This is a genomic window from Pseudomonas sp. P1.31, from assembly GCF_001269815.1.
Taxonomy (GTDB): domain Bacteria; phylum Pseudomonadota; class Gammaproteobacteria; order Pseudomonadales; family Pseudomonadaceae; genus Aquipseudomonas; species Aquipseudomonas rustica.
Genome location: NZ_LHVN01000033.1, coordinates 56,331 through 114,001, shown reverse-complemented (window position 1 = coordinate 114,001; position 57,671 = coordinate 56,331). Strand labels below are relative to the sequence as shown.

The 57,671-nt window shown below is 58.6% G+C and carries 47 protein-coding genes (2 of these 47 cut by a window edge); 19 read left to right on the top strand and 28 right to left on the bottom strand.

Going from position 1 to position 57,671, the window contains the following annotated elements:
- Positions 1–1,123, top strand: partial view of a multicopper oxidase family protein gene (locus AD669_RS21655; protein WP_053123498.1) — the 3' portion only. The gene continues 254 nt to the left of window position 1, outside the view; the window shows 1,123 of its 1,377 coding nt (coding positions 255–1,377); the start codon falls outside the window, past its left edge; it ends in the stop codon at positions 1,121–1,123.
- On the top strand, positions 1,123–1,623 hold the full coding sequence (gene tadA, locus AD669_RS21650) for a tRNA adenosine(34) deaminase TadA (RefSeq protein ID WP_053123497.1): 501 nt from the start codon (positions 1,123–1,125) through the stop codon (positions 1,621–1,623). Before AD669_RS21655 ends, tadA begins: the two co-directional genes overlap by 1 nt.
- A gap of 472 nt (positions 1,624–2,095) precedes the next feature.
- Here tadA and cmoB read toward each other — a convergent pair whose 3' ends face one another.
- From cmoB to AD669_RS21610, 8 genes are all read right to left on the bottom strand, one after another.
- A complete protein-coding gene (cmoB, locus tag AD669_RS21645) occupies positions 2,096–3,052 on the bottom strand; it encodes a tRNA 5-methoxyuridine(34)/uridine 5-oxyacetic acid(34) synthase CmoB (RefSeq protein WP_053123495.1) in 957 nt (318 codons plus the stop codon).
- Positions 3,049–3,792 (bottom strand): carboxy-S-adenosyl-L-methionine synthase CmoA, encoded by a 744-nt coding sequence (cmoA, locus tag AD669_RS21640; protein WP_053123493.1) that lies wholly within the window; start codon positions 3,790–3,792, stop codon positions 3,049–3,051. Before cmoA ends, cmoB begins: the two co-directional genes overlap by 4 nt.
- A 234-nt stretch (positions 3,793–4,026) precedes the next feature.
- The gene (locus AD669_RS21635) at positions 4,027–4,665 is read right to left on the bottom strand and encodes a lysoplasmalogenase (protein WP_172680155.1); all 639 of its coding nucleotides are present in this window, start codon (positions 4,663–4,665) and stop codon (positions 4,027–4,029) included.
- Between the two features lie 2 nt (positions 4,666–4,667).
- Positions 4,668–5,060, bottom strand: coding sequence for a protease inhibitor I42 family protein (locus tag AD669_RS21630; protein ID WP_053123491.1), 393 nt, complete (start codon positions 5,058–5,060; stop codon positions 4,668–4,670).
- Positions 5,061–5,278: 218 nt separating this feature from the next.
- On the bottom strand, positions 5,279–7,696 hold the full coding sequence (lon, locus tag AD669_RS21625; RefSeq protein WP_053123489.1) for an endopeptidase La: 2,418 nt from the start codon (positions 7,694–7,696) through the stop codon (positions 5,279–5,281).
- A gap of 1,016 nt (positions 7,697–8,712) precedes the next feature.
- Positions 8,713–9,078: a DUF6124 family protein gene (locus tag AD669_RS21620; RefSeq protein WP_053123487.1), complete on the bottom strand. Its 366-nt coding sequence runs from the start codon at positions 9,076–9,078 to the stop codon at positions 8,713–8,715.
- 521 nt (positions 9,079–9,599) lie between these two features.
- Positions 9,600–12,011 carry a glucose/quinate/shikimate family membrane-bound PQQ-dependent dehydrogenase gene (locus AD669_RS21615; RefSeq protein WP_053123485.1) on the bottom strand — a complete coding sequence of 804 codons (2,412 nt, stop codon included), beginning with the start codon at positions 12,009–12,011 and terminating at the stop codon, positions 9,600–9,602.
- Between the two features lie 218 nt (positions 12,012–12,229).
- On the bottom strand, positions 12,230–13,591 hold the full coding sequence (locus AD669_RS21610; protein ID WP_053123482.1) for a carbohydrate porin: 1,362 nt from the start codon (positions 13,589–13,591) through the stop codon (positions 12,230–12,232).
- A 287-nt stretch (positions 13,592–13,878) separates the two neighbouring features.
- Between AD669_RS21610 and AD669_RS21605 the strand changes: the two genes are divergently transcribed.
- Together AD669_RS21605 and AD669_RS21600 are read left to right on the top strand one after the other, a co-directional pair.
- The gene (locus AD669_RS21605; RefSeq protein WP_008088485.1) at positions 13,879–14,109 is read left to right on the top strand and encodes a VF530 family DNA-binding protein; all 231 of its coding nucleotides are present in this window, start codon (positions 13,879–13,881) and stop codon (positions 14,107–14,109) included.
- A 1-nt stretch (position 14,110) separates the two neighbouring features.
- Entirely contained in the window at positions 14,111–14,740 is a 630-nt protein-coding gene (locus AD669_RS21600) for a Pr6Pr family membrane protein (RefSeq protein WP_053123480.1), read from the top strand.
- Positions 14,741–14,884: 144 nt separating this feature from the next.
- Here the strand turns inward: AD669_RS21600 and AD669_RS21595 are convergent, their stop codons facing one another.
- Positions 14,885–15,670 (bottom strand): siderophore-interacting protein, encoded by a 786-nt coding sequence (locus tag AD669_RS21595; protein ID WP_053123478.1) that lies wholly within the window; start codon positions 15,668–15,670, stop codon positions 14,885–14,887.
- A complete protein-coding gene (locus tag AD669_RS21590; RefSeq protein ID WP_053123477.1) occupies positions 15,667–16,242 on the bottom strand; it encodes a PadR family transcriptional regulator in 576 nt (191 codons plus the stop codon). Before AD669_RS21590 ends, AD669_RS21595 begins: the two co-directional genes overlap by 4 nt.
- A gap of 534 nt (positions 16,243–16,776) precedes the next feature.
- Here AD669_RS21590 and AD669_RS21585 point away from each other — a divergent pair.
- The 6 genes from AD669_RS21585 to AD669_RS21560 all read left to right on the top strand — a co-directional run bounded on the left by AD669_RS21585 (position 16,777) and on the right by AD669_RS21560 (position 23,793).
- Entirely contained in the window at positions 16,777–17,268 is a 492-nt protein-coding gene (locus tag AD669_RS21585; RefSeq protein ID WP_053123475.1) for a CS1 type fimbrial major subunit, read from the top strand.
- 107 nt (positions 17,269–17,375) lie between these two features.
- Entirely contained in the window at positions 17,376–19,898 is a 2,523-nt protein-coding gene (locus tag AD669_RS21580) for a CS1-pili formation C-terminal domain-containing protein (protein ID WP_053123473.1), read from the top strand.
- Between the two features lie 28 nt (positions 19,899–19,926).
- Positions 19,927–21,180 (top strand): hypothetical protein, encoded by a 1,254-nt coding sequence (locus AD669_RS21575; protein WP_256218909.1) that lies wholly within the window; start codon positions 19,927–19,929, stop codon positions 21,178–21,180.
- 60 nt (positions 21,181–21,240) lie between these two features.
- Positions 21,241–21,978, top strand: a complete 738-nt coding sequence (locus tag AD669_RS21570; RefSeq protein WP_053123471.1) for a pilus assembly protein — start codon at positions 21,241–21,243, stop codon at positions 21,976–21,978.
- A 33-nt stretch (positions 21,979–22,011) separates the two neighbouring features.
- The gene (locus AD669_RS21565; protein WP_053123469.1) at positions 22,012–22,512 is read left to right on the top strand and encodes a CS1 type fimbrial major subunit; all 501 of its coding nucleotides are present in this window, start codon (positions 22,012–22,014) and stop codon (positions 22,510–22,512) included.
- 33 nt (positions 22,513–22,545) lie between these two features.
- Positions 22,546–23,793, top strand: coding sequence for a hypothetical protein (locus AD669_RS21560; protein ID WP_053123467.1), 1,248 nt, complete (start codon positions 22,546–22,548; stop codon positions 23,791–23,793).
- Positions 23,794–23,847: 54 nt separating this feature from the next.
- Here AD669_RS21560 and AD669_RS21555 read toward each other — a convergent pair whose 3' ends face one another.
- The 3 genes from AD669_RS21555 to AD669_RS21545 form a co-directional block, all read right to left on the bottom strand.
- Positions 23,848–28,944 (bottom strand): NEL-type E3 ubiquitin ligase domain-containing protein, encoded by a 5,097-nt coding sequence (locus AD669_RS21555; protein WP_053123465.1) that lies wholly within the window; start codon positions 28,942–28,944, stop codon positions 23,848–23,850.
- Positions 28,945–29,058: 114 nt separating this feature from the next.
- Positions 29,059–32,172 (bottom strand): transglycosylase domain-containing protein, encoded by a 3,114-nt coding sequence (locus AD669_RS21550; RefSeq protein ID WP_053123464.1) that lies wholly within the window; start codon positions 32,170–32,172, stop codon positions 29,059–29,061.
- Between the two features lie 292 nt (positions 32,173–32,464).
- The gene (locus tag AD669_RS21545) at positions 32,465–32,923 is read right to left on the bottom strand and encodes a transposase (protein ID WP_053123462.1); all 459 of its coding nucleotides are present in this window, start codon (positions 32,921–32,923) and stop codon (positions 32,465–32,467) included.
- 605 nt (positions 32,924–33,528) lie between these two features.
- Between AD669_RS21545 and AD669_RS21540 the strand changes: the two genes are divergently transcribed.
- Together AD669_RS21540 and AD669_RS21535 are read left to right on the top strand one after the other, a co-directional pair.
- Positions 33,529–34,950 carry an amino acid permease gene (locus AD669_RS21540; protein ID WP_053123460.1) on the top strand — a complete coding sequence of 474 codons (1,422 nt, stop codon included), beginning with the start codon at positions 33,529–33,531 and terminating at the stop codon, positions 34,948–34,950.
- Between the two features lie 244 nt (positions 34,951–35,194).
- The gene (locus AD669_RS21535; RefSeq protein ID WP_053123458.1) at positions 35,195–35,557 is read left to right on the top strand and encodes a polysaccharide synthesis protein GtrA; all 363 of its coding nucleotides are present in this window, start codon (positions 35,195–35,197) and stop codon (positions 35,555–35,557) included.
- Between the two features lie 36 nt (positions 35,558–35,593).
- Here the strand turns inward: AD669_RS21535 and AD669_RS21530 are convergent, their stop codons facing one another.
- Positions 35,594–37,213: an FMN-binding glutamate synthase family protein gene (locus AD669_RS21530; RefSeq protein ID WP_053123456.1), complete on the bottom strand. Its 1,620-nt coding sequence runs from the start codon at positions 37,211–37,213 to the stop codon at positions 35,594–35,596.
- Positions 37,214–37,322: 109 nt separating this feature from the next.
- Positions 37,323–38,111: a LuxR C-terminal-related transcriptional regulator gene (locus tag AD669_RS21525; RefSeq protein ID WP_053123781.1), complete on the bottom strand. Its 789-nt coding sequence runs from the start codon at positions 38,109–38,111 to the stop codon at positions 37,323–37,325.
- A gap of 251 nt (positions 38,112–38,362) precedes the next feature.
- On the opposite strand from AD669_RS21525, the gene AD669_RS21520 reads away from it, so the two are divergent.
- From AD669_RS21520 to AD669_RS21510, 3 genes are read left to right on the top strand one after another with little or no spacing between them, the layout of a single operon-like run.
- Entirely contained in the window at positions 38,363–38,797 is a 435-nt protein-coding gene (locus tag AD669_RS21520) for an NUDIX domain-containing protein (RefSeq protein WP_053123454.1), read from the top strand.
- A 23-nt stretch (positions 38,798–38,820) separates the two neighbouring features.
- Positions 38,821–39,459, top strand: coding sequence for a LysE family translocator (locus AD669_RS21515; protein ID WP_053123452.1), 639 nt, complete (start codon positions 38,821–38,823; stop codon positions 39,457–39,459).
- Between the two features lie 2 nt (positions 39,460–39,461).
- On the top strand, positions 39,462–39,968 hold the full coding sequence (locus AD669_RS21510; RefSeq protein WP_053123451.1) for a GNAT family N-acetyltransferase: 507 nt from the start codon (positions 39,462–39,464) through the stop codon (positions 39,966–39,968).
- Between the two features lie 83 nt (positions 39,969–40,051).
- On the opposite strand, the gene metR is transcribed toward AD669_RS21510, so the two are convergent.
- Positions 40,052–40,969, bottom strand: a complete 918-nt coding sequence (metR, locus tag AD669_RS21505) for a transcriptional regulator MetR (RefSeq protein WP_008087231.1) — start codon at positions 40,967–40,969, stop codon at positions 40,052–40,054.
- A 203-nt stretch (positions 40,970–41,172) separates the two neighbouring features.
- Here metR and AD669_RS21500 point away from each other — a divergent pair, with 203 nt between their 5' ends.
- Positions 41,173–42,207, top strand: a complete 1,035-nt coding sequence (locus tag AD669_RS21500) for an alpha/beta fold hydrolase (RefSeq protein ID WP_053123449.1) — start codon at positions 41,173–41,175, stop codon at positions 42,205–42,207.
- A gap of 212 nt (positions 42,208–42,419) precedes the next feature.
- A complete protein-coding gene (locus tag AD669_RS21495) occupies positions 42,420–43,088 on the top strand; it encodes a DsbA family oxidoreductase (RefSeq protein ID WP_053123447.1) in 669 nt (222 codons plus the stop codon).
- Positions 43,089–43,195: 107 nt separating this feature from the next.
- On the opposite strand, the gene AD669_RS21490 is transcribed toward AD669_RS21495, so the two are convergent.
- The 11 genes from AD669_RS21490 to AD669_RS21440 form a co-directional block, all read right to left on the bottom strand.
- Entirely contained in the window at positions 43,196–43,534 is a 339-nt protein-coding gene (locus tag AD669_RS21490) for a GlpM family protein (protein ID WP_053123445.1), read from the bottom strand.
- An 11-nt stretch (positions 43,535–43,545) separates the two neighbouring features.
- Complete coding sequence (locus tag AD669_RS21485) at positions 43,546–44,874, bottom strand: sigma-54 dependent transcriptional regulator (RefSeq protein ID WP_053123444.1); 1,329 nt, start codon at positions 44,872–44,874, stop codon at positions 43,546–43,548.
- Positions 44,871–46,772: an ATP-binding protein gene (locus AD669_RS21480; protein WP_053123442.1), complete on the bottom strand. Its 1,902-nt coding sequence runs from the start codon at positions 46,770–46,772 to the stop codon at positions 44,871–44,873. The genes AD669_RS21485 and AD669_RS21480 overlap by 4 nt, the downstream gene beginning before the upstream one ends.
- Before the next feature lie 241 nt (positions 46,773–47,013).
- Positions 47,014–47,748 (bottom strand): amino acid ABC transporter ATP-binding protein, encoded by a 735-nt coding sequence (locus tag AD669_RS21475; RefSeq protein WP_053123439.1) that lies wholly within the window; start codon positions 47,746–47,748, stop codon positions 47,014–47,016.
- Positions 47,745–48,416: an amino acid ABC transporter permease gene (locus AD669_RS21470; protein WP_003227756.1), complete on the bottom strand. Its 672-nt coding sequence runs from the start codon at positions 48,414–48,416 to the stop codon at positions 47,745–47,747. Before AD669_RS21470 ends, AD669_RS21475 begins: the two co-directional genes overlap by 4 nt.
- On the bottom strand, positions 48,416–49,162 hold the full coding sequence (locus tag AD669_RS21465; protein WP_053123437.1) for an amino acid ABC transporter permease: 747 nt from the start codon (positions 49,160–49,162) through the stop codon (positions 48,416–48,418). Before AD669_RS21465 ends, AD669_RS21470 begins: the two co-directional genes overlap by 1 nt.
- A gap of 193 nt (positions 49,163–49,355) precedes the next feature.
- Positions 49,356–50,282, bottom strand: coding sequence for a glutamate/aspartate ABC transporter substrate-binding protein (locus AD669_RS21460; RefSeq protein WP_053123435.1), 927 nt, complete (start codon positions 50,280–50,282; stop codon positions 49,356–49,358).
- 432 nt (positions 50,283–50,714) lie between these two features.
- On the bottom strand, positions 50,715–52,256 hold the full coding sequence (glpD, locus tag AD669_RS21455) for a glycerol-3-phosphate dehydrogenase (RefSeq protein WP_053123433.1): 1,542 nt from the start codon (positions 52,254–52,256) through the stop codon (positions 50,715–50,717).
- Positions 52,257–52,500: 244 nt separating this feature from the next.
- Complete coding sequence (locus AD669_RS21450) at positions 52,501–53,256, bottom strand: DeoR/GlpR family transcriptional regulator (protein WP_007916700.1); 756 nt, start codon at positions 53,254–53,256, stop codon at positions 52,501–52,503.
- Positions 53,257–53,351: 95 nt separating this feature from the next.
- The gene (gene glpK / locus AD669_RS21445) at positions 53,352–54,854 is read right to left on the bottom strand and encodes a glycerol kinase GlpK (protein WP_053123431.1); all 1,503 of its coding nucleotides are present in this window, start codon (positions 54,852–54,854) and stop codon (positions 53,352–53,354) included.
- Positions 54,855–54,931: 77 nt separating this feature from the next.
- On the bottom strand, positions 54,932–55,783 hold the full coding sequence (locus AD669_RS21440; protein WP_053123429.1) for an MIP/aquaporin family protein: 852 nt from the start codon (positions 55,781–55,783) through the stop codon (positions 54,932–54,934).
- Positions 55,784–56,144: 361 nt separating this feature from the next.
- On the opposite strand from AD669_RS21440, the gene ybaK reads away from it, so the two are divergent.
- Both ybaK and AD669_RS21430 read left to right on the top strand, forming a co-directional pair.
- Positions 56,145–56,615, top strand: coding sequence for a Cys-tRNA(Pro) deacylase (gene ybaK / locus AD669_RS21435; RefSeq protein WP_053123427.1), 471 nt, complete (start codon positions 56,145–56,147; stop codon positions 56,613–56,615).
- Positions 56,616–56,713: 98 nt separating this feature from the next.
- Positions 56,714–57,496 (top strand): PhzF family phenazine biosynthesis protein, encoded by a 783-nt coding sequence (locus tag AD669_RS21430; protein ID WP_053123425.1) that lies wholly within the window; start codon positions 56,714–56,716, stop codon positions 57,494–57,496.
- A gap of 78 nt (positions 57,497–57,574) precedes the next feature.
- Here AD669_RS21430 and AD669_RS21425 read toward each other — a convergent pair whose 3' ends face one another.
- Positions 57,575–57,671 carry the final stretch of an ABC transporter ATP-binding protein gene (locus AD669_RS21425; RefSeq protein ID WP_053123423.1) on the bottom strand. 1,013 nt of this gene lie beyond the right edge of the window, so only the last 97 of its 1,110 coding nucleotides appear in the window; its start codon lies off the right edge, out of view — the gene reads right to left on this strand; it ends in the stop codon at positions 57,575–57,577.

Genomic DNA, 57,671 nt, shown 5'->3' with positions numbered 1-57,671 from the left:
CATCAACCATTTGCCGGTGGCGACCACCATTCACTGGCACGGCATCCGCCTGCCGCTGGAAATGGATGGCGTACCGTACGTCTCGCAACTGCCGGTGTTGCCGGGCGAATACTTTGATTACAAATTCCGCGTGCCGGACGCCGGCAGCTATTGGTATCACCCACACGTCAGCAGCAGCGAAGAGCTCGGTCGCGGGTTGGTCGGGCCGCTGATCATTGAAGAGCGCGAGCCGACCGGTTTCATCTACGAAAAGACCCTGAGCCTGAAGAATTGGCACATTGATGACGTAGGCAATTTCGTCGAGTTCAGCATTCCGCGCGAAGCGGCGCGGGGCGGTACGGCAGGGCGTTTGTCGACGATCAATGGTGTGCCGACCCCGGTGATTGAATTGCCGGCGGGGCAGATCACCCGGGTGCGGCTGCTCAATCTGGATAACACCCTCACGTATCGCATCAATATTCCCGGCGTCGAAGCGAAAATTTATGCGCTGGACGGCAACCCGGTCGAGCCACGGCCATTGGGCAAAGAATATTGGCTGGGCCCGGGCATGCGCATTTGTCTGGCGATCAAGGCACCGGCGGCGGGCGAAGAGTTGTCGCTGCGTAATGGCCCGGTGCGTCTTGGCACATTGCGTTCGGTGGCCAATACCGACGCGCCGACCGACTGGCCGAAAACCTTGCCGGCCAACCCGGTGGCCGAGCCGGATCTGGCGAATGCCGAGAAACTCAACTTCAATTTCGAATGGGTCGGTTCGGTGTCGGTCGATGTCGACAACGGGCGGCCGCCGAGCCTGTGGCAGATCAACGGCAAGGCTTGGGACATCACCGACAAGACTTGCGCTGATCGGCCGATTGCTAGTTTGAAGCTGGGGCAGAGCTATATTTTCGAACTGAAAAACATGACCCAGTATCAGCACCCGATTCACCTGCACGGCATGAGCTTCAAAGTGTTGTCGTCGAACCGGCACAAGGTCATTCCGTATTTCACCGACACCTATCTGCTGGGCAAGAACGAGCGCGCGCAAGTGGCGTTGGTGGCCGATAATCCGGGGGTGTGGATGTTCCACTGCCACGTGATCGACCACATGGAAACCGGCCTGATGGCCGCCATCGAGGTGAAGTGATGCGCCAGATTCGCCCCGCGGCGATTATCGACCGCAGCCGTGATCGCGATTTCATGCGTGAAGCCTTGGCGCTCGCGGCGCAAGGTGCAGCGCTGGGCGAAGTGCCGGTGGGTGCGGTGTTGGTGCAGGATGGCGAGATTATCGGGCGTGGGTTTAATTGCCCGATCAGTGCCAGCGACCCGAGTGCGCATGCCGAAATGGTCGCGATTCGTGCGGCCGCGCAGGCGGTGGATAACTATCGGCTGCCGGGCAGCACGCTGTATGTGACGCTCGAGCCGTGCAGCATGTGCGCGGGGTTGATCGTGCATTCGCGGGTGGCGCGTGTGGTGTATGGGGCGCTGGAGCCGAAGGCCGGGATTGTGCAGAGTCAGGGGCAGTTTTTTACCCAGGGCTTTTTGAATCACCGGGTGTTGTATGAAGGCGGGGTGTTGGCGGAGGAATGTGGCGCGGTGCTGACTGAATTCTTCCGCGCCCGCAGAGCAAAAAGCCCCTCACCCTAACCCTCTCCCGGAGGGAGAGGGGACTGACCGGGTTGGATGGTCGAGCTCCGCCGACCTGAGTTATCGAGTCGAACTCAAGTTTCGAAAAGCCCAAAGATCGGCTCCCTCTCCTGGAGGGAGAGAAACTGACCGGGTTGGATGGTCGAGATCCGCCGACCTGAGTTATCGAGTCGAACTCAAGTTTTGAAAAGCCCAAGGATCGGCTCCCTCTCCTGGAGTGAGAGGGACTGACCGGGTTGGATGGTCGAGCTCCGCCGACCTGAGTTATCGAGTCGAACTCAAGTTTTGAAAAGCCCAAGGATCGGCTCCCTCTCCTGGAGTGAGAGGGACTGACCGGGTTGGATGGTCGAGATCCGCCGACCTGAGTTATCGAGTCGAACTCAAGTTTCGAAAAGCCCAAGGATCGGCTCCCTCTCCTTGGGGAGAGGGCTGGGGTGAGGGGTGAATTCACCGCGGTGTTTGAGAGGTTGCGTTACTTCTTGGCGACAATCACCGCACGCATCGGTGCCGGCAGGCCTTCGATGGTTTTGCTGTGGTCTTCCGGATCAAGGAAGTCGCTCAGCGACTGATACTTCATCCATTCGGTACCGCGCTGCTCTTCAACAGTCGTGGTGCTCACATCCACGCAACGAATGTCGGTAAACCCCGCGCGACGCAACCACAATTCCAGCGCCGGCACCGACGGCAGGAACCAGACGTTACGCATCTGCGCATAGCGATCTTCCGGCACCAGCACCTGATGCTTGTCGCCTTCCACCACCAACGTTTCCAGCACCAGTTCACCGCCCTTGACCAGGCAATCCTTCAGCGCCAGTAAGTGCTCGATCGGCGAGCGACGGTGATAAAACACGCCCATCGAAAACACCGTATCAAAGCCTTCCAGATTCGCCGGCAGGTCTTCGAACGGGAAGGGCAGGTGCCAGGCATTCGGCTCGGACAGATAACGCTGCACCGCCTGGAACTGGCAGAAGAACAGCCAGTTCGGATCGACACCAATCACGCTGTTGGCGCCGGCGCCGAGCATGCGCCACATGTAGTAGCCGTTGCCGCAGCCGACATCGAGGATGCGTTTGCCTTTCAGATCCAGATGCGGGGCGACACGCGACCACTTCCAGTCCGAGCGCCATTCGGTGTCGACGTGCACGCCGAACAGATCGAACGGCCCTTTGCGCCACGGCGACAAGCCCATCAACGCAGTACGCATCTGCGCGCGGGTTTCATCGTCGCAATCGGTGTCGAGCTTCAAGCCGTTGAGCAGGTCGACCTCGCTAGGCTGGATCTTCGGCAAGGCATCCAGCGCACTCTGCCAGCGCTCCAGGTCGCCGTGGCCTTTCTCCATTTTCTTGTCGAGTTGAGCTTGCAGGGTGTTGGCCCATTCGGCCAGCGGCGTGCCGGCCAGACGGCGGGCGAGGGGGGACAGATCAATCATGGCAAGGCAATCAACGAGGCAAAGTTAAGACACTGGAACCACGGCACGACTTTCGAGAACCCGGCGGCCAACAGGCGCTCGCGGTGTTCTTCGAGGCTGTCGGGCTTCATGACGTTTTCGATGGCGCTGCGCTTCTGGGCGATTTCCAGTTCGCTGTAACCGTTGGCGCGTTTGAAGGCGACGTGCAGATCGGTGAGCAGCGCGTGCTCTTCGGCATCGTTGAAACGCAGCTTTTCCGAGAGAATCAGCGCGCCACCCGGCAGCAGCGATTGGCGGATGCGCGAGAGCAACGCGGTGCGTTGATCCGGGGCGATGAATTGCAGGGTGAAGTTCAGCGCGACCACCGAGGCGGGCTGGAACTCGAGGACGAGAATGTCGCCTTCGATGACCTCCACCGGCAGCAACTCCTGAAACATCGAGTCCTGACCGTTGAGGTATTCGCGGCAGCGTTCGACCATCGCGGCAGAGTTATCCACCGCGATCACCCGGCAACCGTCGGTGCGCACGTGGCGGCGCAGGGCTTGAGTGACCGCACCCAGCGATGAGCCGAGGTCGTAGAGCACGCTGTTCGGCTGAGCGAATTGCGCCGCGAGTACGCCAAGGTTTTCGACGATGGTCGGGTAACCCGGCACCGAGCGCTTGATCATGTCCGGGAACACCCGCACCACGTCTTCGTTGAAGGCGAAGTCGGGTACCTGGGCCAGAGGCTTGGCGAAAATGCGATCGGGTTCTTTGCTCACGGCGGTTCCGGCGGTGTAAATGGAAAGGCCGGCATTTTAGCCAAAAGGGCGCGGGGATGCTTGGGTTGTCTGATAAAGCGGTAAATCAAAAAATCGCAGCCTGCGGCAGCTCCTGCAGAGATCGGCTGATCGTTCCCACGCTCGGCGTGGGAATGCCGCCCCGGACGCTCTGCGTCCCTGCGCAAGTGACGCAGAGCGTCACAGGATGCATTCCCACGCGGAGCGTGGGAACGATCAGATCCGTTTGGGCTGGGAGAACGCGGAGGCGGCGATGCCCCACTGGCCGAGCCAATAGCTGAGGATGATGACGTATGGCGCAGCGTGAAATGGCGATACGAAACGATCGATGCCAATCACGCTGTCGGAGAATACAAACGCCAGCGCACCGCCGGCCGCGAGCAACGCCGAACGTTTCGGCACATCGGTGCCGAGCCGCGCAAGGGCGCGCCAAAGCATCGCGCTGATTGCTGTGCCATAGACGATCACCGGCACCAGCAACGGCCCGAGCCCGCTGGAAATCAGCATCCCCAACAGCACCGCGCCAACACCGAGGGCAAGCACCAGCGGCAGCATCGCCAGACGCTTGCAGTCACTCAGATAAGCCTTCAGATACGCCAGATGCGCGACCAGAAACGCGCCTAGCCCAAACACGAACAAATCCCCCGGCCACGCCAGCAGCACATCACCGAGCAACGAGAAAATCAGCCCCAGACTGATCCAGCGCCGATAGTCGCTGGGCGGCGCATCATGCAGCCAGCCGAGCAGCGCCAGCACTGGCAGTGGTTTGACCAACAAACACAGGAGCGCCGCGTGGGTGCTCAAACCATAAAGAAACGTCACCGCGCCCATCAGCGCCAGAATCAACCAACCCACGATCAGTTCACCGAAATCGCGCAATCAAAGGTTTCCACCGGCAGCACTTCCGGCGCCCACGGCTGTTGCGAGGTCAGACGCAGACGCCCGGTGCCGGGCGCGAATGCCTGGAAGCGCCAGGTTGAAATTCCGGCGGCACCGACCACGCCGGCATCTTCCGGATTGCTGTAAACCTCAGGGCTGAGTGCACGCAGCACGCCGCCGGCGGAATCCTGAATGGCCCAGCGGTAGCCGGTGGTTGGATTGCTTGGCAGGGTGATGATCAAGTTTTGCCCGTTGGTGAGTTGCACCGGGCATTCGCTTTGTTTTTCCACGGTCACGTTCTGTTTCGGTTGGCTGGCGCAGGCGGCCAGCAACGAGAGGGCGAGGGGGACAAACAGGCGAGTGGGGGACATAAGGTCAGCGGCTCCGGGCGTTCACGACGAACGGCGAGCATAACTGAAGATGAGACAAAGTGTGACAGTCTGGGAATCCAGTGTTGTCAGAGCTGACGCCTTCGCGAGCAGGCTCACTCCTACAGTGGGTTGTGGCGTTCACAAATCAACCGTTCACCATAGAACCCTGTAGGAGTGAGCCTGCTCGCGATAGCGGTAGTCATGTCACCGCAGAACTGTCAGAACAGGATCTTCGCCACATCGGCAAATTTCTTCGCGAAATGCACGGTGATCCCTTCCCTCAGATAATCCGGCAGCTCCTCGAAGTTACCGCGGTTAGGCTCCGGCAAAATCAACTCGAAAATCTTCTGCCGCCGCGCCGCAATCACCTTCTCGCGCACCCCGCCAATCGGCAGTACATGCCCGGTCAACGTCAGTTCGCCGGTCATGGCTACGCCTTTTTTCGGCGGCTGATTACGTGCGAGCGAGAGCAGCGCACTGGCCATGGTCACACCGGCGCTTGGGCCGTCTTTCGGGGTGGCACCTTCGGGCACGTGCAGGTGGACGAAGGCTTCGTCAAAGAACTTCGCATCGCCGCCGAACTGTTTCAGGTGCGAGCTGACGTAGCTGTAGGCGATCTCTGCCGATTCTTTCATCACATCACCGAGTTGCCCGGTGAGTTTGAAACCGCGATTGAGCGTGTGAATGCGCGTCGCTTCGATCGGCAACGTCGCGCCGCCCATGCTGGTCCAGGCCAGACCGGTAATCACACCGGTGCCGGACAGCACTTGTTCGTTGCGGAACACTGGATGACCCAGTGACGCTTCCAAATCTTTCGGCCCGAGTTTGATCACCGCTTTCGGGTCGTCGATCAGCTTCATCACCGCTTTGCGCACCAGTTTGCCCATCTGTTTTTCCAGCTGGCGCACGCCGGCTTCACGGGCGTAACCGTCGATCAGGGACTTGAGCGCGCTGTCGCTGATGCTCAGGCTGCCCTTGGATACGCCGGCCTTTTCCAGCAATTTCGGCCACAGGTGACGCTTGGCGATGGCGACTTTTTCTTCAGTGATGTAGCCAGACAGGCGAATCACTTCCATCCGGTCCAGCAACGGGCCGGGGATCGAATCGAGGGTGTTGGCGGTGCAGACGAACAGGACTTTCGACAAGTCCATGCGCAGGTCGAGGTAGTGGTCGAGGAATTCGACGTTCTGTTCCGGGTCGAGGGTTTCCAGCAGCGCCGAGGCCGGGTCGCCCTGGTAGCTCTGGCCCATCTTGTCGATCTCGTCGAGCATGATCACCGGGTTCATCACTTCGACGTCTTTCAGCGCCTGTACGAGTTTGCCCGGCTGCGCGCCGATGTAGGTGCGGCGATGGCCCTTGATCTCGGCTTCGTCGCGCATGCCGCCGAGGCTGAAGCGGTAGAACGGTCGGCCAAGGGATTCGGCGATGGATTTGCCGACGCTGGTTTTACCCACGCCCGGCGGGCCGACCAGCAGCACGATGGAGCCGCTGATTTCACCTTTATAAGCACCGACGGCGAGGAATTCGAGGATGCGATCCTTGATGTCGTCGAGGCCGGCGTGGTGTTTGTCGAGCACTTTACGCGCGTGCTTGAGGTCGAGTTTGTCCTCGCCATACACGCCCCACGGCACCGAGGTCGCCCAGTCGAGGTAGTTGCGGGTGACCGCGTACTCCGGCGAGCCGGTTTCGAGGATCGACAGTTTGTTCATTTCCTCTTCGAGGCGTTTCTGCACCTGCGCGGGGAGGACTTTGCCTTCGAGGCGTTGTTCGAACTGTTCGAGGTCGGCGCTGCGGTCGTCCTTGGTCAGGCCGAGTTCCTGCTGGATGACCTTGAGTTGTTCCTTGAGGAAGAACTCGCGCTGATGCTCGCCGATCTTGCGGTTAACTTCCGCCGAGATCTCTTTTTGCAGGCGCGCGACTTCGACTTCCTTGCGCAGCATCGGCAGAACTTTTTCCATGCGCTTGAGCATCGGCACGCAGTCGAGCACTTCTTGCAGCTCGGGGCCAGTGGCGGAGGTCAGCGCGGCGGCGAAGTCGGTCAGCGGCGACGGGTCGTTGGGGCTGAAGCGGTTGAGGTAGTTTTTCAGCTCTTCGCTGTACAGCGGGTTGAGCGGCAGCAGTTCCTTGATCGCGTTGATCAGCGCCATGCCGTAGGCCTTGACCTCGTCGGTCGGCTCGGTCGGCTGGTGCGGGTATTCGACTTCGACCAGGTACGGTGGGCGGTGGTGTTTGAGCCAGGTTTTGATGCGCACGCGGCTCAGGCCTTGGGCGACGAACTGCAATTTGCCGTTTTCGCGGCTGGCGTGATGGACTTTGACCAGCGTGCCGTATTCGGGGAGCGCGCCGGTGTTGAAGTGGCGCGGGTCTTCCTGGGGCGTGTCCATGAAGAACAGGGCCAGGGAGTGGTGGTCGGATTTGCTGACGAGGTCGAGGGTTTCGGCCCAGGGTTCTTCGTTGACGATGACCGGCAGGACTTGGGCCGGGAAGAACGGGCGGTTGTGGATCGGGATGATGTAGACCTTGTCCGGCAGGTTTTGGCCTGGCAGGGCGAGGCCTTTGCCGGAGGAGGTGTGTTCGATGTGGTCGTCTTCGGTGTAGTCGTCGGGGTGATCGGGGAATTCTTGCTGGTCGCTCATGGGGCACCTGCGCAATGGGGTATGGGTCTTAGATGGGGCAGGCTTTGGGTGGTTTCAATGGGGGGCGATGTTTCTGCTTGTGTGTTCAGGGTTTTGACAGGGGGCACGCTTTGGGCTTGGCGGCCTTTGGGCCGGCCATGTTCTTGGGGTTTGGGTGTATATCCGTTGCTGCGGTAACGGCTGCTTAGGGTTTCGCCCTGACGGCGACTCACTTTTTTGACAAACGCCTCAAAAAAGTAAGCAAAAAAACGCTTGCTCCTACGTGCGGCCCGCTCGCTGGGGCTCGGGGTTCCTTCGCTGCGGGATTGATCCGGGGGGCATCGCCTACGGTTTGCTTCGCTGCACCTCCTCTCGATGTGTTTGGCTGCGCCAAACGGTCGCTGCGCTCCCACCCCCGGATCAATCCCTCCACTCAGCCTTCCGATGTCGCTCGTGGATCAAGATCAAAAGCTTCACCCGAGCTTGCGCTCATCGTGTTGAGTGGTGAAGAGCGGGCTCGATGCGAAAATTTATCGGGTGAACTCAATTCATGTGGCTTGCCAGTGATGGCGGCCTGACAGCCGACCTGGTTCTGGCGGATGACCTCGATTCAAATGTAGGAGCTGCCGAAGGCTGCGATCTTTTGATTTTGCTTTTGTAGGAGTAAAGCTTGCTCGCGATGTCGGCCTGCCAGCCGACCTATGTCTGGCGGGTGAACTCGATTCACATGTAGGAGCTGCCGAAGGCTGCGATCTTTTGATCTTGCTTTTGTAGGAGTAAAGCTTGCTCGCGATGGCGGCCTGCCAGCCGACCTGGTTCTGGCGGATGAACTCGATTCACAAGTAGGAGCTGCCGAAGGCTGCGATCTTTTGATCTGGCTTGTAGGAGCAAAGCTTGCTCGCGAAGGCGGCCTGACAGCCGACCTGTTCTGGCGGTTGGACTGGATTCACATGTAGGAGCTGCCGAAGGCTGCGATCTTTTGATTTTAAAATCCAGATCAACAGATCGCAGCCTTCGGCAGCTCCTACAGGTCGGTGTCAGTTTTGGGTGGGGATTTCGTGGTTATCCAGTGCGCGGTTCACCGCGAGTTCGGCGAGCATGATGATTTGCTGGATCGCCAGAATCGTGCGTCGCTGCGGCAGTTCGATGTAGGCGGCGATGTCGCTGGTCATGAGGCTGGCTTGGGCCAGGGATTCGCAGGCGTGGACCAGCAGGCTTTCGTTGTCCTGATTGGGGGCGACCTGGAACATGGTGCTGGGTTTGTGGAAGCGCAGGGTGAGTGCGTTGGGTTTGAGGTAGTGGTCGAGGGCGCGTTCGGCGGCGTCGTGGAATCTTTTTGAGCCGGGGAATTCGTAGGGGGTGGTGTCGTCCGCTGTGGGCGGATTGGGGGTTGGTTTGATCATGGTGAAGCTCCGAATGATGAGTGGGGCTGTCACTCTCAATCACCGCGACGCGACAAAGGGTGGCAGCTGTACGCAGGTTCGCGGACCGAGCCATTCGGCAATCTCGGCATACCCGAAGGTATCCCGCGCACAGCCACCATCAAACCAAACAACAAGCACCTGAGCGCTCCCGTTTGGGTCGGCGATTATGCATCAAATCGAATGAACTGCTCGGGCCGCGACGCCCGTTCGCTGAATTTGCAGCGACCCTCAGAGCCTATCCACCCCACTTCCGAGGCACAACCGACGCGACTTGTGGGAAAAACTCCGTTCAATCACCAGCATTTGTAGGACGAGCAAATTTCCCACAGCCAACCCATTCCACCCTGTAGGAGCTGCCGAAGGCTGCGATCTTTTGATCTGGCTTTTAAAAATCAAAGTCAACAGATCGCAGCCTTCGGCAGCTCCTACATGGATATGTGGTGCACAAAAAAGGCGATGTCCCTTGCGGGGCATCGCCTTTGTTTTACCGCCGTTAAAGCTTATTCCGGCAGTTTGTAGGCAATGATGTAGTCGCCCATTTTGGTGCCCAGCGAGCCGTGACCGCCGACAACGAGCAGCACGTATTGCTTGCCGTCTTTGCCGGTGTAGGTCATCGGGGTCGCTTGACCACCCGCCGGCAGACGCGATTTCCACAGCTCTTTACCGCTGTTGACGTCGTACGCGCGCAGGTATTGGTCGAGGGTGCCGCTGAGGAAGCCGACGCCGCCAGCCGTGACCATCGAGCCGCCCATGCTAGGCACGCCCAGGGTGAAGCCGATCGGGATTGGCGAGCTGTCGCGGCTGGTGCCGTTTTTGCGTTTCCACACGACTTTGCCGGTGGTCAGGTCGATACCGGCAACGTAGCCCCAGGCCGGGGCCTGGCACGGTACGCCGAGTGGCGACATGAACGGGTGCATGATCACGGCGTATGGCGCGCCAGTGTTCGGTTGCACGCCAGCGGTTTCGCTTTCGCGTTTGCTGCCGGCGGCGACTTGCTCGCGTGGCACCATTTTCGAAACGAAGGCCATGTAGTTCGGGCTGGTGAACAACATTTGGCGAACCGGATCGACCGAAACGCCGCCCCAGTTGAACACGCCGACGTTACCCGGGTAGATCAGGCTGCCCTGTTCCGACGGCGGGGTGTACTGGCCTTCATAACGCAGTTCTTTGAACTGGATGCGGCACAGCATCTGGTCGAACGGGCTCGCGCCCCACATGGCTTTTTCGGTCAGTTCCGGGGCCAGCAGGTTGAGATCCGAACGCGCCTGGGTCGGTGCGGTGTGGTCGCCTTTCACGGCGCCTTGCGGTACCGGGATTTCCTTGATCGGAATGATCGGCGTGCCGTCACGACGGTCGAGGACGTACAGGCTGCCCTGTTTGGTCGGGGCGATCAGCGCCGGTTTCACGCCGTCGGCGGTTTTCATGTCGAGCAGGGTTGGCTGGCTGCCAACGTCCATGTCCCACAGGTCGTGGTGGGTGAACTGGTAGTTCCAGCGCACTTTACCGGTGGCCAGATCCAGAGCAACGATACCGGCGCTGAATTTCTCGGCGCCCGGGGTGCGGTCAGCGCCCCACTGGTCTGGAGTCTGGTTGCCCAGTGGCAGGTAAACCATGCCGAGTTTTTCGTCGACACTGGCCAGCGACCACATGTTCGCCGAGTTGCGGCTGTAGGTTTCGCCCGGTGCCAAAGGCTCGGTGGCGTCTGGCTTGTCGCTGTCCCAGTTCCATACGAGGTGGCCGTCGTGCACGTCGAACGCGCGGATCACGCCCGATGGCTCGTTGGTCGATTCGTTGTCGGTGACGTGACCGCCCATGATCACCAGATCACGAGTAATCGCGGCCGGCGAGGTGGAGTAGTAGCCACCAGCGGTGAACGGGCCGATGCCTTGGGTCAGGTCAACCACACCGTTGGTGCCGAAGCCTTCGCAGATTTTGCCGGTGTCGGCGTTCAAGGCGATCAGGCGGGCATCAGCGGTTGGCAGGTACAGACGACGCGGGCAGGCCTGAGCAACAGCTTTGCCGGCTTCGGAAATCACCGCGGAGGCTGCGTTTTCAGTTTTGGCGTACGCGGCTTCGTCGTAGTACGACACGCCACGGCAGGTCATGTGGGCGAAGCCTTTGAAGCCGACCGGGCTCTTGATCTGCGGGTCGAAGCGCCACAGTTCTTTACCGGTGTCCGGATCCAGGGCCAACACTTTGCTGTGCGCGGTGCAGGCGTAGACCATGCCGTTGGCTTTCAGCGGGGTGTTTTCGTTGGTCAGCTCGACCGGGTCATCGGCAGTTGGCAGGTCGCCGGTCTGGATGCGCCAGGCTTCTTGCAGCTTGCCGACGTTGGCCGGGGTGATCTGTTTCAGCGGCGAATAACGGTCACCGAATTCGGTGCGGCCATAGGCCTGCCAGTCGCCATCGGGCATCGCTGGTGCGGTGCTGGTGGTGTCGGCGGTGTCGCGGCCCAGTTCGCCGAAGGTTTCGCCCGGGTGGGTGAACAGGCTGATCAGCGCGGTGAGGCCGGCCAGAACCACGGCCACGGTCAGACCGCGAGTGCCCATCGGCGCCGGGCCGTCAAGCAGCAGCGGACGACGGAACCACGGCAGCAACATCACGAAGCCGAGGACGAACCACAGGGCCAGACGTGGCACCAGTTGCCACCAGTCCAGACCGACTTCCCACAGCGCCCAAACGGTGCTGGCAAACAGGACGATGGCGTACAGGCCCAGCGCCGCACGACGGCCCAGCAGCAACAGAATGCCGCTCAGCGCAATGCCGATACCGGCCAGCAGGTAGTACAGCGAGCCGCCGAGCATGCTCAGCTTGACCCCACCGGCCAACATGGCCAGGCCCATCAGCAGAAGCAGAATGCCGAGCAGACTCGGTAGCAGACGGCTTCGACTCGAAGCACTTTCGGTGCTCATAGTGTGATTCTCCGTGACGTTTCAAGTAGTCCCGCGCAGTAGTCACTGTAGATGACGATTGAGCGTGGGCATGGTTCAGATAAAAACTTGTCTAGCTAACGAATTTCATCTGTAGGAGTGAGCCTGCTCGCGATAGCGCTGTTTCAGTCACTGGAGATGTCGCCTGAAACACCGCTATCGCGAGCAGGCTCACTCCTACAGGGGATCTGTGTGGTTCTTTAGAACGAGGACTGGATTTTGATCCCGCCGATCAGGGCGTCGTCGACGTCGTTCACGCCACCGGGGTGGCGGATGTATTGCAGGTTCGGACGTATGGTCAGCCAATTTGTTACATGCACGCCGTAATACAACTCGGCGCTGTATTCGGTGTCTTGCGGTGGCAAGAACGCCGGATCGTCATAGTCGTAAACGGCATTGGCCTGATTCGTCGCTTCGGCGTTTTTGCGGTACGCCGGGTTGACGTGCACGCGGGCGAGGGCGAAACCGATGTCATCCTTGGCGCGCGCGTCGAACGGGCCTTTGTAGGTGATGCCGGCCTGCACGTAGTTGTCGATCGCGTTGGTTTTCTTGTCGTGCATTGTGCCGTTGGCGAACACGCTCAAACCGCGACTGTTATCGCTGGCCACGCTGGTGATTTGCTGCTGAATGCCCAGCCACACGCCGTGTTTGCTCGACGCGCTGCGGTAGGCTTCGCCGCTGAGGGCCGCCGGTTGGCCGTTCTGATCTTTATAAGCGTCAGTGGCTTTGGCGTTGCTGTAGTAGTAACCGGCGCGGTATTCGCCCGGCAGGCCGTTGAGCTTCGGCGTCCACACCAGTTCGATCGGCAGGATCGCGCCCTGGGTGCCGCTGCCGCTGAGTTTGAAGCCGTTGCCGCGATCGAGGTTCGACGGGTTCTGCTCGTAGGCACCGACCTGCGCGTACAACTCTGGGGTCAGGTGATATTTGACGCGCAGTGCCCATTGGCTGACCGGCCAGTTGTACCAGATGCCGCCGACCCAGTTGCCGACCTGCGAGCCGCAGAACGCGAGGTTCTGGAAGTCGCACGGGAAGCTGTTGAAGTCTTCGCCTTCGCCGAAACGGCCGACTTTGATGTCGAGTTTCTGATCGAAGAATTTCTGCTGATACCACATCTGCGTCAGGCGCGTGGTCTGGCCACGGCCCCAGACTTCCTGGGCCGAGGTGAAGCCGCCGACGCGCGGATCGTTGATGCGGTCGTTGCTGATGTTGTTGCCGCTGCGTTTGGTGATGGTCAGTTGAAACTCGGCGTCGTCCCAGCCGAGGATCTTTTGCAGATCCAGGTGTGTGCCCAAACCGAACTGATCGCTGTAACGCGCGGTGCGGTCGTGATCGTAGCCGCCGTGCAGATTACTGCCCATTTCGCCGGTGTAATCGAGTTTGAAGTCGTAGCCTTTTTCCGAGAGTTCGGTGCGCGTGCCGTTCCAGTCACCGAGCATGTACGGTGATTCACTGTCGAACGCGGGAGCCGCTTGGACGCAAGTGGCGAGGCCAAGGGCGGTGCAGCCACCGATGGCGCGCAGGGCTGAGATAGCGCTGTCTCGGGAGAAGGAAAAATCGGGCATGAATAAGTCTTTTTTTGGTGTTTTCGGGGTGCAAACTGAGCGCTTCAATATGTCGCAGGCAGTGAAGCGATTCAGCTGAAGGGCGGCAGGATAATGATCTGTAACAAAAAGACAAAGGCCTTTTATAAACATGCATCCTTTCGGATTCGGTAACAGTCCCTGTAGGAGCTGCCGAAGGCTGCGATCTTTTGCCCTTGACCTACATTTGAAGGAAGCCCTTCCACCGAACCACCCCCTCGGCTAAGGTGCGCGGCTTCCGCATTTTTCACTTCGCCCAAAGGCCTGGCATGAACGACCAAACCCCCGATCCGCTGCACGGCGTCACCCTCGAACAGATCCTCAACGCTTTGGTGACTCATTACGAATGGTCGGGGCTGGCCGAGCGCATTGATATTCGCTGCTTCAAAAGCGATCCGAGCATCAAGTCGAGCCTGACGTTCCTGCGCAAAACCCCGTGGGCGCGGGAGAAGGTCGAGCGTCTGTACGTGAAGCTGATGCGCACCAAGCGACCACTCTGAGATGGACGCCGTCTGGCGCCATCGCCTGATCACCTGCGCGGCCGTATTGGGTTGGGCGGGGTTGGCTATTCAGCTGTACCTGATTTTCTTCGCACGCTTAAGCGTCAGCGCCAGTCTGTTGGGCGGGCTGGTGAGCTTTTTCAGTTACTTCACGATATGGACGAATACGCTGGTGGCGACGGTGCTGACCTGCGCCGTGACCGCTCGCGAATCCGCCGCACGCCGTTTGTTTCTAAAGCCGTGGGTGAGCAGTGGGATTGCCGTGAGCATTGTCGTGGTCGGCCTGGCCTACAGCATTTTGCTGCGGCATTTGTGGCACCCGGAAGGTTGGCAGTTTGTTGCCGATGAATTGCTGCACGACGTGATGCCGCTGCTGTTTTTGGGGTATTGGTGGGTGTGCGTACCGAAGGGCACGTTGCGCCTGTGGCATCTGCCGTTGTGGCTGATTTATCCGCTGGTGTACTTCATCTACGCCTTGCTGCGCGGGCATTTGCTCGGCGCGTATGCGTATCCGTTCATTGATGTCGCGGTGTTGGGTTATCCACAGGTGTTCGTCAATGCCGGGGGGATATTGCTGGGGTTTGTGGTGATTGGGTTGCTGGTGATTGGCCTCGACCGATCTCGGCGATGAACGTCAAAAGATCGCAGCCTTCGGCAGCTCCTACATTGGAATGCGTATTTCTGTAGGAGCTGCGGCACGCTGCGATCTTTTGATCTTGTTTTTGAACAATGAACGTCAAAAGATCGCAGCCTTCGGCAGCTCCTACAGGGGATATCACTCTTCTTCGGAACCTTCGGCGCGCCAGTAGCCGACGGCTTTGATCAGTTGTTCATCCAGCCCGTGCTCATCGATCAGGACACGGCGAATCTGCCGTGACACCTTGGTCTCCGTCGCCACCCACGCGTACAGATTGCCCTTCGGCACCTGCAATTGCTTCACGGTGGTCAGCAGGTTGTCCTGGCCGCCTTCACGCAGCACCCAGATCACATTGATCTGCGCCGCGCTCTCGAGCACTTGCTGTTCCGCGCCGTTTTCCACCTCGATCACCACCAGCGCCTTACGATTCGCCGCCAAACCTTCAAGGCGGCGGGCGATGGCGGGCAGGGCGGTTTCGTCGCCGATCAGCAAATAGCTGTCGAAGATGTCCGGCACGATCATCGAGCCACGCGGCCCACCGATGTGCAGGAATTGTCCCGGTGCAGCTTGCTCAGCCCAGGTCGACGCAGGGCCGTCACCGTGCAGCACAAAATCGATGTCCAGTTCCAGTGCATCCAGGTCGTAACGGCGCGGCGTGTAGTCGCGCATCTCTGGCTTCGGCCCATCGTCCTTGCCGGCGCCGAGCACCATGGTTTCCAGCGCGGCGGCCTGCTCGGCGTTCTGCGGGAACAGCAGTTTGACGTGATCGTCCGTGCCCAGGCTGATAAACCCGGCCAGCTCAGGCCCGCCGAGGGTGATGCGGCGCATGCGCGGCGTCAGGTCAACCACGCGCAACACTTCAAGCTTGCGGCGTTTGATTTCGTGCATCACGCGGTGAATGGTTTGGGTATCGACTGCAGTCATTCGGCTTTCTCCGAGGCAGGTTGAACGGCGGGGCCGTCGACGATGGCTTTCGCGGTGTCATTGAGCAGGTCACGCACACGCAGGATTTCTTCCGGGCTCCAGCGCCCGTGGTGCATTTGCAGGGCGTGGCGCAAGTTGTGCACGGCTTCATGGATTTCGGCAGGGCGGTCATGGCCGCGCAGCGAGCGTTTGCTCACATCAATGCGCATGCGCACGCCATCGAGTGCCACGGCTTGTTCGCTTAAAGACAAACGACCGGCCTCGGTGACGCTGTAGCGTTTTTTGCCGCCCTCGGCGTCACCGGCAATCAGGTCGCTTTCTTCGAGGAAGGTCAGGGTCGGGTAGATCACGCCGGGGCTCGGGCTGTAGGCGCCGTCGAACATGCCTTCGATCTGGCGGATCAGGTCGTAGCCGTGGCACGGTTGTTCGGCGATCAGTGCCAGCAACAGCAATTTCAAATCACCGGGGGCGAACACCCGTGGGCCGCGACCGCCGCGTTCGCGACCGGGGCGTTTTTCGAAGCCGTCACGGCCGTCGCCATGTTCGCGGTGGGGGGAATGATGGTCTCTCATTTCAGTCTTCTCTCGTCGTGTTTAGATACAACTTAAGATATATCTTATGGCGTAATCAAGCTGAAATGACCAACGGTCGTGCGGGTTTGCACGAGCTCGCAGAAGGCGCAAGGGGCACCTGAGCAGGATTTTTGCGCCGCGCCGGTAACAATAAATGCCTATACAACGTTCGCTTAGTTTGATTAATTACTCTAAAGCATCGATCACCTCCTTATTTTGTTATGCGTGTAGTTTGGTTCTTACAGAAGTTGCATAGCGTGCCACTTTTTCATTTTGTCCTGATGTAGTACCGGTCTTACAGTTGCTCAGGTGTTTTTCTTGAAAGTTGCTGTTTTTCTTTCAAGTCAAATAGCACTTGGGCTACGCGTGCGTCAGAAACGCCCTGCTTATTTCGTGTTGGGAATAGCGGAATATTCCCCGGCGTTGAACGTCCACTTTCTTACATGTCTGAGCCCAGCTGGCTTTGTTATTCAGACCTGTAATGAGGTGCAGGACTTCAGCCAACTCCCACAACGAAATGACAGGAAGTTAATCATGCTCAAGCAACTTGCAATCGCTACTCCTCTGGCCATGCTGACACTGGGTGCTTCGGTGGCCTTTGCGGCTGAAGAATCGCGCACCGCCATCAATATCGTCGCGGACATTCCGAGCAAGGTGTTCCATGCACAGCCGGTCGATCCGAACTTCGGTAAAAACGAAGAAATGCGCTACATCATTGGCTCCGGAACATTGTCCGCGGTGCGCGGCACCTATGACATCCAGCACACTCAGGGCTCGGTAGGGGCTTACGTTGAAGGCGGGCCGCAGCCGCTGTTCAACGGTGCCAACACCATCGCTCTGGCCTACACCTTCAACGGTAAAACCCTGACCGGTGCCTCTCAAGAAGTAGTGGGTGACACCGAATCTAACGGCGGCATGCGTGCCGACCTGGTGATCACCGCGGCCAAACCGGCCGAGGGCCAATCCGGTCTTTACACCGCCGCCCCGGTCGTGATGTTCGACGCCATTCCGCGCGTTACGCCTTAACGCGCTGTCGGTCATTGCCAGTTTTGGCAATGGGTTCGTCCGGTCGAACGCTAACAATAGTGATCGACCGGCGTTTGGCCAATCAAACATAAAGAGTAACTAAGTTCATGTTTCCGATGACACCCATCGCGGCAGCGCTTGCACTTTTTTTATGTGCCAATGCCTTGGCTGCGCCTACGGATGACCGTCATACGCCACGTAACTTGCTGGCGCAGGCAAAAGGGTTGCCGAGTGAATTCGAAGAGCACTTCTTTGATGTCCCACTGGCGGTGCGTGTGGAGTTGGATCAACAGTTTCTGGGTGAGGCGATGATTGTTCTGTCACGCGATGATCGCCTCACCCTGCTTGAGTTCACCGAGAGTATCGACAGCAACTTCAGCGCCACTGAACGTGATGTCTGGGCTGACTATTTAGGCCGTGGCGTTGCTTTGGGTGCCTGTCAGGGCAGTTGCCCGGCGCAGATGCTCGCCGTGCACTACAACCTGGAAAACTCTCTGGTGTCGATCGTCACCGAGAATGCTGAGCGTGACAGCCAGGCGCCGCGCTATTACCTGCAACCGAAATCCGGCAGCACCGGGTTGATCGTGCGTAACCAGCTCAACCTCAACGGCGGTCAGGATCAGGATCTTGGTGGTCGTTACGGTCTGGTCACCAGCAGCAGCCTCGGCAACTGGACACAAAGCCTGAACGTACAAATGGCCCGTCTGGGCGGTTCGGACGAGCAGATGTATCACGCCGTGCAAGAGCTCTACAGCCAGAAAGAGCTGCAGGGCAGTTTTGTTCGCCTGGGCTATTTCATGCCCGATTCCGAAGGCCTGACTCGCCAGCCACGTTCGTTCGGTGTCAGCCCGGACACGGCGGTGGGCGCCATGTACGGCAGCTCCGACAGCCTCGCGATCGACAATCCGAAACCCAGCGTTTATCCGCTCTACGTCACCGCGAACCGCCAGGCTTCGGTGGAGATTTATCGCAATGGCTTGTTGATCAACACACAACCGGTCGACGCCGGTCTGCAAACCCTCGACACCCGACCATTACCCGGCGGCATTTATGAAGTTGAAGTGCGCCTGATCGAAGACGGTCAGATCACCTCCACCACGTCCGAGCTGATCTACAAACCGAACAACTGGCGCAATCATGACGAGCGCTGGCGCTACAACGTGTTCGCCGGGCGCGAGAGCAAATTGTGGAGCAACTGGGACGATCAGGCGTCCGGCGGCATGACCGCTGGCGCAGCGTTCAACTACTTGCTGCATCCACAGGTCATCGTCGGATTTTCCGGGCGGCAGATCAGCGAAAAACTGCAGTACGGCACATCGATCGACTGGACGCTGGCCAACAACACCAGTGTGTTCGGCAATGTTTACCAAACCGAAGACCACGGCACCGGCCTCGATCTGCAAGGCATGTATAGCTACGGCTCGGGCAGTATTTTCCTGACCCACAACCGCAGCTGGCTCGACACCACCAACACCTACGAAACCCTGCCCGACGGCACGCGAGTACGGCAGCGCAACGTGTTCATCGGCCAGACCAGCAACTCGGCGCTGTCGGTCAATCATCGGGTCAGCAACAAAAGTTCGATCAACGCACGGGTCTCGCACAGCGACGGCAATATCGAAGGTGTCGGTCTCGATCTCGGCTGGACGCAGCGCGGCGAATTGTTTGGCAGCGATGCCAACTGGCGATTTTCGGTGTTCGATCGTCCGGGCAGTTTCAGCAGCGGCGATGCGCGCAATCGCGGGGTCGACCTGAGTGTCAGCCTGGCGCTGGGCGGGCCGGGCGAGCAGATTTCCGGCAGCCTCGGTTCGCGAACTTCGCGCGATGGCGGGCGTGACAACAATGCCTCCGTCACCTATCGCAAAAACTTGCAGGATCACTTGTTGCAGAGCGTCTCGGCCACGGCGATCACCGACACTTACGGTCTGGGGCTTTCCGGGACTGGCAGCTTTCAGAGCGACGCAGTCAACGGCGACGGCTTCATTCAGCGCTCTTCGTATAACAACAATTTTTCCGGTGGTTTGAACCTCGACAGCACCGTGGCGCTGAGTGGCCAATACATCGCCATGACCAGCCAACACGATCGAGGTGGCGCCGGGATGATCGTTGATGTCGAGTCTGATCTGGACGACATCGCCCTGCGCGCCGATGACTTGAGCGGCGGCAGCGCCAACCTGCGGCCGGGGCGCAACTTCATCCCGATCACCGCTTACAAAAACGGCACGGTGAGCTTCGATTTCGAAGGCAACGACGTCCCGGCTGCGGCGATTCAACCGGCACGCACGAGTTACCACTTGAACAAGGGCGGCGTGGACTATCGAAAAATCCGCGTGATGAAAACCCTGACGGTGCTTGGCCGCTTGATCGATCCCAAAGGCCAGCCGCTCAAGGGCCACCACATCATCAACCACGCCAGCCGTGGCGTGAGTGAAGTCGACGGGTTCTTCTCGATGGAAATGAACGCCGGCGCGCCGACCCTGGAGGTGCGTCAGGGCGATCAATTGCTCTGCCGGTTCCGTTTGAACACCGATGCCGCCCGGGTGGAAAACAACGTGCTGATGATTGGTGATCTGCGCTGCACGCCGGATACGTTGGCGGACAACGCTATTGCTCTTGAAACCGCAGGTTGATCAGGGAGTGTTGAACGTGCGAATACTTGTGAAAGCCAAACGCGTGGCAGCCCATTTGATGTGCCTTGGAATGTTGCTGACGACTTCGCCAATCTCAGAGGCGATCAGCAAAAACATCACCGCAGACTTTAAAGTCGACCCTGCCAAGCCTAACCAGAACATCTTCGTCAATACCACACCGCAGGAAGGCTACTGCGTCAGGTATCCCACCAACTGCATCGCAAACAAAACGTTCAGTCTGCAATTGCCGATCAAGTTTTCTTCCGTTGCCGCCATAGAAGCCAATCACAGCGACCAGCGCCAAGGCGCGATGTTCAAAGTCCCTGCGGATTGGCGTGCGGTGGAGGTGATCAACAAAAAGAACAATCAGCGCGAAACGGTCGAGGTGCGTATCTCCGGCATTGGCGTGCTGTGGATGACTAATGAACGCGTGGATGTCCTGACCGGGATCGAGAATGGTGACTGGGCACAAGGCCATCGAGTGTTGTGGACAGGGAGTAGTTGGCAAAACCCGCCTCTTGGCTGCGGATATAGCGGCTCGGCCGATTGGGGGCCAAAGCACTACGCGTCGTTTTGGACAGTGCCCAGCGATATCGTTTGTGCAAAGCAGGCCAGGTTCCGTATTCCTGCCTTCAGTTACGACTATGTCGATTTTGCCTACGAACTTCGCACACCCAACCCGTTGGGTATGTCCGATGGCGATTATGAAGGGCAGATCACCTACCGCATCGGCCCGAACATGGATTTCGACATGGGCGACATCATGGTCAGCACGGAATCGGAAGTGACGCTGGAGCTGAAACTGAATGTGCAACACACCCTCAAAGTGACAATTCCCCCGGGCGGCAACACAGTTGAATTACTGCCTGCAGGTGGCTGGCAGCAATGGCTCAGCCAGGGCCGTAAGCCGACCCGTTTGTTTCGTGACCAGACCTTCAATATTTCAACGTCATCGCGCTTCCGAATGTGGCTTGAGTGCCCTGACTCCGGTGATAACGCCTGCCATATTCGCGATCCCGTGTCCGGTCATTCAGTGCCGGTGAGTGTCAGCGTGAGTTTGCCGTACGGGCTGGTGGATGAGGCTGAACGCCCGGTCAATCGGCGTCCCTTGCACCTTGAAGGCAGTAACGCCGACATCTTTCAGCCGGGTTTCTATCTGGATCGCCGGGCCGGCACCTTGCACTTCGAAATTGCTGCCAGTCACGTCGCGCAAATGCTTGAGACGGATCAGGCGCGGGATTACTCCGGCACGGTGACGGTGGTCTGGGATTCAGAGGTTTAATCCGTTCATTCGCTGTTACAGCCTGTTGCGGCTGTGTTGCACCTACAGAGGCAGATCTAAATGAAACGTTTATTGGCCGTTGGTTTTTTGTTGTTTGCACACATCGCTGTGGCCGGGCCGCAGATCAACGTCGGCGTGGTCTACGACTATCTGGATGCTGACAAGAGCACTTATCTGAAGCGTGTGTTCAACGGTGGTGACAGCACCGCGTTCATCAAAATCAACATCCTCGAAATGCTCTTTGACGAGCAAGGCAATGCCCGGGAGATACCGCTGCAGACTCAGGCGGGTGCCACTGCCCGAGATGGGTTGATGGCCAGCCCTGCACGGCTGATTGTGCCGGCCAACGGCACTCAAGGCACGCGCTTGTTGTACATGGGCGCGCGCGATCAGGAGCGTTATTTCCGCGTCCGTTTTGTGCCGGTGGTGCCTGAAGCCGCCGACGAATTTGCGCTCACGGATGAAGAGCAGGCCGACTACAAAAAAGACTTTGCCGCTGGCGTAACGGTGCTGGCCGGTTACGGCACGGTGTTCTTTGTCCGCCCTAAAAACACCCGGTTCGACAGCGTGGTTGATGACGGCAACGGCCAATATCAAATCCGCAATAACGGCAACAGCGTGGTGGTTATCGACGAGTTCAAGGACTGTGTCGTGGGCAATGAACAGGACTGCCAGCCGACCACCAAACACCACATTCTCGCCGGTCGCACGTTCCGCTTCGACAAGCAGGCGGGGCGCCAATACCGCTTCACCGTGATCGAAGGCGCGGCGAAAAAGAAAGTGGAAGTGAAGGGTTAGGGACAAGGCCGATCGAATGGCAGAGGATCAATCATGAACAGGCGAAAGATTGCGCTGGTGACGCTGAGCGGCTTATGGCTGATGTGCACTTGCGCCCATGCAGCACGCGAAGCGTATGAGTTTGATGTATCGGTGAGCATCCCCACTTCCAGATTCCATGTGCTGCCGGCCGATCCCGGATGGATCAGCCGGGAGCAGCGGTTACCGTGGAGTCTGCTCAATTCGACGCTCGGTGGGTTGCGCAAGGATTTTGATGTGAAGAACGAGGGGGGCGCGATCGAGGCACGTCTGGACGGTCTGGCGTATCTGTCCAGCGGCGAGTCCGGCCACGAGATCGAATTGCAGGTGGTGTTCAACGGCAGAGAATTGAAGGTGGGCGAGGCGGTTGAAGTGGTGTCCGCGGCGGACGGTCGGCAGGGTCGCCGGGTGTTGCTGGAAATCACTCCGCAGCCCCCCGGAGATGGCGTCTACAAACCGGGTAAATACTTCGGCAACGTCAACATGATGTTCAACGCGATGTTGCCGGGTGCTTGATGACCGGTTACCGGGAATGAAGGGTGAGGGATCATGATCAATCTATATCGAGGTTTGACCGTCATGCTGATGGCGGGTCTCGCGACTTTGCCGGCATCCGCGGCCGTCAAAGAAATTGAAGCGTTGTTTCGGCCTGACTCGGCCAATCCGCAAAGCAACGAGTTCATCAACCAGACGCCTTCAGAGGGCTTTTGTCTTCAGTTGCCCAATCAGTGCAAACCCGAGGGTCTGTTCAGTTTGGTCGCGCCCATTGTTTTTAATGCCAAAGAGCCCATCCGGGCTTTTCACACTGATCCACGTCAGGGAGGGATGGCCAAGGTACCTTCCCATTGGCAGCGGATCGTGGTTACCCACGAGTCCGGGGATACGGACGTGCTTGAAGTACGCATTGCCGGCATTGGGCATGAGGCAGGCCTGTTCGAACCTGTCACTGACATTGTGGAGAAGCAGGCGGGTACCGACTTTTCGCTGGCATGGAGCATTTTGTGGACGGGCGGGTCTTGGCGGGAAGCACCGGCTCCGTGTTTGGGTGTGGGCAGTGCGACAGCGGGACCGTACGGCTACAACAGTTTCTGGAAGGTTCCGGTGAACGCCGGAGTGTGCGCCAAACAGGCGCGATTTCTGATCCCTGCGTTTTATTTTCGCTACTTCGTTTACGGCTATCAACTGCGTACGCCTAACCCGCTGGCCATGAAGTCCGGTCGGTATCACGGCAGCATCGAATACACGGTGGGGCCGGGAATGGATTTCGATATGGGCGATCTGATGATTCCCAATGACAATCTGCTTCAGCTGAACTTCACCCTGACGGTGGAGCACATGCTCAAGGTCGAAATTCCCCCGGGGGGCAACAAAGTTGAATTGACGCCTGAAGGTGGCTGGCAGGCCTGGCTCAATCAGGGACGCAGGCCAACACGATTGTTCCGCGATCAGACCTTTAATCTCTGGACCAGCTCGCAATTCAAAATGCAGATGCAATGTCAGTACACCGTCGGTGATACCTGTGGAATAAGAGAGTCGGGTGGCGTTGTCGTGCCATTGCAGGTGGCGGTGACATTGCCCTCCGGCCTGACCTCGGCCGGCGGTCGCCCTGTGGTTCGACAACCGTTGCGGGTAAGCGGTGAGGGTACCGGACTGTTTGAGCCGGGTATCTACATCGATCGCAAACCGGGTGTATTGCACTTTGGTGTCGATCAGGTTGATGTCGAGCGCATGTTGTCCAGTGGGGCTTCGACTTACAAAGGCATTGTCACGGTTATCTGGGATTCAGAAGTCGGTTGAGTTTGCGTAACCGATTGCGAGCGCGCCCTTGCTCGAAATCGGTTCGCTTTGGGGTCAGAGCCCGGCTGTTTTCAACGCATCGCGGGTCTGCTGGCGGCTGAGTTGCTGTTCCTGATCACCGAGGTCATTGATCAGTCGTTCGTACATCGAATCGGCCATGGGTTGTCGTGTCAGCACTTGCTCTTTGGGCACCCGGAGAATTTTCGCCAGCTCCTTGATCTTTTCACGTAGCGCGGCTTTTTCCAGGTAGGTCGAATTGGCACTGGCCCATTCGTCCTGCGCGGTGCGCAGGTCGTCGAGTTGCGAGGCTTTCTCCTCGAAGCGCGCTTTGTTGGCGTAGTAGCTTTCGGGGTAGGTTTCGCGCAAATAGTTCGTCCAGAACGGTTGCTCGAGCATGCGATTGATCAAACCATCGCCAGCCTCCATCGCGATCACCGTCTCGAATGCCGAATCAATCTTTATCTGATCTACGCCAGCAGTGATGCGAAACAGCATGTTCTGCGATTGCCAAGGCAAGTCGAGGCGCCGGGCCAGCCCGGTTTGATACGCCAGGTACACCTCGACCACATCCGGATTACCGCCCCGGCTCTGAATATCGGCCTGGGCTATGTCATCAACTTGTTCCAGACGTGCCGCACCTCGGGCCAATGTCACCAGTTTTTGCTCAAGCACCTCTCTGGAGGTTGATAAAAGCCGGGCTTCGGCGGCCATCACCTTGATGCCCATTTGATTGAATACCTGCGCACCGGCATCCCGACAATTGACCGGTGAGGTGGCCATGTCGAACAAGTCCTGACGCAGATCCTTGTCGATGTCGATAGCGTGGATCATCCGCCAGACACGATCACTTAATTGCTCCAGCGCTGAACCGCCAGCCCGGTAATCGGCCGATTGGGTAAGGTCGTTAATGATTTTAAAGAAGCCTCTGGAGTTGGGTTCCGAGGCCAGATCCGGCCAGGCTTCGGGGCGGTAAATGCCCAGCCCGGGTATGCGGGTAAACAGTGCTTCGGTTTTTAGCGGCCAACGCCTGAGCATGTCGGTGGTGGTCGCTGACGCAATGTGCTCGGGAATCAGCCCGACCGAAGTGCGGTACTGTTCGTACAGCAAGCGATTGATGTCAGACAGTTCGTTGGCCATCAGACGGGTGCGCGCGACGATGTAAGCATTATTGGAACCCGGCGCCACTTGCGGAATGTCCTCGATCGGGTTTCCCAGCATGTCGAGGAAAAATAGTCGGGGCCGGTGCTTTTCGAAGAGACCCTTGGGCCAGGTTGTCAGGCCGGTATCGTTCAGCGACAAAACACTCAGGCGTGGCATCCGACCGACATCGGGTGTCAGGCCCAGTGGATTTTCGTCCAGACGCAGGGTTTGCAGGCGGGTGAGGTTTCTCAGTTGCTCCGCGGATTGGGGCGTCAATTTGATGCGGTTACCGGACAGGCGCAGATTCTCCAGTTGGCGCATTTTGCCAATGCTGGTCGGCAGGCTTTTCAGCTCACAGTTGCGCGCGCTGAGTTCGCGCAGGTGAGAGAAGTCCTTGAGCAGCCCAGTCGGCCCCTCGACCAGCGGCACGTTATCGAGCGAGAGGCTGGTGATCTGCTCGAGATACGGTTTGATGTCGGGAAGTTTTTTCCACCAGTGCTCAAGATTGTAGCGGCGCAACTCCGATGAAAGATCGAGTCTGTAACCGGCTGATGGTCCGACGCTGCGCTCGCCAAATACCACGGATTTGCGCTCGAAGCAGGCTATCAGTCGCTCGGAAAGATGCGCGCCACCGTCCAGCATGAACGCCAGGTTATGCGTGCCGCCATTCCCGGCATTGAAGTTGACGACTTCTTCAAAACGCCAGGTGTCGAGGATGATCCGTAATGTGTCGAGGTCATGTTCAATTCGACGGATGCCAGCCTCGGCGTCACCCTGCGCCGTCAGTGACTGGGCGAATCCTTGCACCTCGGATTCATTTAAATGTGGGTAAATATCCTGAATGCGTTGCTGTAGGGTTTCGCCGACTCTGGAATAGCCAGGGCCACCGAGCAGCACCAGGGTTTCTCTGGGTACAACGGAGCTGACCGGAGGCTCGACCAGAAGTGTGCGACGGACGTTGGCAGGTTCGGTTTTGGCCATGACCCACTGTTTGAATCCTGCCGCGTCGTTGAGCCGGTAACCCAGAATCTGACGTTGTTGCGTGGGCAGGGCCGCGAGAATTGACTCAAACAGATCAGTGCTGCTTTCTTGCAGAGGCTGCCCCTGATTGTCATGGGCCCGGTACTGAAAGTCTTCGTCCTTGATCAGCGTACGAACCGTGGTGGCGTCTTCGGCCCCTGCGCTGCAACTCAACTCGCCATCCAGCGACAGTTGGCGAACGTCGATACGCAGTTCAGCCAGTACATCGCTGTTGATGCGCAGGGCATTGAGCGCCAGACGCTCGGTATCGGCGGTCGCCAGCCAGTCGTGATGGAAACCCTGCCAGGCATGGGTTGTGCGGGTTTCGAATTGCAGTTCTCGGGCGAGATGTTTCAGCCGCAGAGGCAGATGCTGATGTTCACTCATCAAGTCCAGTTCGGCTGGCGTTGCGTCGCCCAGCAGAGTATCGACCATCGTCACCGGCAATTCCGGGAAGGCCTGCTTGACCAGTTGTCGGGTGGGGCTGAGGGGCGTTTGGTCGAATTCGTAGCGTTGATTGAACAGTTCGTTGCGCAGGCCTTTCGCGGTGTTGGCAATGTGCGCTTGCAACTGCGCTTCACTTTCGACAGTGATCGGTGTGCCGTTGGCTTCCAGCGTTTGCATGACGTTGTGCAAACCCTGACCGCCGGCAATCTGCTGGTCGCTCAACTGCACCACCAGTTTTTTACCGCGAGCGACTTTCGCCGCCGCTGACTGCCAGAGCGTGTTGCCTCGCCCGTCACTCACGCGTAACGGCACTTCGACTGGCCATAGACCTTGCGCCTCGATAATTTGCAGTTGGCTGGCCGGGTCTCGCCGAGCCTGCGCCTGCGGTAACGGATCATCGCTGGTGACGTTGTCGATGAAGGTCTGCACATCGCGTTCGATATTGAACCGATGCACCGTGTCCGCGAGCAGCGGCGGTAGCCCGGCATTGTCGTGATACATGCGACGCAAAACGTCGGGCGACGTGCCACTGGTTTTTCGGATCAGTTCCAGTTGCTGCGGCTCGCTCCAGGGTTCAACTGTATGGCCTAACCTGCGCATCAGGGTCGCGTTGTCCCAATTTCGCGGCGTTTCACCTTCCAGCACAAAACTGCCGGCGCCGTTGTGTTTGACCGGTATTGCAAAAGCATCCGGCCGTGAGGGATGCCGCACTATCAACTCCCCGGTCGGGGATTGTTTTGAAAGCTCGTAATGGTGCTCATCGACGCGCAGCAGGGTTTTATCCTGATGCTGATACAAGCCTTGGCTATCGCGCGGGATGTCTTGCGCCAACTTGCCCTTGAATCGGTAAGGCTCGAGATCCGGTTTCCACAGTTTTATTTTGCCGCTCGGCAACCGTATTGCTTTCAGATTCTCGATGAAGGGAGAAACGGTGAAGTGAAAAACCGGCGCCAGAGCGATGCTGGTGGCGAGATTCTCGATGACATCCGTCAGGTGTGCCCAGCCCGCCTCGCGGTCTCCTTCACTCAACTCCACAGCACCTTCGAGTACTTCGTAGAGCATTTGACCGACGGTTGCGACCAGCATCAGTTCGCCCAAACCGGGCAGAACCAGTGCGAAAGCACCCAAGGCAATGAAACCGATGTTGAGGTAATTGGCCCAGCGCTCGGCTCTGGCCTTGGCATCTTCATCGGCGTTGGGTACGGCGACGGTTCGGGCGTCGTTGATCAACTTGTTCAGTGTGGCTTCGTGAAGCTCTGGCCACAGTTCGAAGTCTTCCCATAAACCTTTGCCGGGCAAATTGCAGTCGATGACATCGAAGTTGGGTGCTTCCAGCGGATCCTGACGAGTCCCGACTTCACGCGGTGGTGGAATGTCGAGATGGAACATCAACCGTTCGCCCAACTGTACCAGTTCATGATGGCGCCATTTCTCCACAAAGGTTTTTGGCGGACCATCGCTGATGGTTTCGGTAAAGCGTTTGAAGTAATAGGGCTTGTCTTTCTGCGCAACAAATCGGCTGAAGAACATTTGATAAGCGCTCGGCTTGCTTGCGTCAGGGCCGATATCACCCGAGGGGCGAGCGCTCAGCTGGCGAGTCAGCTCCTGCTCGAACGCCTGAAAGTTGGCGTAACGTTTAATCGGGTGTTCCGGATCGTCCGGGATCCAGGCGATCAGTGATCCGGTGCTGTAGCGATGGAACTCGCTGGGAATGAACAACACGCAATCAGTCAGCCGCAGCCCCATGATGCTTAAACCGCGCATACGCACTTGTTTGTTGCCGTCCATGATGACGCTGTCGCCTCTGACGACTTTCATCAGTTGATCGTATTCGGCCTTGCCGATGTCTTTTTTGATCAGCGCCAGAAGGGCTGCGGCGTGCAACGATTGCTTGTAGTAAGCACCGTTGATCTGGCGCAACAGGTTCTCGACGAGACGGTTGCCGGGCGGGCGGAGGAAGTCTTTCAGGTAGTTTTGATACTGTTCGCCGATGTTCAGACGCCGGCACAGGCGGGCAAAAGTGTCGACGCTGACCGCTGTGTTGATCGTTTCGAAATGACCGTCGGCGTCCGGTCTGCTGATGAAGCAGGAGCTCTCCTTGTAGAAGCCTGGCCGGGTTTCCTCGTATTCAAAGTTATGCAGAGCCGCTTGTAGCAGTGACAGGGTCTTGACCGCCATTCCACCACTCTTGATACCAAAAATACCGAGGCTTTTAGGCGCGTAGAGCCGTATCCAGGTGGCGTCAGCGTCGAAACTCGCATCGAGCTTGTGCAGCTCTGGCTCGAGTAGTTTTTTCGCAAATGTGTCAATGTCCTGGATCTTGTCGAACAGGGCATCCCGCTCGTTTTGTCGAAGATGCAGCGCTTCGGTGACGGCTTTCAAATCGTCTTTTTGATGACTCGTAGCCTTGGTAAACCAATTCGGCAGCACCGACGGGGTTTCGCGCAGCTCGGCGCGGCGTTTTGCCGAGGCCTTGATCAGCACGTGGGGAATGGCCTTTTTCAAGGTCTCGAAGTGAATACCCTGTGCTCCGGAGTCAGACATGCGCAAAATCCTTTTGGCGTAGAAAGGATGTCAGTTTGCGCGGCTGCTCAGGGGGGCATGCGATACATAGTTATCGTTTGTGTATCGCAGTGTTTGCAGGGTTTACCGAATATTTCAATTGCGCTGGGCGACGACAGGCACCTCGCAGCGGGTGTGGGAGTCAGGCTGCAGATACGGCGACAGAATCGGCGCCATGCCTTTGAGCACCTGTACGGGCAGCGCCGAGGTGAACTTGAAGTTCTCCGCCGAGCGTCCCGGGACAAAAGCTGTGAGCGTGCCGAAGTGATGGTCGCCGATGTAGAACACGAAGGTCGCGGTGCGGTTGATCGATTTCGAGCTGAGAATCCGCCCGCCCGAGCCAATCGCTTCGATGCGGTTATCACCGGTGCCGGTTTTGCCGCCCATGACCAACGGCGTACCGTCGGCGGTTTTGAAACTGCCGGAAACACGCTTGGCGGTGCCGGAGTCGACCACTTGCGAGAGCGCCTCGCGCATGGCCGTGGCGACTTCGGATGGCATCACTCGTTTACCGACGTGAGGGTCGTTGGTCACGAGGGTTTCGTACGGCGTGCCGGCGGCGAAATGCAGGCTGTCGATGCGCAACGTCGGCATGCGCACGCCGTCGTTGAGGATAGTGCCGATCAATTCGGCCAGCGCCGCAGGACGGTCGCCGGAGCTGCCGATCGCGGTCGCCAGCGATGGCACCAGGTGGTCGAACGGGTAACCGACTTTCTGCCAGCGCTGGTGAATTTCAAGGAACGCTTCGATTTCGAGCATGGTGCGAATGCGGCTGTCGCGCGCGCCTTTGTGCTTGCTTTTGAACAGCCAGCTATAGACTTCCTGACGCTCAAAGTGACTGGCTTTGACGATCTGACTGAAGGTCGCATCGGGGTTGTGCAGCAGGTAGCCCATCATCCACAGATCCAGCGGGTGCACCTTGGCGATGAAGCCCTGATCGGGCAAATCATAGCTGCCCGGGCCGTAGGAATCGTAGAGGCGGATCAAGCGATCATCGGTGAGTTTTTCGTTGAGCTTGGCGCCTTTGAGGTGAGCGCGGACGAAGGTGTTGAAGTCTTCCTGACTGGCATCCGGCAATAGATAACGGTGCACGGCGGCCATGCGGATCGGGGTCGGGCGCATGCTGTCGAGGAAGGTTTCGAGGCGCGCCTGGGTGTCCTTGTTTTTGTACTTTTTCCAGAACTTGAGCTGGAACGCGGTGCCTTCACGGTCGGCGAAATTGGCCAGGTATTCCTGACGCCGAGGGTCGCGGTCGTCCTTCAGCAATTCGGCGCTGCTGTTCGGGCCGGAGTAGGTGACGTAGCGCACCACATCGCGCATCAGGCGAATGAACGGCAGGTTGATCGACTCACGCAATGCATCGCGCAGGGTCGGCAGGCGGCCGTTGTCTTCCTTGCGAAAGTTGTGGAAAAAGTGCAGCCCGCCGCCAGTGAAAAACGCTTCGCCGGGGCTCGCCGAGTATTTGCGATCAAGCGCGGCGCCGAGCATTTTCGACAGGTCGCGATTTTTGTTCTGCACCAGATAATCGATGACCCAGCGACTCAGGCGATCCTGATCCGGCACCTCGACTTTCTTCAATTCCGGTACCGACATGCCGGCGTATTTGTCGTGCAGCTCGGAGATGATTTGCAGGTAAGTGGTCAGCACGCGCATTTTCGCCGTGGAGCCGAGTTCGAGTTTGCTGCCTTCATTAATGTCGAACGGCTGGTCGGTGCTGTCGGTCTGGATGCGCACGCGCGAGCCGTCCGGGGTCAGCTCGAACAGGGTGAAGCTGTAGCGAACCTGGGTGGTGCTGGTGGGCGTCAGCAGGCGTTCGCCCATCAGGCCGATTTCGGCGGCGAAGGCCGGGTCGGCGAGTTTTTTCAGGTACTCGGTGGCCTGCATTTGCAGGTCGCCTTGCAAGGTGCTGGTGGCGGACAAGTCGAGACGATCGAGGTCGTACAGCGGACGGTTGAGCATGCTCGCCAAGCGACTGCGGGCGACACTGATGCCTTTGTTGGTTTCGATTGGCTGAATGGTCGGCTGGGTTTGCCAGTCGCGATAGGTGACCTTGCTGGCGAGTGCGGCATCGGCCAGTGCGCTGTCGATCACACCGTTCTGTTTAAGCAGACGCAGGTGGCTGTCGGTGAGGTCGGCGAGTTCTTCGCGGCCCTTGGTCAAGTAGTGCGAAGGACGGCGCTGGGCGATCATCAGCGAGAGCATTTCACGCAGAGCCAGACCTTTGTCGGCCATGGTTTTCGGGTCGGTGGCCGGGCTGTTGAGTTGTTCGTTGGCCTTGTTGAAATCGCTGCCGTACCAGACGCGCAAACCTTCGGCCATGCCGTGCACTTCACCGTGCCCCGGGACTGCCGACAGCGGCACACTGTTGAGGTAATCGCGGACGATGTTCTGCCGAGAACCCAAGGTGTCCGGGCCGTCCTGATAGGCGCGCACGCTGGCGGAAATCATCTGGCGGATCTTCTCTGCGCCCGACACGGTCAGGCCATCCGGCGAGTGGCGATATTTTTCCAGTTGCGTGGCCAGGGTGCTGCCGCCGGCTGACTGGCCGGGCAGGTGCAGCAACTTCGCCACTTGCGACCACGCCGCCATGCCGAAGCGCGGCCAGTCCACCGCCGGGTTGGCCCGGGGTTGTTTAGGGTCGAGCAGAAAACGGTTTTCAATAAACAACAGACTGCTGACCACCACCGGCGGGATCGCCGCGAAGTTCGAGTAGAGCTGCTGCGGATAGTTGTATTTGTACAGCGGCGCGGCGCGGCAATCGGTGATGGTCAGGCCGGCCTGAATCTTTTCCGAATAGGGCACGAACAGGCCCTTGCCGGTGTAGCTGAGCAGAGCGGGGGAGAAACGGGTCTGCTCGGTGATCACGTAATTGCGCTTGAGCAGACGCGGCAGGAATTCATCGAGGGCGCTGTAACCCAGGCGCAAATCGAAAGGGCCGTTGCCGGGGTAGTGAATCGCTTCACTGGGGCCCGGTTCCAGTTTGTAGGTCAGCGAGGCGGCGAATTTGCTCAACTCACTCGACTGGAAACGCGAGGTGCGCATTTCCTTGGCCGCAGCCATTCCCACCACGATTGCAATAATCAGCAGCAATAACCAGAAAGCCTTCCAGCCATGCCGGGGACGGCGTGGTTTTTCGGGGACAGGCGCTTGATCCACACTCTCAGTCGGAACCACAGATTTACTCGAATCGGTTTGCCACAAAGCGCCCATAGTCGATTGATCCATTCACGCAGATTGATCGGACTTGTTTGAAGCTTAGACGGTGGTTGGCAGTGGTGAAAAAATTGTGACGGGTTGGGGTGGCGAGAGTTGCTGAATAAATCTGGAATGAGGGGCAACTCATTCATCCGTAGTAAGGAATCCATTTAGTACAGGTTTTTTTGTGGCGAGGGGATTTATCCCCGATGGGGCGCGAAGCGCCCCCTGGTTTTCCCCATAAAAAGCGGGCCTGCTGCGCAGGCCATCGGGGATAAATCCCCTCGCCACAGGTTATCTAAACCAATTACAGCCAGCAGGCATCCCACAGTGGATAGTCGCCAATGTTGTTTACCAAACCAGCCCGCAATGGATTGGCCACGATGTACCGGGCGAACGGCAGCAAATCCTCATCATTACGAATCGCACGGTCGTGAAAGCCGCTCTGCCACAACGGCCCTTGTTTCCCGGTTTTCTGATTGATGGCCTGAGTACAGCGGGCCTTTATTCCGCCAATGACCTCCGCGAGCGAACCGCTTTGCAGCTGCACCAGCCAATGGAAATGGTCAGGCATCACCACCCACGCAATGGACTCTACGCAGCCTTGGTCATGTGCCTTGCGGAGCTCTGCCACCAGCAATCGGCCTGTTTGCCAATCGGCGAAGACGGGTTGGCGCTGGTGAATGACTGAGGTGATGAAGTAGGCGCGGCCGGGTTCGGAGAATCGGCCTTGGCGTAGGCGGTATGAATTTGGATAGTTAGGCACTTCACTTCCTTGTTTGGTTTGTCGAACCCTCAAGGCTAGTTCCGGGTTGGTAGCTCTGAATCTGTAACTGTTGTGCGAAATTTCTGAATCCAGTGAAGTATTTGTGGTGAGGGGATTTATCCCCGATGGGGTGCGAAGCACCCCCAAAGCAGACATCTGATTTCTCCAGATATATCTCATTGGCAGGTTTGGGCCTGCTGCGCAGGCCATCGGGGATAAATCCCCTCACCACAGGGGGTTGGGAGTCAGAGAGTTCTGCGCTAGAGCCTTCGCAAGAGCAATTGCACCTAGGCAGGGACATGACGATGCACCAATGCTGTGCAATACTCGGCGCCTTTTTCGGCGGCGAATATTCCTACGCGAAGCAGGGAATGCCTCTCCGCAAACCGGGCTTTTGCCGAGAGTTGTCGCTGAATGTTGTGGTTTATAGAGTGAAAAGCCCTGCCCAAGGCTTTTTATACTGCACGCCCCGCTGATCTTGCAGGTTTTGTCCTACAAGACGCGTTTGCCCACGAGGCCGACGCGGTTTCACGGCAGCCAAGGCTTACCGGCCGACGTTGCGACACTCGGTGGTCATATCCAATAACAAGACGAGGTTGTACCCCATGCCAGTCGGCAATCACCTGCCTCACGGCGAAACCGCTCAGGGCGGTCCGCTCAAACGCGAACTCGGCGAACGGCACATTCGCCTGATGGCGCTCGGTGCCTGTATCGGCGTCGGTCTGTTTTTAGGTTCGGCCAAGGCCATCGAAATGGCCGGCCCGGCGATCATGATTTCCTACATTCTTGGCGGCCTGGCGATCCTGGTGATCATGCGCGCCCTCGGCGAAATGGCCGTGCACAACCCGGTCGCCGGTTCGTTCAGCCGTTATGCGCAAGACTACCTCGGCCCGTTGGCGGGCTTCCTCACCGGCTGGAATTACTGGTTCCTGTGGTTGGTGACCTGCGTCGCGGAGATCACCGCGGTGGCCGTGTACATGGGCATCTGGTTCCCCGATGTGCCGCGCTGGATCTGGGCCCTCGCGGCGTTGATCAGCATGGGCTCGATCAACCTGATCGCGGTAAAAGCCTTCGGTGAATTCGAATTCTGGTTCGCGCTGATCAAGATCGTCACCATCATTGCCATGGTCATTGGCGGCGTCGGCATCATCGCTTTCGGTTTCGGCAATGACGGCGTGGCGCTGGGCATTTCCAATCTGTGGGCCCACGGCGGCTTCATGCCTAACGGCGTGACCGGCGTGTTGATGTCGCTGCAAATGGTCATGTTCGCTTATCTGGGCGTCGAGATGATCGGCCTGACCGCCGGTGAAGCGAAGAACCCGCAGAAGACCATTCCCGACGCGATCGGCTCGGTGTTCTGGCGGATTCTGTTGTTCTATGTGGGCGCGTTGTTCGTGATCCTGTCGATCTACCCGTGGAATGAAATCGGCACCCAGGGCAGCCCGTTCGTGATGACGTTTGAACGTCTGGGCATCAAAACCGCTGCCGGCATCATTAACTTCGTGGTGATCACCGCGGCGCTGTCGTCGTGCAACGGCGGCATCTTCAGCACCGGGCGCATGCTCTACAGCCTGGCGCAGAACGGTCAGGCCCCGGCCGGTTTCGCCAAGACGTCGAACAACGGTGTGCCGCGTCGTGCATTGCTGCTGTCGATTGCGGTGTTGCTCCTGGGCGTAATGCTCAACTATCTGGTGCCGGAAAAAGTCTTCGTCTGGGTGACCTCGATTGCGACCTTCGGCGCGATCTGGACCTGGGTGATGATCCTGCTGGCCCAACTGAAATTCCGCAAAGGCCTGAGCGCCAGCGAGCGTGCCGGCCTCAAGTACAAGATGTGGCTGTACCCGGTCAGCTCGTATTTTGCCCTGGCGTTTCTGGTGCTGGTGGTCGGCCTGATGGCGTACTTCCCGGACACCCGCGTGGCGCTCTATGTGGGGCCTGCGTTCCTGGTGCTGCTGACCGTGTTGTTCTACGTGTTCAAGCTGCAACCGACGCAAGTCACACAAGGTGCGGCGCGCTCGGCTTCCTGATTCATAGCCTCTGAAACAAAAGATCGCAGCCTTCGGCAGCGCCTACCTTGGAACGTGTTTCCTGTAGGAGCTGCCGGAGGCTGCGATCTTTTGCTTTCTATAAACAAGCCGCACGACCGATTGCCGCAGTAATGCGCCCGCACCGCTCGTCGAAAGAGGCGCCTTACCTGTAATTTCTGACAGTAGACCGCGCTCGATTCCTGACTTAGCGTGAATGCCTGTCAAATCATGGCAAGGAACGCTAATGAAAGGATTTTCAGCATTGATGGTCATCGGCCTGGCCGATGCGTTGATCCACTGGCAGGTATTTTTCGTCATGTGCAGTGCCGGTGGCTTGTCCCAGGCGGCCAGTAACTTCGCTGCGTTTTGCGTGGCGGCGGCGTTCACGCTGTACGTGAACATGCTTTACACCTTCGAGACGGGAACGTCATTGCTCAGCTATCTGCTGTTCATCTGTGTGATGGCTGGCGTGAGTGTGGGCATCGGCTTGATTGGCGATGCTCACGCGCTGCACGGGCTGATCACAGTGGCGTCCTTTACCGTGCTGAATCTATTGCTCGGATACTGCTTTTTCCGCTTTGTATTGTTTCGCGAATATGAAATTTGAGGCGCCAGCCTGTGGTTAAGACTGGCGCATTCAACGTTATGCCGCCGCGATTTCATTCGGCTCAAAACTGTCCGCCCGCGCCATCTGCCACATCCGCGAATAGAATGCGCCGCTCACTTCGCCCGTGAGCAATTCACCGGGTTTCAAGAACACGTGCAGCTCGGAAAACAGCTTGATCTCGGTCGCCGACATGCGTCGCACCAGATGCTTGGCCGACAGTTGCGACGGATGCTCAAGCCCCGCCGCCGCGAGCATTTCCGCCAGCGCTTTCAGCGTGCTGCGATGGAAGTTGAACACCCGCTGCGCTTTGTCCGGAACCACCAGCGCACGTTGGCGCAAAGCGTCCTGTGTGGCGACGCCGGTCGGGCATTTATTGGTGTGGCAACTTTGCGACTGAATGCAGCCGATGGCGAACATAAAGCCGCGCGCCGAGTTGGCCCAGTCGGCGCCGATGGCCAGCACGCTGGCGATGTCGAAGGCGCTGACGATCTTGCCGCTGGCGCCGAGTTTGATCTTGTCGCGCAGGTTGAGGCCGACCAGGGTGTTGTGCACAAACAGCAGACCTTCGCGCATCGGCACGCCGATGTGGTCGGTGAATTCCACGGGCGCCGCGCCGGTGCCGCCTTCTTTACCGTCGACGACGATGAAGTCGGGGAGGATGCCGGTATCCAGCATGGCTTTGGCGATGCCCATGAACTCCCACGGATGGCCGAGGCAGAACTTGAAGCCCACCGGTTTGCCGCCCGACAGTTCACGCAGTTGCTGGATGAAATGCATCATTTCGATCGGCGTGGAAAACGCGCTGTGACGCGATGGTGACACGCAGTCTTCGCCCATCATGATCCCACGGGTTTCAGCGATTTCTTTGGTGACTTTGTGTTTCGGCAGGATGCCGCCGTGGCCGGGTTTGGCGCCTTGGCTCATTTTGATTTCGATCATGCGTACTTGCGGGTTTTGCGCTTGGGTGGCGAAGCGCTCCGGGTCGAACCGGCCGTCGCTGGTGCGGCAGCCGAAGTAGCCGCTGCCCAGTTCCCAGGTCAGGTCGCCGCCGTTTTCCCGGTGATACGGGCTGATGCTGCCTTCGCCGGTGTCGTGGGCGAAGTTGCCGAGTTTTGCGCCTTGGTTCAACGCACGAATGGCGTTGGCGCTGAGCGAGCCGAAGCTCATCGCCGAGATGTTGAACACCGATGCCGAATACGGCTGCGAGCACTGCGGGCCGCCGACGGTAACGCGGAAACTGTTCGGATCGCTCAACGGCGCCGGGCGCATCGAGTGGCCGATGAATTCGAAGCCGGACTGGTAAACGTCGATCAGCGTGCCGAACGGTTTGTCGGCGGTTTCGTTTTTCGCTCGCGAGTAAACCAGCGAACGCTGGGCGCGGGAGAAGGGCAGGGCGTCGCTGTCGGATTCCAGCAGGTATTGGCGGATCTCCGGGCGGATGCCTTCAACCAGGTAGCGGATGTTGCCGAGGATCGGGTAGTTGCGGCGCACGGCGTGCGGGGTCTGCAGCAGGTCGAACAGACCGATCAGGCTGAGGACGCCGGTGACGGCAGTGATCGGCCACAGCCAGTCGTGGTCGAGAAAAGGCAGGCTGGCGAGGGTGAAAATCACGCAGACGGCAAAGAAGGCGTAGCGGCTCAGGAGTGACAGGCTCATACGGTTTCCTTGGTTCGGACTCAGGTTCAAAAGATCGCAGCCTGCGGCAGCTCCTACAAGTCAGTGCATGGCTTGCCCACTGTAGGAGCTGCCGCAGGCTGCGATCTTTTCAGGCGTTTTGTGCCTGAAGAAAAATCGAAAACAGCTCGGACTGGGATTTGATCCCCAGTTTGCTGTACATGTGTTTCTTATGGACTTTCACGGTTTCTACGGAGATTTCCAGCTTACGGGCGATTTCTTTACTGGAGCAACCGCTGAGCATCAAACGCCCGACATCCAGTTCGCGGGCGGTCAGTTGCGCGCCCTTGAGTTGTTGCACCGAAGTTTCCAGTTGCACCCGCCAATCGGCAGAGGCAGGCGCGCCGGTTTCGTTGGTTTCATAGGGTAGACGCTGGCGCAACAGCGCGAGCATCCACGGCTGGATCAGTGACAACAAGGCAATCTGCTCGCTGCTGAAACGCTGTTTGCTGCCCAGCGACAGACACAACGTGCGATCACCTTCGAGCTGACAATTGAACTGGATTTCGTCGGCGACCACATTCAGACGAAAGTATCGCTGGTAATACTCGGTCTGCTCAAAATGCTCGGGCGCGACTTCCCACAGACGATACAACCCCGAGCGCGATTGTTCGCGACTGGCGATATAGAACGGGTCGAGCAGGTACACGCCGCGCAGGTAATCTTCGAACAGGGCGTCCGGGATACCTTCCACGCCGGGGCTGGCGGCGAAGACTTGCGGGTGTTGGTCAGCACTGAACAGCAGCGCCACCCAGCTATCGAACGGCATGTACTGCTCGAGCAAACGCACCAGTTGCGCCCAGAAATTCGGCTTGTCCAGCGCCTCGATCAATTGCCCGACGGCGCGGTGCCAGGTGATGTCGTCGAAGGAAAGTGTCATCGGTTTACCTTGAATGCCCGGCCGGATGCTGCTGCGCATACTGGCCCAGACCTACGCACGGGGCAATCGTGGAATTGGCCGGCGATTCACTCCCCCTGTAGGAGCTGCCGAAGGCTGCGATCTTTTGATCTTGATCCTGAAAAAAACAAGATCAAAAGATCGCAGCCTTCGGCAGCTCCTACGGGGGTTCTATGGCGTATGGCAGGTTTGCGTGGGATCCTTGGCGTTTTTTGAGTTTGGGGTTTGTTTATATGTCGACGCTTTCCAGCGCACCCACTTCCATCATCCGCATCGCCGCCGCTCTGTTGATCGGCCCGGACGGTCGCACTCTGCTGGTGCGCAAACGCGGCACCACGGCGTTCATGCAACCGGGCGGCAAGATCGAAGCGCATGAATTGCCGGTGCATGCCCTGGCCCGTGAGCTGGAAGAAGAACTGGATCTGCAAATCGATCCGGCGCAAGCAACTTTCCTGGGTCAGTTTTCTGCACCTGCTGCCAACGAACCGGGATGTGTCGTACAGGCTGATATCTTTCAACTGACAATCAACGCCGACGTTTCCCCGGCAGCGGAAATCGAAGAAGTGATCTGGATCGACCCGGCCACTGACGGCGATGTCGTTTTGGCGCCATTGACACGCGATGTGATCCTGCCGTTTTATCGAGCCTCGCTGACCGCCATCGCCTGATCATCCACGCAAAGGACTTTGCCATGATCCCGCTTCAAGACCTGCTGATATTCGCCGCCGCCGCGTTGCTGATGGTACTGACGCCGGGGCCGAACATGATCTACCTGATCTCGCGTTCGATCTGTCAGGGGCGCAAGGCCGGGGTCACCTCGTTGCTGGGCGTGGTCGCGGGGTTCTTTGTGCATATGTTTGCCGCAGCCGCCGGCTTGACCGCAGTGTTCCTCGCGGTGCCGATGGCTTATGAAGTGTTGAAGTGGGCGGGTGCGTTGTACCTGCTGTGGCTGGCGTGGCAAGCGGTGAAGCCCGGTGCGCGTTCGCCGTTCGAGGCACAGCAATTGCCGCCAGACTCGTCGCGCAAACTGATCACCATGGGTTTTCTCACCAGCGCGCTGAACCCGAAAATTGCGGTTTTTTATCTCTCGGTGTTTCCGCAGTTCATCACGCCTGAACACGGCTCGGTGTTCACCCAAAGCCTCATCCTCGGGCTGACGCAGATCAGCGTGAGTTTCACCGTCAATCTGCTGATCGCATTGTTCGCGGCAGGAATTGCGTCGTGGTTCGTACGTAATCCGACATGGCTGGCGATGCAGCGTTATTTCATGGGTTTTGTGTTGGCCGGGTTGGCCGTGCGATTGATGCTTGAGCAACGAAGGGCGGCTTGAGCATGTGGATAGAACGGCTGGATGCCAGTCATGCCCTGGCTTATCGGGAGTTGATGCTGGAGGCTTACGATCGCCATCCGCAGGCGTTTACCTCCAGCGTGCGTGAGCGCGCGGTGATGCCGTTGAGCTGGTGGGAAGGGCGGCTGACCAGCAAGCTCGATGTGGTGCTGGGGGCATTCGAGGGTGGCACGCTGGCCGGAATTGTCGGGCTGGCGTTTGAACCTCGGGAGAAGGCCCGGCATAAAGCCACGTTGTTCGGGATGTATGTGTCGGCGGATTTTCGACAGCACGGTTTGGGCTATGAACTGGTGCAGGCGGCGCTTGCCGAGGCGCAGAATCATCCGGCGTTGAAGGTCGTTCAATTGACCGTTACTGCCGGGAATGACGCGGCGTTCAAACTCTATGAGCGTTGCGGCTTTATCCAGTTTGGTCTGGAGCCATTGGCGGTGCGGGTTGGCGAAGACTACTTCGACAAGATCCATATGTGGCGTGAACTGCCTCAGGCATAAAGATCAAAAGATCGCAGCCTCCGGCAGCTCCTACAGGGTTTTGTGTAGGAGCTGCCGAAGGCTGCGATCTTTTGATTTGGGTTTTAGCGAACTGCGCTAACCCCATCCAATGTCGAGAACGAAGTGTCCTTCGCCGTCAGCAAGAAATCGCGCATATATGGCGCATCCAGCATGTCCGCACGGATCGCTGCGTACAGCGTGGCGAACAGGCCTTTCTCACCCAGCCGCTTGGCCTTCACGTAACCGCGCGAGCTGTATTCGTGCAGCGCCCAATGCGGCATGCCGCACACGCCACGGCCACTGGCGACCAGTTGCATCATCATCACCGTCAGTTCTGAAGTCCGTACCTGCGCCGGCTCAATATCCGCCGGTTCTAGGAAGCGCGTGAAGATGTCCAGCCGATCACGCTCCACCGGATAGGTGATCAATGTTTCCGTGAGCAAATCCTCAGGCACGATGTACGGTTTGCTCGCCAATGCGTGCTGATTGGCCACCGCCAGCATCGCTTCATAAGTGAACAGCGGTACATAAGTGATACCAGCGATTTCCAGCGGATCGGACGTCACCACCAGATCCAGATCGCCCCGCGCCAATGCCGGCAGCGGTGCAAAGGAAAAACCCGACGCGAGGTCGAGCTCGACTTCCGGCCAGGCATCGCGGAACTGGTCGATGGTCGGCATCAGCCACTGAAAGCAGCTGTGGCATTCGATCGCCATGTGCAAACGCCCGGCGGTGCCACCGGCCAAGCGGCTGATGTCACGCTCGGCGGCACGCAGCAGCGGCAGGGTCGCATCGGCCAGTTGCAGCAGGCGCAAACCGGCGCTGGTGAAACGCACTGGTTTGGTCTTGCGCACAAACAATTGCATGCCCATACGCTCTTCCAGTTCCTTGAACTGGTGGGACAGCGCCGATTGCGTCAGATGCAGACGATCCGCCGCGTCGACAAGGCTGTCAGCCTCGCGCAGGGCATGCAGGGTTTTCAAGTGGCGGATCTCAAGCACCGATGGCTCCATGAACAAAATTTGCTGATTCAGCGATGGTGGTGAGTTTGTCTCATGTTGGCGGGGTTGTCGACCGCGTCTGATCGAGAGGCGCAATGACCGCTCGGCACTCTTCATCAAACTGTCACGCAACTGTGGCAGCGCGCTTGAACAAACTTCATCAGACTCGCGCTCTACTGGGGTTCTGCGTTTCGGTGTTTTTCATGCACAAGGTTTTTCTATCAGTCGCGGCCATGTTGGCCGCGCTTTTGTTCGGTACGCCGTCGATGGCGGCCGCGCGTTGCGATGTCAACGTGCCGACCGAGCATGTCGATCTGCAACAAGTCAGCATCGCTTATCAGAGCATTGGTCGTGCGTCGGATCCGGCGTTGCTGCTGGTGATGGGCCTCGGCGGGCAGTTGATCCATTGGCCGGATGAGGTGGTGGTTGCGCTGTGTCAGCAGGGTTTTCGGGTGATCCGCTACGACAACCGCGACGTCGGATTGTCGACCTGGCGTCAGGCGCCGGAAGAGGCCAATCTGACCTTCGAAGTGCTGCGCTACAAGCTCGGTCTGCCGGTGTCGGCGCCGTACAGCCTGACGGACATGGCCGATGATGCGCTGGGGCTGATGGACGCGCTGCATGTTGAGCAATTCCACGTCTTGGGCGCGAGCATGGGCGGGATGATTGCTCAGCACATGGCGGCGATGGCGCCGCAGCGGGTCGAGAGTCTGACGTTGATCATGACCACTTCTGGCGCGGAAGGCTTGCCGGCGCCGAGTGCAGCGCTGGTGCAGTTGTTGTCGCGACGTGGCGCACCGAATCGTCAGGTGGCGCTGGAGCAGCAGGCGGATTTGCTGGCGGCGCTGGGTAGCCCGGCGGTGACCGATGATCGGCAGAATTTGCTGCAACAGGCAGCGGCTTCCTATGACCGCGCGTTTAATCCCGAGGGTGTGAAGCGGCAGATCATGGCGATCCTCGCCGAGCCTAGCCGCGTTGCATTGCTCAACCAGTTGCGCGTACCGACGCTGGTGGTGCATGGCACGGCCGATCCGTTGTTGCCGGTGATGCATGGCGTGCACCTGGCGGCACATATTCGTGGCAGTCAGTTGAAGCTGATTCCGGGGTTGGCGCATCGGTTCCAGGAGGCGTTCAAGGAGCCGTTGCTGGCGGCAGTGTTGCCGTATTTGCAGGCGCACCGGGAAGACACTTCGCATTGGGCGCAGATTGAGCCGGTGGTGGGCGGGAATCTGCTGTAACCATCAGATTCGTGGTGTTGGCCAGGGCCTCTTCGCGAGCAAGCCCACACACATTTGGAATGCGTTCCCCTGTAGGAGCTGCCGAAGGCTGCGATCTTTTGATCTTAAGGACAACGTCAAAAGATCGCAGCCTTCGGCAGCTCCTACAGGTGCAAGGTGATCAGGGTGTATCGTGCAAACTTTCCCGCACGATTTCCCCTGCGAGGTGTTTGATGAATTCCGCTCTGAAAATCGATTTTGTCAGCGACGTGTCCTGCCCGTGGTGCGTTGTTGGTTTGTATGGCTTGCTGGAAGCGCTGGAAATCCTGCGCAACGAAGTGCAGGCCGAGATCCGCTTCCAGCCGTTTGAGCTGAACCCGAAAATGGGCGCCGACGGGCAGAACATCGCCGAGCACATTCAAGAAAAGTACGGCTCGACGCCGGAGCAATCGCAGAAGAATCGTGACGCGATCCGCGCTCGTGGTGCAGAACTGGGGGTTGCTTTTCGCACCGATTCCAACAGCCGCATTTACAACACCTTCGATGCGCACCGTTTGCTGCATTGGGCGGAGCTTGAGGGTTTGCAGTTGCCGTTGAAGGAGGCGTTGTTCAAAGCGTATTTCAGCGATGGCGGCAATCCTTCCGATCACGGCCAACTGGTGCAGATTGCTGAGAGTGTCGGGCTGGATCGCCAGCGGGCCGAGGCGATTCTGGCGTCGGACGAGTTTGCCGACGAAGTGCGCGAAGAAGAGCAGGTATGGTTGCAGCGGGGAGTGAGTTCGGTGCCGACGGTGGTGTTTAACGGCCAGTACGCGGTGACGGGTGGGCAGCCGGTAGAAACATTTGTCGGGGCGATCCGCCAGATCATGGCCGAGTCAAAAGGCGGCACCGTCAACGGCTAAACACGTACCCCTGTAGGAGCTGCCGAAGGCTGCGATCTTTTGATCTTTTAAACAGCAAGATCAAAAGATCGCAGCCTTCGGCAGCTCCTACAGTGCATCGTTGTTCGTCAGCTGTGCAGCCGAATCCAAACCGTCACCAACACCGTAGCCGCCATCAACCAAGCCACCGCCGCCACCGCCAACGAAGCCTCCAGCCGCATCCGGTCCACCATCACATACAACGTCGCCAGATAGACGAAGTACGGAATGATCGACCACATCCCGAACACGATCGTCGTCTTCAAATCCTCAATCGAGCGCCCCTTGCCGACGATGTAATGCGCAATCAGCGCAAACGTCGGAAACAGCGGCACCAGTCCGGCGATGTAGTAATTTTTGGTCTTCGACAGCGCCGCGATGATCAGCACCACCGCTGCGCCCAACAGCGCTTTGAAAAACAGATCCACGTCGTTCTCGCTTAATGGCTCAGGCCGTATTTTTTCACTTTGTCGAACAGCGTGGTCTTGGCCATGCCCAACTCAAGACTGGCCTGAGTCAGGTTGCCGCCGCTGCGCTGCAATGCATCGCTGAGCAGGTTGCGTTCGAAGGCTTCCACCGCTTCGGCAAAGCCGAGGCCTTGTCCGCCGCTGTTGGCACCGGACTTTTTGAACGCCGGCAGGCCGAGAGCAAAGCGCTCAGCAACGTTACGCAATTCACGCACGTTGCCCGGCCAGTCGTGGCTCATCAGGTTCGATAAGGTCTGGTTGTCCAGCTCCGGCAGCGCGCGGTCGAAGCGCAGGGCCGATTGCTGAGTGAAGTGTTCGAACAGTTGCAGAATGTCTTCGCGGCGCTCGCGCAGGGGCGGCAATTCCAGCGTCACCACGTTGAGGCGGTAGTACAAATCGCTGCGGAATTCGCCAGCCTTGCTCGACTCGTCGAGATCGGATTTGGTCGCTGCGATCACCCGGCAATCTACTGCCACGCTCTGGTTCGAGCCGAGGCGTTCGAGGGTGCGTTCCTGCAACACGCGCAGCAGTTTGATCTGCAACGGCAGCGGCATGCTTTCCACTTCATCGAGGAACAGCGTGCCGCCGTCGGCGTGTTCGATTTTGCCGATGCGCCGTTTGCCGGCACCGGTGAAGGCGTTGGCTTCGTGACCAAAGATTTCGCTTTCGAAGAGGTTTTCCGGCAGACCGCCGCAGTTCAGCGCGACGAACTGTTTGCTGTGGCGCCGACTGAAGTCGTGCAGGCAACGGGCGACCAGTTCTTTACCGGTGCCGGTTTCGCCTTCGATCAACACGTTGGCCGAGGTGTCGGCGACGTTGGCGATCAGTTCGCGCAGGTTCTGCATGGCCGGCGAGCGACCGATGATGCGTCCTTCGAGGGAATCACGTTCGGCCAGTTGCCGACGCAGCGACGACACTTCACGAGCGAGGCTGCGTTGTTCCAGCGCACGTCGCGCAACATCGACCAGACGTTCCGGCGAGAACGGTTTTTCCATGAAATCGTAGGCGCCTTTCTGCATCGCGCCGACGGCCATGGAGATGTCGCCATGCCCGGTGATCAACACCACTGGCAGGCTACGGTCGCGCTGCTTGAGGCGCGTGAGCAGTTCGAGGCCATCGATGCCCGGCAGGCGAATATCGCTGATGACGATGCCGGCAAAATTGTCGCCGACCCGCTCCAGTGCTTCTTCGGCACTGCCGACGCCGACGCAGGGAATGTCTTCCAGCGTCAGCGCTTGTTGGCAGCCGAGCAGCACATGGGGGTCGTCTTCGACGATCAGCACACTGAGTTCTTGGTTCATATTGGCTCGGCGGGAGTAGGGCTTACCAACGGTAAACTGAGGACGAAAGTGGTTCCGCCGCCGCCCGGGTGTTCGACACCCAGATGACCGCCGGTGGCAGCGGCGAGGCTGGCGGAAAGCGTCAGGCCCAGACCCAGGCCTTGTTCGCCGGGTTTGGTGGTGAAGAACGGTTCGAACAGATGCTTGCGCGCCTCTGCGTCGATGCCGTGACCGTTGTCGCGCACGCGCAGGCGATATTTGCCGTTGAATTCTTCGCCCTCCAGCCACAGTTCGGGCTGCGGTTGCGCCTGCATCGCATCGAGGGCGTTGCCGACCAGATTGACCAGAATCTGTTCGAGGCGAGTCTGGTCGATCTGCACTTGCACGTCGATGAACTGCCGATGGATTTGCAGCGCCGCATGCTCAACACGCGCGCCGAGCAATTGCAGTGCGGCGTCCACGGCTTTGCCGAGACTGGCCTGACCCTGATTGTCACCCCGACGGGCGAACGAACGCAGGCTCGCGGTGATTCGGCCCATGCGGTCGATCAGGTCATTGATGGTCTTGAGGTTGGTGCTGGCGACGTCGAGCTGACCGCGTTCCAGAAAACGCACGGTGTTGCCCGAGAGCGTGCGCATCGCGGCCAGTGGCTGATTCAATTCGTGGGCAATGCTGGTCGACATCTGGCCGATGGCCGCGAGTTTGCCGGCCTGCACCAATTCATCCTGCGCGCGGCGCAAGGTCTCCTCGGCTTGACGGCGTTCGCGGATCTGACTCTTCAAGCGCTCGTTGCTGGCGCGCAGGTCGGTGGTGCGTTCGGTAATCCGACGCTCCAGTTGATTATTGGCTTCCTGCAAGGCTTCGCGGGCGGCGAGGCGGGTGGCGATGACCTTGCGCCGCTCGTTCCAGGCGATCAGCAGGAACGCTACCAAGGCGAAAGCTACCGCAACGAGAATGCCTTGGTTGATCGCCTCGCGGCGCAAGTCCTGCAACGGCGTGAGCAGGGTGAAATTCCATGGCGTGTCGCTCAGCGGTCGGGTCTGCGCCAGGTAGCTGATGTCGTCCTCGCCTGACTGCACTTCGCTGTTGGCCGGGAAGGTGAGTTTTTCCACGCCTTCGGCCAATGTTTCGCGGGCCAGCGGTTGCAGTTCGTTGAGTGGGAACCAGTAGTACTGAAGGCTGCGGGCGAGTTTTTCTTTGGTTTCCTCGCTCAGCGGAATCACTGATTTGAGCCGGCGTGCCGGATCGCTGGAGAGAATGATGATGCCGTTTTCGTCGCTGACAAACGCTTCGAGACGCGCGCGCTGCCAGCGTTCTTCCATGGCTTCCAGACGCACTTTGACCACGGCGACGCCGATGATCTTGCCGTGCTCTTCGAGGCCGTGGGCGAGGTAGTAACCGGGTTCGCCGTTGGTGCTGCCGATGCCGTAGAAACGCCCGGGTTCACCGCGCACGGCTTTCTGGAAATAGGCACGGAAGGACAGGTCTTCACCGAGGTAACTGTCGACATCGCGCCAGTTGCTGGTGGCCATGACGCGGCCGGTGGTGTCCATGACGTAGATGGCCCGACTGCGACTGCGTCGGTTCAGGCCTTCAAGGTAAGCGTTGACCGTTTGCCGGTGTTCCGGGGTCGGGTCGGCCAGCAGCCGCGACACACTGGTTTCGAGTTCCAGCAGGCTTGGCAGGTAGGTGTATTTGCTGATCTCGCTTTCGACCGCGCGGGCGTTCAGTTCGAGCTGGCGCTGGCCGTTTTCGCTGAGGTTGCGAATGCCAAAGTGCTCACTGACCCAGAACCCGGCGTAACCCAACCCGACCATCAAAATGATGATCAGCGGCGGCAGGAACAAATGACGAATCAGACGGGGCTTCACGGCAAGTGATGGCGGCGCGGCGCGATAGAGATTGGGGTCGCATTTCATCACAGATGCCTTGGGTCAACCACAACACTTGTTTGTGAATCACCGCTGGTTTGGAGGTGGACTCTGTGGCGAGGGGATTTATCCCCGATCGGCTGCGCAGCAGTCGTCAAACCCTTGCATGCGGTTTGACTTTGAACTGCTGGGGCCGCTTCGCAGCCCATCGGGGATAAATCCCCTCGCCACAGGGGATCTCATTGTCAGGCAGCCCGCACCCCACAGACAGGGTGCGGGTGTGTTGCTTTTAGTGCTGCAGGATTTTCTCGAGGAAGTGCTGCGCGCGTTCGGAGCGGGCCTTGATGTCGCCGAAGAATTCCTCTTTCGGGCAGTCTTCGATGATCTTGCCGGCGTCCATGAAGATCACGCGATCGGCCACTTTGCGCGCAAAACCCATTTCGTGGGTGACGCACATCATGGTCATGCCTTCGTGAGCCAGTTGCACCATCACGTCGAGCACTTCGTTAACCATCTCCGGGTCGAGCGCCGAGGTCGGTTCGTCGAACAGCATGACAATCGGGTCCATCGCCAGCGCACGGGCAATCGCCACACGCTGTTGCTGACCACCGGACAGTTGCCCCGGATGCTTGTGGGCGTGCGCCGAGAGGCCAACGCGCTCGAGCAGTTGCAGACCTTTTTTGGTCGCCTCTTCCTTGCTGCGGCCCAACACCTTGATCTGCGCGATGGTCAGGTTTTCGGTGATGGTCAGGTGCGGAAACAGTTCGAAATGCTGGAACACCATGCCGACGCGCGAACGCAGTTTCGGCAGGTTGGTCTTCGGATCGGCAATCGACGTACCGTCAACCACGACGTCGCCTTTCTGGAACGGCTCCAGCGCGTTGACGCATTTGATCAGGGTCGATTTACCCGAACCGGACGGGCCGCAGACCACGATCACTTCGCCTTTTTTGACCTCGGTGCTGCAATCCGTCAGTACCTGGAAGTCCCCATACCACTTGTTGATGTTCTTGATAGAGATCATACGGCGAACCTTTTTTGCAGACGCTTGACCAGCAGCGAGGCGGAAAAGCTGATGATGAAGTAGACGACACCGGCGAAGATCAGGAACTCGTTGGAACGGCCAATGATGTCGCCGCTGGAGCGGGCGGAGTTGAGGAAATCCACCAGACCCACGGTGTAAACCAGCGAGGTGTCCTGGAACAGGATGATCGACTGTTGCAGCAGCAACGGCGTCATCTTGCGGAACGCCTGAGGCAGGATGATCAGACGCATTGTCTGGCCATAGGTCATGCCCATCGCCTGTGCAGCGGCCATCTGACCTTTGGGGATCGACTGCACACCGGCGCGGACGATTTCGCAGAAGTACGCGGCTTCGAACATCATGAAGGCCACGACGCAGGAGGTGAACGCGCCGATCGGCGTGTCTTCACCGGTAATCCAGCGCAGCACGAACGGCACCGCCAGGTAGAACCAGGTGATCACCAGCAGCAGCGGGATCGAACGGAAGTAGTTCACATAAGCGCCGGCCACGCGTGACAACAGTTTGCTCGACGACAGGCGCATCAGCGCCAGGATCGTCCCGAGCACGATGCCGCCGACCACGCCCATGACCATCAACTGCAAGGTCATGACCATGCCGTTCCACAGGCCCGGGATAGCGGGGATGATGCCGCTGAAATCGAAGTCCATTATTTGCCCCCCACGGAGATCAGGCCAGGCACCGCGACTTTCTTCTCGACCACGCGCATCAGCAGCATCAGGCTCATGTTCAGGGTGAAGTAAATCAGCGTGGCCAGGGTGAAGGCTTCAAACAGGTTGGCCGAAAATTCGGCGGTCTGTTTGGTTTGTGCCAGCAATTCCATCAAACCGATCAAGGACGCCACGGAGGAGTTCTTGAAGACGTTGAGGAATTCCGAGGTAAGCGGCGGAATAATGATGCGGTAGGCCTGGGGCAGCAGCACGTTCCAGTAGATCTGCGGCAGCTTGAAACCCATGGCACGCGCGGCGGATTCCTGGCCGCGTGGCAGCGCCTGAATACCGGTACGCACTTGCTCGCAAACACGCGCAGCGGTGAACAAGCCCAGGCACACGACAACGCTCAGGTAAGCCGAGGTGGTCGGGTTGAGGTCTTGTTTGTACCAGTCCTGCAGGTTTTGCGGCAGCAGGTCGGGCACCAGGAAGTACCAGATGAACAGCTGAACCAGCAGCGGCACATTACGAAACAGTTCCACGTAGCAGGTCGCGATGCCCGATACGATGCGGTTTGGCACAGTGCGCATGACCCCCAGAATGGAGCCCAGCAGCAAGGCGATGATCCATGCCACGATGGCAATGGCAATGGTCCAGCCCAAACCAGTGACGTACCAGTCGAGATAAGTCTCGCTGCCGACGCCGGTGGACTTGAAGAACACGCCCCAGTCCCAGTTGTAATTCATTAGGGTCTCCCCTCGAGATCGATCGATGTACAAGCACCCGCTCGGGGAAAATCCTTTCCCGTTCGACGTTGAACGCCGGGCACACGCGATCGGCTCGAAAACCGCCAGGTCGAGTGTTCCACAGTACAGCCAGCAGGTAGTAACAGACGCCTGAGGGAGGGTGACTCCCTCAGGAGATAAGGTTAGTCAGGAATCAGATTTTTACGTCAGGCGCCGGCTTGTCGCTCGGGGTGGCGATCAGATCTTTTACCTTGTCGCTCATCGGGAAGTTCAGGTTCAGGCCTTTCGGTGGGATCGGGCTCTCGAACCATTTGCTGTAGATCTTGTTGATCTCGCCAGACTTGTACAGCGCAACGATGGCGTCATCGACGGCTTTCTTGAAGGCCGGGTCGTCTTTACGAACCATGCACGCATAGGCTTCGAAGGACTGTGGAGTACCGGTGATGATCCAGTCGTTCGGCTTCTTGGCCTTGGCTTCTTCGCCGGCCAGCAGAGCGTCGTCCATCATGAAGGCAACGGCGCGGCCGCTTTCCAGCATGTTGAAGGATTCGCCGTGGTCTTTGGCGGAGATGATGTTCATGCCCATCTGCTTGTCGGCGTTCATCGCTTTGATGATGCGCTCGGACGTGGTGCCCGCAGTGGTCACGACGTTTTTGCCTTTGAGGTCGGCGAAGTCAGCGTAGGACGGCTTGCCATCCTTGTCTTTCTTGACCAGCAGACGGGTGCCGATTTCGAAAATGTTGACGGTGAAGTCGACTTGCTGAGCGCGTTCGGCGTTGTTGGTGGTCGAGCCGCACTCGATATCCGCGGTGCCGTTCTGGATCAGCGGGATACGGGTTTGCGAGGTCACCAGGTTGTATTTGACCTGCAGATCGGGCTTGTTCAGGTCTTTTTTCAGGGCTTCAACGATAGCCACCTGAATGTCGTGGGAGTAGCCCACTGGTTTGCCGGAAGCATCTGCAATGTAGGAAAACGGAATGGAGCTGTCGCGGTGAGCGAGCGTGATGGTGCCCGAATCGTTGATTTTCTTCAGGGTGCCGGTGAGTTCGGCGGCGAAAACTGGCGTGCTGATCAGAGCGGCAGCAATGGCTGCGCCCAGGATATGGGGAACGATGCGCATCAAATTTTCCTCGACATTGTTTTTTTTATGGAGCCAGTTCGTCGGCCCTTTTGTGCTTCGAATGCCTGACGGCTCCTGAAGTGTTGGCACAACAGGCATTCGTCGAGAGAGTGTAGAGCATGACTCGTGCCAGACCAGTCTGGATTGGTTAAGATTATGATTTATAAGGAGATTAAAGTTTTATGGCGGATTTTTTTGTGAGGAGTGATCCGGTTTACCGAATTGACCGGGGAGTCTCGTTCGGAAAACCGAACGAGTTTTTGTAGGAGTGAGCCTGCTCGCGATGGCGGTATGTCAGGCGCCAGGTATGTTGATTGACACACCGCCATCGCGAGCAGGCTCACTCCTACAGGGGTGGCGGTGTGTCAGGCAAACAAAAAAAAGCCCCTGAACCTTACGATTCAGGGGCTTTTTGTTTAACCAATGTTCAAATCATGCCGCTTCAATCTTGCTACGGTTCTGCTCAACCTTACCCAGATACGCCGCAAGCTTCTCCTGCTCCGCCGGAGTGGTAAACAAGCCCAGCTTGCTACGACGCCACAGAATGTCATGCGCCGAGGTCGCCCACTCTTCGCTGCACAGGTAATCGACTTCACGGGTGTAGAGCCCGCCGCCAATGTGTTCGCCCATGTCGGCGAGGGTTTCAACGCCCTCGAGCATGCGCCAGGTGCGGCTGCCGTACGTGGTCGACCAGCGACGCGCGATCTCGCTCGGCACAAAGTCGTACTTGTCGCGAATCAGCGCGCTCAAGGCTTGCGGCGTGGTCATGTCCTCGCCGCCGGGCAGGGTGGCGGTGGCCGTCCAGCTCGGGCGCATCTGGGTGAAGAACGGCATCAGTTGCGCCATCGCCGATTCGGCGAGTTTGCGATAGGTGGTCAGCTTGCCGCCGAACACCGACAGCAGCGGCGCTTCTTCAGTGCTGCCGGACAGTGCCAAGGTGTAATCGCGGGTGACCGCCGACGGGTTGTCGGATTCGTCGTTGCACAGTGGACGCACGCCTGAGTAGCTGTGCTGGATGTCTTCGCGGCTGACTTGTTTCTTGAAGTGAGCGTTGACCACTTTCAGCAGGTAATCGGTTTCGCCGTCGGTAATCGCCACTTTCGCCGGGTCGCCGGTGTATTCACGGTCGGTGGTGCCGATCAGGGTGAAGTGGTTGTTCAAGTACGGAATGGTGAAAACGATGCGCTGATCTTCGTTTTGCAGAATGTGCGCGTGATCGCCTTCGTACAGTTTCGGCACGATGATATGGCTGCCTTGAATCAGACGGATGCCGTACGGCGATTCCATCTTCAGATCGTCACGAATGAACTTGGCAACCCACGGGCCGGCGGCGTTCACCAGCGCTTTGGCGGTGATCGAAAACAGGCTGCCGTCGGCACGTTCCAGGTTCAGGTGCCACAAACCTTTGGCACGACGGGCGCTGACGCAACGGGTCTGGGTGTGCACGTGGGCGCCTTTTTCGCGGGCGGCCATGGCGTTGAGTACCACCAGGCGGGCGTCGTCGACCCAGCAATCGGAGTATTCGAAGCCTTTCTTGATTTCGCTTTTCAGTGCGCTGTCGGCGCCGAACTTGAGGCTTTTCGAACCTGGCAGTTTTTCGCGCTTGCCGAGGTTGTCATACAGGAACAGGCCGGCACGAATCATCCACGCCGGACGCAGGTGCGGACGGTGCGGCAACACGAAGCGCATTGGCTTGACGATGTGCGGGGCTTTGGCCAGCAGCACTTCGCGCTCGGCCAGTGCTTCGCGCACCAGACGGAATTCGTAATGTTCGAGGTAGCGCAGGCCTCCGTGGATCAGCTTGCTGCTGGCCGACGAGGTGTGGCTGGCGAGGTCGTCCTTTTCGCAAAGGAACACCGAGAGACCGCGACCGGCGGCATCCGCTGCGATCCCCACCCCATTGATCCCGCCGCCGATAACGGCGAGGTCGTAGATCTCGGAGATAGGGGGCGTACGCAAGGTAGATGTGGACATCGGCTGGCCTCAGGCTCTTTTGATTTTCTATATTGGAAATCGAACATGAATGTTCATTTGCGAAAATGGTAGCCGATAAACACGCGCACAGCCAGTCGACTTCGATTGAAAAAACTCATCGAAGGGCAGAGAAAGGAAAATTTTCGAACATTAAAAGCAAAAGATCGCAGCCTTCGGCAGCTCCTACAGGTCAAGTGAACCCATGTAGGAGCTGCCGAAGGCTGCGATCTTTTGATCTTGGGGGTTAAACGACTTCCAGGCGAATCTTGTGCTGACTCAACAACTGCGCCAACGCCGGCACCGGCTGTTGATCGGTCACCAAACAATCAATCAGACTGATCGGGCCAAGACGAATCATCGCATTACGCCCGAACTTGCTCGAGTCCGCCGCCAGAATCACCTGCCGCGCATTGGCAATGATCGCCTGCGAAACCCGCACTTCCTGATAATCAAAATCCAGCAAGCTGCCGTCTTCATCAATACCGCTGATCCCGACCAGCGCGAAATCAACCTTGAACTGATTGATGAAATCCACACTCGCCTGACCGACCACACCGCCGTCACGACGGACATTGCCACCGGTCAGCAGCACATCAAAATCATCCTTGGCACTGAGCATCGACGCCACGTGCAAGTTATTGGTGATGATCTTCAGATGGTTGTGATTGAGCAGAGCACGGGCAATCGATTCAGTGGTAGTGCCGATGTTGATGAACAGCGAGGCGTGATCGGGGATCTGTGCGGCGATGGCTTCACCGATGCGTTGTTTTTCATCGCGCATTTGATCGGCGCGCATCGCATAGGCCGTGTTTTCAACACTGGAATCGTAGGCCGCGCCACCATGGTAGCGACGGAGCAAATTGGCTTCCGCGAGCTGATTGATGTCGCGGCGGATGGTTTGCGGGGTAACAACGAACAGCGTGGCCATTTCCTCGATGCTCACATAGCCGCGTTCGCGAACCAGCTCGAGGATTTGCTGCTGACGGGGAGGCAGATTCATGGGGCTTCCTTTGGGCTGCCGTGCAAAATTTGCCCATGATGCCGCAGGAATCTCCTCCCTACCAGTTACAAGCCTTTACAAGTACTCAGGTTGGCTTATTCAGCATCTTCACGCGCCCAGTCACGGGTGCGGCTGACGGCTTTTTTCCAGCCTTTATACAGCTTCTCTTTCTCGACTTCGTCCAGACTCGGTTCGAACTCGCGTTCGATCACCGCTTTGCCGCGCAGTTCTTCCAGACTGCCCCAGAAGCCGCACGCCAGACCGGCCAGATACGCCGCACCGAGTGCCGTTGTTTCGCGCATTTGCGGGCGCTCGACCTGAGTGCCGAGGATGTCGGCCTGGAACTGCATGAGGAAGTTGTTCGCCACCGCACCGCCGTCCACGCGCAGGGCTTTGAGGCGTTCGCCGGAGTCCTGTTGCATGGCGTCGAGCACGTCGCGGGTCTGGTAGGCGATCGATTCCAGCGCAGCGCGGATGATGTGATCCACGCGAACACCGCGCGTCAGGCCGAACAGTGCGCCACGGGCGTACGGATCCCAGTAAGGAGCGCCCAGACCGGTGAAGGCTGGCACCAGGTACACGCCGTTGCTGTCCTTCACTTTATTGGCGAAGTATTCGGTGTCGTGGGCGTCGTTGATGATTTTCAGCTCATCACGCAGCCACTGCACGGTCGAACCGCCGTTGAATACCGCGCCTTCCAGGGCGTAAGCGACTTCGCCGCGCGGGCCGCAAGCGATGGTGGTGAGCATGCCGTGCTGCGATTTCACCGCTTTGTCGCCGGTGTTCATCAGCAGGAAGCAGCCGGTGCCGTAGGTGTTTTTCGCCTGACCTGGTTCTACGCACATTTGACCGAACAGCGCCGCTTGCTGGTCGCCGGCGATACCGCCGATGGCGATGCCGCTCTTGGTGTGGCCGTAGATTTCCGATGACGCTTTGACTTCCGGAAGCATCTCGCGCGGGATGTCGAGGATCTCCAGCATCTTCGCGTCCCACTCCAGCGAGTGAATGTTGAAGAGCATGGTGCGCGAGGCGTTGGTGTAGTCGGTGACGTGCACCTTGCCGCCAGTGAATTTCCAGATCAGCCAGCTATCGACGGTGCCGAACAGCAGCTCGCCGTTGCGCGCACGCTCGCGGCTGCCTTCGACGTTGTCGAGGATCCACTTCAGTTTGGTGCCGGAGAAGTACGGGTCGGTGACTAGGCCGGTGGTGTCGCGGATGTACTCTTCGTGGCCGTCACGCTTGAGTTGCTGGCAGATCTCGGTGCTCCGGCGGCACTGCCAGACGATGGCGTTGTACACCGGGCGGCCGGTGGTCTTATCCCAGACCACCGTGGTTTCACGCTGGTTGGTGATGCCGATGGCGGCGACCTGGTCGTGGTGCAGACCGGCCTGTGCCAGCGCTTCAACCATCACCGCACTTTGGGTGGCGAAGATTTCCATCGGATCGTGTTCGACCCAACCGGCTTGCGGGTAATGCTGAGCGAATTCGCGCTGCGCGGTGCAGACCACGTTCGCGTCGCGGTCAAAAATGATCGCGCGAGAGCTGGTCGTACCCTGATCGAGGGCAATGATGTAGTTCTTATTCTGAATGTCGGTCATGTCGATTGCCTTGGACGAAATAAGGGTGATTGGGCCGTGGCGCAGGCTCGGATGGGCAGGAGCCTGCGCCGACTGTTTCAAGAAGTTCTTGGTTTGCCGTCAATGGCCGGTTCTGCATCCTTTGTAGCAGGTGTGGCGCCGGTCAGGTGACGGGCGATGAGCCCGCGATACCCGGCAGCGCCGAGGCAGGCACCGACAATCGGTGCAAAAATCGGAATCAGGAAGTACGGAATATCGCGGCCGCCAGTGAAGGAAATTTCACCCCAGCCAGCGAAGAAAGTCATCAGTTTCGGACCGAAGTCACGCGCCGGGTTCATCGCAAAACCGGTCAGCGGGCCCATCGAGCTGCCGATCACCGCGATCAGCAAGCCGATCAGCAGCGGCGCCATCGGGCCTCTTGGCAGACCATTGTTGTCGTCGGTCAAGGCCATGATCACGCCCATCAGGATCGCGGTGATGATCATCTCGACCAGGAATGCCTGGGCGGTGGACAGCACTGGATTCGGGAACGTTGAGAACACCGAGGCCAGCTCAAGGCTGGCGGCCGAGCCGCGAACCATTTGGTGAGTTTGTTCGTAATCGAAGAAAAGATTGCTGTACAGCGTGTAAACCAGCAGCGCGCCGCAGAAGGCGCCGGCGATCTGCGCAAGAATATAGAAGGGCAGTTTGCGCTTTTCGAAGTCGGCGAAGATTGCCAGGGCGATGCTGACGGCCGGGTTCAGGTGCGCGCCGGAAACCCCGGCCGTGAGGTAGATCGCCATGCTCACGCCGACGCCCCAGATGATGCTGATTTCCCACAGGCCGAAGCTGGCGCCCGCGACTTTGAGCGCGGCGACACAGCCAGTGCCAAAAAAGATCAGAAGTGCAGTACCCAGAAATTCAGCCATGCATTGGCTCGAAAGCGATGGTTGCTGTAAAGCAGTTGTCATTGAAAACCTCAATTTTTGTTGTTGTCTGGCGCGATTGCCGACAGGGCAAGGCGCGATTTTCACCGGGTCGGAATCCCCATTCGTTTCCCGGTTTACTGCTGAGTGCTGCAATGATGATAATTCTTACATTATTCAGATTCGAAAAAATATAGACAAGAAACAAACCTGTCAAAGGTCGAAAGTGAACCGCCAGTCACAATAGAACTATCAGTCACATGAATGACTCACCGGGTGACTGCTTTCTTAGCGTTGTGAATTACCTGCAAAGCCGCGTAATTCGGGGCCGGGATAGAGCCTTTTACGGCTCGATGTCCTAGAATCCGGCGCAGGATTTTCTGCCATTGCCGAGCCTGGAGCTGCCATGACCCCTGCGTTGGACTTGTTAAAAAAAGTTCGTGCCGAACATCGCGTGCACAGTTACGAACATGATCCGAAGGCCGCGTCCTACGGGCTGGAGGCTGCGGAAAAACTGGCACTTGAGCCGGCGCAGGTGTTTAAAACCTTGCTGGCGGCGAGTGAAAAAGGTGAGCTGCTGGTGGCCGTAGTGCCGGTCGTCGGAAGCCTCGACCTCAAAGGTCTGGCGCAGGCGGCGGGGGTGAAAAAAGTCGAGATGGCAGATCCGGCTGCGGCGCAGCGTTCAACCGGTTATTTGTTGGGTGGTATCAGTCCGTTGGGGCAGAAAAAGCGTCTGCGCACCTTCATCGATAATTCGGCTCAGGCTTTTGCGACTATTTATGTCAGCGCCGGCCGGCGTGGGCTGGAAGTCGAATTGGCACCCGCCGTGCTCGCTGAACACACCCAGGCCAAATTCGCCGACATCGGTCGTGCGTAACGTCGGCTGATTCTGTATGAAGAAAATTGGCCGGTTCTGTCGCTGGCGCTGATCTGGTATGCGCTGCATGCTCTGCCGACTGACTTAAGGAGAAGGTTATGCAGCTCGAGTTTCATCAGGTTGACGCATTCAGTGAGCGGCCGTTCTGTGGCAACCCGGCGATGATTTATCGGCTGGATGCGTGGCTCGCCGATGATTTGATGCAAAAGATCGCGGGTGAACACAATCTGGCGGAAACCGCGTTTCTGGTGCGTGAAGGTTCGGCCTGGCATATCCGCTGGTTCACCCCGACCACTGAAGTGCCGTTGTGCGGCCATGCGACGCTGGCCAGCGCTTATGTGTTGTTCGAGATCTACAAGGAAACGGCCGAGCGTATCGACTTCACCTGCAAGTCCGGGCCGTTGAGCGTGACGCGGGCAGACGGGCGTTTGTGGCTGGATTTCCCCTCGATCGTGCCGTCAGAGATTGGCGTGACCCTGGATGTCGAGCGGGCGCTGGGCGTTGAAGCGGTTGACGTGCTCGGCTCGAACGAACTGTTTGTGGTGCTGGAGTCGGAGCAGGCCGTACTCGATTGCAAGCCGGACATGGTCGCGCTGGCCAAACTGCCGTGGCTCGGTGCAATCGTCACCGCGCGGGGCGATCAGCATGATTTTGTCTCGCGCTATTTCGCCCCGGCGATTGGCATCAATGAAGATCCGGTGACAGGGTCGACGCACTGCAGCTTGATTCCGTATTGGTCAAAACGTCTGGGCAAATCGAGTCTGACCGCGTGCCAGCGCTCGGCGCGAGGCGGGGAGTTGTTTTGTCGGCTGGAAGGTGAACGGGTGAAGATTGGCGGGCATGCAACGCTCGTCGCGAGCGGCACCCTGATCCTGGGTTAAAAGCTAAAAGATCGCAGCCTTCGGCAGCTCCTACATTGATCCCTGTAAGAGCTGCCGAAGGCTGCGATCTTTTGATCTTTAAAGGGCGGTGTTGTAGCGGCGGACGCCGTTCTCAACTGCCGGGATCTGCGCAGCAGTGCTGCCGGAGGCCTGGAACAGCACCAAGTGTTCAGCC

Excerpts from the sequence above, each read along its gene's own strand:
- AD669_RS21580 (WP_053123473.1), top strand. The coding sequence starts at position 17,376 with ATGTTTCCGATGACACCCATCGCGGCAGCGCTTGCACTTTTTTTATGT.
- AD669_RS21615 (WP_053123485.1), bottom strand. The coding sequence starts at position 12,011 with ATGAGCACCGAAAGTGCTTCGAGTCGAAGCCGTCTGCTACCGAGTCTG.
- AD669_RS21465 (WP_053123437.1), bottom strand. The coding sequence starts at position 49,162 with ATGAATTACAACTGGGACTGGGGCGTGTTCTTCAAGTCCACCGGCGTC.
- AD669_RS21600 (WP_053123480.1), top strand. The coding sequence starts at position 14,111 with ATGGACGCCGTCTGGCGCCATCGCCTGATCACCTGCGCGGCCGTATTG.
- AD669_RS21605 (WP_008088485.1), top strand. The coding sequence starts at position 13,879 with ATGAACGACCAAACCCCCGATCCGCTGCACGGCGTCACCCTCGAACAG.
- AD669_RS21565 (WP_053123469.1), top strand. The coding sequence starts at position 22,012 with ATGAACAGGCGAAAGATTGCGCTGGTGACGCTGAGCGGCTTATGGCTG.
- AD669_RS21500 (WP_053123449.1), top strand. The coding sequence starts at position 41,173 with ATGCACAAGGTTTTTCTATCAGTCGCGGCCATGTTGGCCGCGCTTTTG.
- AD669_RS21520 (WP_053123454.1), top strand. The coding sequence starts at position 38,363 with ATGTCGACGCTTTCCAGCGCACCCACTTCCATCATCCGCATCGCCGCC.
- lon (WP_053123489.1), bottom strand. The coding sequence starts at position 7,696 with ATGAGCGACCAGCAAGAATTCCCCGATCACCCCGACGACTACACCGAA.
- AD669_RS21555 (WP_053123465.1), bottom strand. The coding sequence starts at position 28,944 with ATGTCTGACTCCGGAGCACAGGGTATTCACTTCGAGACCTTGAAAAAG.
- tadA (WP_053123497.1), top strand. The coding sequence starts at position 1,123 with ATGCGCCAGATTCGCCCCGCGGCGATTATCGACCGCAGCCGTGATCGC.
- AD669_RS21525 (WP_053123781.1), bottom strand. The coding sequence starts at position 38,111 with ATGACACTTTCCTTCGACGACATCACCTGGCACCGCGCCGTCGGGCAA.
- AD669_RS21495 (WP_053123447.1), top strand. The coding sequence starts at position 42,420 with ATGAATTCCGCTCTGAAAATCGATTTTGTCAGCGACGTGTCCTGCCCG.
- AD669_RS21460 (WP_053123435.1), bottom strand. The coding sequence starts at position 50,282 with ATGCGCATCGTTCCCCATATCCTGGGCGCAGCCATTGCTGCCGCTCTG.
- AD669_RS21470 (WP_003227756.1), bottom strand. The coding sequence starts at position 48,416 with ATGGACTTCGATTTCAGCGGCATCATCCCCGCTATCCCGGGCCTGTGG.
- AD669_RS21480 (WP_053123442.1), bottom strand. The coding sequence starts at position 46,772 with ATGAAATGCGACCCCAATCTCTATCGCGCCGCGCCGCCATCACTTGCC.
- ybaK (WP_053123427.1), top strand. The coding sequence starts at position 56,145 with ATGACCCCTGCGTTGGACTTGTTAAAAAAAGTTCGTGCCGAACATCGC.
- AD669_RS21515 (WP_053123452.1), top strand. The coding sequence starts at position 38,821 with ATGATCCCGCTTCAAGACCTGCTGATATTCGCCGCCGCCGCGTTGCTG.
- AD669_RS21590 (WP_053123477.1), bottom strand. The coding sequence starts at position 16,242 with ATGAGAGACCATCATTCCCCCCACCGCGAACATGGCGACGGCCGTGAC.
- AD669_RS21485 (WP_053123444.1), bottom strand. The coding sequence starts at position 44,874 with ATGAACCAAGAACTCAGTGTGCTGATCGTCGAAGACGACCCCCATGTG.
- cmoB (WP_053123495.1), bottom strand. The coding sequence starts at position 3,052 with ATGATTGATCTGTCCCCCCTCGCCCGCCGTCTGGCCGGCACGCCGCTG.
- AD669_RS21475 (WP_053123439.1), bottom strand. The coding sequence starts at position 47,748 with ATGATCTCTATCAAGAACATCAACAAGTGGTATGGGGACTTCCAGGTA.
- AD669_RS21595 (WP_053123478.1), bottom strand. The coding sequence starts at position 15,670 with ATGACTGCAGTCGATACCCAAACCATTCACCGCGTGATGCACGAAATC.
- AD669_RS21560 (WP_053123467.1), top strand. The coding sequence starts at position 22,546 with ATGATCAATCTATATCGAGGTTTGACCGTCATGCTGATGGCGGGTCTC.
- AD669_RS21440 (WP_053123429.1), bottom strand. The coding sequence starts at position 55,783 with ATGACAACTGCTTTACAGCAACCATCGCTTTCGAGCCAATGCATGGCT.
- AD669_RS21585 (WP_053123475.1), top strand. The coding sequence starts at position 16,777 with ATGCTCAAGCAACTTGCAATCGCTACTCCTCTGGCCATGCTGACACTG.
- glpK (WP_053123431.1), bottom strand. The coding sequence starts at position 54,854 with ATGACCGACATTCAGAATAAGAACTACATCATTGCCCTCGATCAGGGT.
- AD669_RS21530 (WP_053123456.1), bottom strand. The coding sequence starts at position 37,213 with ATGAGCCTGTCACTCCTGAGCCGCTACGCCTTCTTTGCCGTCTGCGTG.
- AD669_RS21630 (WP_053123491.1), bottom strand. The coding sequence starts at position 5,060 with ATGTCCCCCACTCGCCTGTTTGTCCCCCTCGCCCTCTCGTTGCTGGCC.
- AD669_RS21430 (WP_053123425.1), top strand. The coding sequence starts at position 56,714 with ATGCAGCTCGAGTTTCATCAGGTTGACGCATTCAGTGAGCGGCCGTTC.
- AD669_RS21510 (WP_053123451.1), top strand. The coding sequence starts at position 39,462 with ATGTGGATAGAACGGCTGGATGCCAGTCATGCCCTGGCTTATCGGGAG.
- glpD (WP_053123433.1), bottom strand. The coding sequence starts at position 52,256 with ATGTCCACATCTACCTTGCGTACGCCCCCTATCTCCGAGATCTACGAC.
- AD669_RS21550 (WP_053123464.1), bottom strand. The coding sequence starts at position 32,172 with ATGGGCGCTTTGTGGCAAACCGATTCGAGTAAATCTGTGGTTCCGACT.
- AD669_RS21620 (WP_053123487.1), bottom strand. The coding sequence starts at position 9,078 with ATGATCAAACCAACCCCCAATCCGCCCACAGCGGACGACACCACCCCC.
- AD669_RS21610 (WP_053123482.1), bottom strand. The coding sequence starts at position 13,591 with ATGCCCGATTTTTCCTTCTCCCGAGACAGCGCTATCTCAGCCCTGCGC.
- AD669_RS21540 (WP_053123460.1), top strand. The coding sequence starts at position 33,529 with ATGCCAGTCGGCAATCACCTGCCTCACGGCGAAACCGCTCAGGGCGGT.
- AD669_RS21450 (WP_007916700.1), bottom strand. The coding sequence starts at position 53,256 with ATGAATCTGCCTCCCCGTCAGCAGCAAATCCTCGAGCTGGTTCGCGAA.
- AD669_RS21535 (WP_053123458.1), top strand. The coding sequence starts at position 35,195 with ATGAAAGGATTTTCAGCATTGATGGTCATCGGCCTGGCCGATGCGTTG.
- AD669_RS21570 (WP_053123471.1), top strand. The coding sequence starts at position 21,241 with ATGAAACGTTTATTGGCCGTTGGTTTTTTGTTGTTTGCACACATCGCT.